The 57,671-nt window shown below is 54.1% G+C and carries 45 protein-coding genes and 1 pseudogene (2 of these 46 running past the window's edge); 27 read left to right on the forward strand and 19 right to left on the reverse strand.

The genetic code is table 11. The features are described from left to right. Positions 1–217 carry the beginning of an Lrp/AsnC family transcriptional regulator gene (locus JEM67_RS13935; protein WP_199635850.1) on the reverse strand. It extends 239 nt beyond the left edge of the window, so the window shows 217 of its 456 coding nt (coding positions 1–217); it begins with the start codon at positions 215–217; its stop codon lies off the left edge, out of view. A gap of 14 nt (positions 218–231) precedes the next feature. Between JEM67_RS13935 and JEM67_RS13940 the strand changes: the two genes are divergently transcribed. The 4 genes from JEM67_RS13940 to JEM67_RS13955 all read left to right on the forward strand — a co-directional run bounded on the left by JEM67_RS13940 (position 232) and on the right by JEM67_RS13955 (position 3,083). After that, positions 232–1,335 carry a succinylglutamate desuccinylase/aspartoacylase family protein gene (locus tag JEM67_RS13940; RefSeq protein WP_199635851.1) on the forward strand — a complete coding sequence of 368 codons (1,104 nt, stop codon included), beginning with the start codon at positions 232–234 and terminating at the stop codon, positions 1,333–1,335. Positions 1,336–1,613: 278 nt separating this feature from the next. Next, positions 1,614–1,712 (forward strand): YoaK family small membrane protein, encoded by a 99-nt coding sequence (locus tag JEM67_RS13945; protein ID WP_013812895.1) that lies wholly within the window; start codon positions 1,614–1,616, stop codon positions 1,710–1,712. Positions 1,713–1,753: 41 nt separating this feature from the next. Next, the gene (locus JEM67_RS13950) at positions 1,754–1,960 is read left to right on the forward strand and encodes a hypothetical protein (protein ID WP_013812896.1); all 207 of its coding nucleotides are present in this window, start codon (positions 1,754–1,756) and stop codon (positions 1,958–1,960) included. A gap of 94 nt (positions 1,961–2,054) precedes the next feature. After that, a complete protein-coding gene (locus JEM67_RS13955; RefSeq protein ID WP_199635852.1) occupies positions 2,055–3,083 on the forward strand; it encodes a zinc-binding metallopeptidase family protein in 1,029 nt (342 codons plus the stop codon). Between the two features lie 9 nt (positions 3,084–3,092). On the opposite strand, the gene adhP is transcribed toward JEM67_RS13955, so the two are convergent. Together adhP and exaC are read right to left on the reverse strand one after the other, a co-directional pair. Next, the gene (gene adhP / locus JEM67_RS13960) at positions 3,093–4,118 is read right to left on the reverse strand and encodes an alcohol dehydrogenase AdhP (RefSeq protein WP_199635853.1); all 1,026 of its coding nucleotides are present in this window, start codon (positions 4,116–4,118) and stop codon (positions 3,093–3,095) included. Positions 4,119–4,164: 46 nt separating this feature from the next. Next, positions 4,165–5,685: an acetaldehyde dehydrogenase ExaC gene (gene exaC, locus JEM67_RS13965; RefSeq protein ID WP_013812899.1), complete on the reverse strand. Its 1,521-nt coding sequence runs from the start codon at positions 5,683–5,685 to the stop codon at positions 4,165–4,167. A 276-nt stretch (positions 5,686–5,961) separates the two neighbouring features. Here exaC and JEM67_RS13970 point away from each other — a divergent pair, with 276 nt between their 5' ends. Further along, positions 5,962–7,767: a sigma-54-dependent Fis family transcriptional regulator gene (locus tag JEM67_RS13970; protein ID WP_199635854.1), complete on the forward strand. Its 1,806-nt coding sequence runs from the start codon at positions 5,962–5,964 to the stop codon at positions 7,765–7,767. Between the two features lie 30 nt (positions 7,768–7,797). On the opposite strand, the gene JEM67_RS13975 is transcribed toward JEM67_RS13970, so the two are convergent. After that, positions 7,798–8,406 (reverse strand): TetR/AcrR family transcriptional regulator, encoded by a 609-nt coding sequence (locus JEM67_RS13975; protein ID WP_370576147.1) that lies wholly within the window; start codon positions 8,404–8,406, stop codon positions 7,798–7,800. Positions 8,407–8,464: 58 nt separating this feature from the next. On the opposite strand from JEM67_RS13975, the gene JEM67_RS13980 reads away from it, so the two are divergent. Beyond that, complete coding sequence (locus JEM67_RS13980; RefSeq protein WP_199635855.1) at positions 8,465–9,493, forward strand: MDR family NADP-dependent oxidoreductase; 1,029 nt, start codon at positions 8,465–8,467, stop codon at positions 9,491–9,493. A gap of 52 nt (positions 9,494–9,545) precedes the next feature. Here the strand turns inward: JEM67_RS13980 and JEM67_RS13985 are convergent, their stop codons facing one another. From JEM67_RS13985 to JEM67_RS13995, 3 genes are all read right to left on the reverse strand, one after another. Further along, positions 9,546–10,469 (reverse strand): ABC transporter substrate-binding protein, encoded by a 924-nt coding sequence (locus tag JEM67_RS13985; protein ID WP_199635856.1) that lies wholly within the window; start codon positions 10,467–10,469, stop codon positions 9,546–9,548. Between the two features lie 129 nt (positions 10,470–10,598). Then, positions 10,599–12,698 (reverse strand): putative bifunctional diguanylate cyclase/phosphodiesterase, encoded by a 2,100-nt coding sequence (locus JEM67_RS13990; RefSeq protein ID WP_199635857.1) that lies wholly within the window; start codon positions 12,696–12,698, stop codon positions 10,599–10,601. Positions 12,699–12,962: 264 nt separating this feature from the next. Beyond that, positions 12,963–15,398 (reverse strand): glucose/quinate/shikimate family membrane-bound PQQ-dependent dehydrogenase, encoded by a 2,436-nt coding sequence (locus JEM67_RS13995; protein WP_199635858.1) that lies wholly within the window; start codon positions 15,396–15,398, stop codon positions 12,963–12,965. Between the two features lie 398 nt (positions 15,399–15,796). Between JEM67_RS13995 and JEM67_RS14000 the strand changes: the two are divergent. Next, positions 15,797–17,348: pseudogene (locus JEM67_RS14000) on the forward strand (alpha/beta hydrolase). 376 nt (positions 17,349–17,724) lie between these two features. On the opposite strand, the gene JEM67_RS14005 reads toward JEM67_RS14000, so the two are convergent. After that, positions 17,725–18,657 (reverse strand): LysR family transcriptional regulator, encoded by a 933-nt coding sequence (locus tag JEM67_RS14005; RefSeq protein ID WP_199635859.1) that lies wholly within the window; start codon positions 18,655–18,657, stop codon positions 17,725–17,727. A 142-nt stretch (positions 18,658–18,799) separates the two neighbouring features. Here JEM67_RS14005 and JEM67_RS14010 point away from each other — a divergent pair, with 142 nt between their 5' ends. Then, complete coding sequence (locus JEM67_RS14010; RefSeq protein WP_199635860.1) at positions 18,800–19,504, forward strand: SDR family NAD(P)-dependent oxidoreductase; 705 nt, start codon at positions 18,800–18,802, stop codon at positions 19,502–19,504. An 87-nt stretch (positions 19,505–19,591) separates the two neighbouring features. On the opposite strand, the gene JEM67_RS14015 is transcribed toward JEM67_RS14010, so the two are convergent. After that, positions 19,592–21,064, reverse strand: coding sequence for a pyridoxal phosphate-dependent decarboxylase family protein (locus JEM67_RS14015; protein ID WP_004944506.1), 1,473 nt, complete (start codon positions 21,062–21,064; stop codon positions 19,592–19,594). Between the two features lie 18 nt (positions 21,065–21,082). Next, positions 21,083–22,468: a diaminobutyrate--2-oxoglutarate transaminase gene (locus JEM67_RS14020; protein WP_174270191.1), complete on the reverse strand. Its 1,386-nt coding sequence runs from the start codon at positions 22,466–22,468 to the stop codon at positions 21,083–21,085. A gap of 640 nt (positions 22,469–23,108) precedes the next feature. Here JEM67_RS14020 and JEM67_RS14025 point away from each other — a divergent pair. The 6 genes from JEM67_RS14025 (at position 23,109) to JEM67_RS14050 (ending at position 31,811) form a co-directional block, all read left to right on the forward strand. Further along, positions 23,109–24,695, forward strand: coding sequence for a hypothetical protein (locus JEM67_RS14025; protein WP_426406358.1), 1,587 nt, complete (start codon positions 23,109–23,111; stop codon positions 24,693–24,695). After that, positions 24,692–25,093 (forward strand): hypothetical protein, encoded by a 402-nt coding sequence (locus JEM67_RS14030; protein ID WP_004944514.1) that lies wholly within the window; start codon positions 24,692–24,694, stop codon positions 25,091–25,093. The genes JEM67_RS14025 and JEM67_RS14030 overlap by 4 nt, the downstream gene beginning before the upstream one ends. Positions 25,094–25,104: 11 nt before the next feature. Continuing rightward, on the forward strand, positions 25,105–25,509 hold the full coding sequence (locus tag JEM67_RS14035; protein ID WP_199635862.1) for a fucose-binding lectin II: 405 nt from the start codon (positions 25,105–25,107) through the stop codon (positions 25,507–25,509). Between the two features lie 104 nt (positions 25,510–25,613). Next, the gene (locus tag JEM67_RS14040; RefSeq protein ID WP_199635863.1) at positions 25,614–26,006 is read left to right on the forward strand and encodes a hypothetical protein; all 393 of its coding nucleotides are present in this window, start codon (positions 25,614–25,616) and stop codon (positions 26,004–26,006) included. 279 nt (positions 26,007–26,285) lie between these two features. Next, positions 26,286–31,382 carry an RHS repeat domain-containing protein gene (locus JEM67_RS14045; RefSeq protein ID WP_199635864.1) on the forward strand — a complete coding sequence of 1,699 codons (5,097 nt, stop codon included), beginning with the start codon at positions 26,286–26,288 and terminating at the stop codon, positions 31,380–31,382. A 51-nt stretch (positions 31,383–31,433) separates the two neighbouring features. Next, positions 31,434–31,811 carry a DUF4440 domain-containing protein gene (locus JEM67_RS14050; RefSeq protein ID WP_199635865.1) on the forward strand — a complete coding sequence of 126 codons (378 nt, stop codon included), beginning with the start codon at positions 31,434–31,436 and terminating at the stop codon, positions 31,809–31,811. Positions 31,812–31,865: 54 nt separating this feature from the next. Here the strand turns inward: JEM67_RS14050 and JEM67_RS14055 are convergent, their stop codons facing one another. Further along, on the reverse strand, positions 31,866–32,618 hold the full coding sequence (locus tag JEM67_RS14055; RefSeq protein ID WP_199635866.1) for a MipA/OmpV family protein: 753 nt from the start codon (positions 32,616–32,618) through the stop codon (positions 31,866–31,868). A 396-nt stretch (positions 32,619–33,014) separates the two neighbouring features. On the opposite strand from JEM67_RS14055, the gene bamA reads away from it, so the two are divergent. Further along, entirely contained in the window at positions 33,015–35,432 is a 2,418-nt protein-coding gene (bamA, locus tag JEM67_RS14060; RefSeq protein WP_370576158.1) for an outer membrane protein assembly factor BamA, read from the forward strand. A gap of 323 nt (positions 35,433–35,755) precedes the next feature. Continuing rightward, a complete protein-coding gene (locus JEM67_RS14065) occupies positions 35,756–36,961 on the forward strand; it encodes an aldose 1-epimerase family protein (RefSeq protein WP_199635868.1) in 1,206 nt (401 codons plus the stop codon). Positions 36,962–37,036: 75 nt separating this feature from the next. Here the strand turns inward: JEM67_RS14065 and JEM67_RS14070 are convergent, their stop codons facing one another. Beyond that, the gene (locus JEM67_RS14070; protein WP_199635869.1) at positions 37,037–37,990 is read right to left on the reverse strand and encodes a LacI family DNA-binding transcriptional regulator; all 954 of its coding nucleotides are present in this window, start codon (positions 37,988–37,990) and stop codon (positions 37,037–37,039) included. Positions 37,991–38,286: 296 nt separating this feature from the next. Here JEM67_RS14070 and JEM67_RS14075 point away from each other — a divergent pair, with 296 nt between their 5' ends. The 5 genes from JEM67_RS14075 to JEM67_RS14095 all read left to right on the forward strand — a co-directional run bounded on the left by JEM67_RS14075 (position 38,287) and on the right by JEM67_RS14095 (position 43,268). Further along, positions 38,287–38,601 (forward strand): PTS sugar transporter subunit IIB, encoded by a 315-nt coding sequence (locus tag JEM67_RS14075; RefSeq protein WP_004944534.1) that lies wholly within the window; start codon positions 38,287–38,289, stop codon positions 38,599–38,601. Between the two features lie 12 nt (positions 38,602–38,613). After that, positions 38,614–39,942, forward strand: coding sequence for a PTS cellobiose transporter subunit IIC (locus JEM67_RS14080; protein ID WP_006325348.1), 1,329 nt, complete (start codon positions 38,614–38,616; stop codon positions 39,940–39,942). A 21-nt stretch (positions 39,943–39,963) separates the two neighbouring features. After that, complete coding sequence (locus JEM67_RS14085; RefSeq protein ID WP_199635870.1) at positions 39,964–41,367, forward strand: glycoside hydrolase family 1 protein; 1,404 nt, start codon at positions 39,964–39,966, stop codon at positions 41,365–41,367. Further along, entirely contained in the window at positions 41,360–41,662 is a 303-nt protein-coding gene (locus JEM67_RS14090) for a PTS lactose/cellobiose transporter subunit IIA (protein ID WP_013812924.1), read from the forward strand. Before JEM67_RS14085 ends, JEM67_RS14090 begins: the two co-directional genes overlap by 8 nt. 223 nt (positions 41,663–41,885) lie before the next feature. Next, positions 41,886–43,268, forward strand: a complete 1,383-nt coding sequence (locus tag JEM67_RS14095; RefSeq protein WP_199635871.1) for a carbohydrate porin — start codon at positions 41,886–41,888, stop codon at positions 43,266–43,268. Between the two features lie 49 nt (positions 43,269–43,317). Here JEM67_RS14095 and JEM67_RS14100 read toward each other — a convergent pair whose 3' ends face one another. Further along, positions 43,318–43,908: a TetR/AcrR family transcriptional regulator gene (locus tag JEM67_RS14100; RefSeq protein WP_199635872.1), complete on the reverse strand. Its 591-nt coding sequence runs from the start codon at positions 43,906–43,908 to the stop codon at positions 43,318–43,320. Between the two features lie 91 nt (positions 43,909–43,999). Here JEM67_RS14100 and JEM67_RS14105 point away from each other — a divergent pair, with 91 nt between their 5' ends. Together JEM67_RS14105 and JEM67_RS14110 are read left to right on the forward strand one after the other, a co-directional pair. Continuing rightward, entirely contained in the window at positions 44,000–44,899 is a 900-nt protein-coding gene (locus tag JEM67_RS14105; protein ID WP_199635873.1) for an ABC transporter six-transmembrane domain-containing protein, read from the forward strand. Positions 44,900–44,980: 81 nt separating this feature from the next. Further along, positions 44,981–48,067 carry a multidrug efflux RND transporter permease subunit gene (locus tag JEM67_RS14110; protein ID WP_199635874.1) on the forward strand — a complete coding sequence of 1,029 codons (3,087 nt, stop codon included), beginning with the start codon at positions 44,981–44,983 and terminating at the stop codon, positions 48,065–48,067. 45 nt (positions 48,068–48,112) lie between these two features. On the opposite strand, the gene JEM67_RS14115 is transcribed toward JEM67_RS14110, so the two are convergent. Both JEM67_RS14115 and aceE read right to left on the reverse strand, forming a co-directional pair. Further along, entirely contained in the window at positions 48,113–49,369 is a 1,257-nt protein-coding gene (locus tag JEM67_RS14115; protein WP_199635875.1) for a 2-oxo acid dehydrogenase subunit E2, read from the reverse strand. Between the two features lie 57 nt (positions 49,370–49,426). Then, positions 49,427–52,081 (reverse strand): pyruvate dehydrogenase (acetyl-transferring), homodimeric type, encoded by a 2,655-nt coding sequence (aceE, locus tag JEM67_RS14120; RefSeq protein WP_199635876.1) that lies wholly within the window; start codon positions 52,079–52,081, stop codon positions 49,427–49,429. A gap of 177 nt (positions 52,082–52,258) precedes the next feature. Here aceE and JEM67_RS14125 point away from each other — a divergent pair, with 177 nt between their 5' ends. After that, on the forward strand, positions 52,259–52,705 hold the full coding sequence (locus JEM67_RS14125; protein WP_006325379.1) for a MarR family winged helix-turn-helix transcriptional regulator: 447 nt from the start codon (positions 52,259–52,261) through the stop codon (positions 52,703–52,705). Positions 52,706–52,733: 28 nt separating this feature from the next. On the opposite strand, the gene JEM67_RS14130 is transcribed toward JEM67_RS14125, so the two are convergent. Next, positions 52,734–53,789 (reverse strand): NAD(P)/FAD-dependent oxidoreductase, encoded by a 1,056-nt coding sequence (locus JEM67_RS14130; protein WP_199635877.1) that lies wholly within the window; start codon positions 53,787–53,789, stop codon positions 52,734–52,736. Between the two features lie 60 nt (positions 53,790–53,849). Further along, positions 53,850–54,287 carry a winged helix-turn-helix transcriptional regulator gene (locus JEM67_RS14135; RefSeq protein WP_013812932.1) on the reverse strand — a complete coding sequence of 146 codons (438 nt, stop codon included), beginning with the start codon at positions 54,285–54,287 and terminating at the stop codon, positions 53,850–53,852. 147 nt (positions 54,288–54,434) lie between these two features. Between JEM67_RS14135 and JEM67_RS14140 the strand changes: the two genes are divergently transcribed. Both JEM67_RS14140 and JEM67_RS14145 read left to right on the forward strand, forming a co-directional pair. Next, positions 54,435–55,322, forward strand: a complete 888-nt coding sequence (locus JEM67_RS14140) for an SDR family NAD(P)-dependent oxidoreductase (protein WP_370576148.1) — start codon at positions 54,435–54,437, stop codon at positions 55,320–55,322. Positions 55,323–55,382: 60 nt separating this feature from the next. Continuing rightward, positions 55,383–55,679, forward strand: coding sequence for a YciI family protein (locus JEM67_RS14145; RefSeq protein ID WP_199635878.1), 297 nt, complete (start codon positions 55,383–55,385; stop codon positions 55,677–55,679). A 119-nt stretch (positions 55,680–55,798) separates the two neighbouring features. Here JEM67_RS14145 and JEM67_RS14150 read toward each other — a convergent pair whose 3' ends face one another. After that, positions 55,799–56,221 carry a winged helix-turn-helix transcriptional regulator gene (locus JEM67_RS14150; RefSeq protein WP_199635879.1) on the reverse strand — a complete coding sequence of 141 codons (423 nt, stop codon included), beginning with the start codon at positions 56,219–56,221 and terminating at the stop codon, positions 55,799–55,801. A gap of 98 nt (positions 56,222–56,319) precedes the next feature. On the opposite strand from JEM67_RS14150, the gene JEM67_RS14155 reads away from it, so the two are divergent. Beyond that, positions 56,320–57,171 (forward strand): SDR family oxidoreductase, encoded by an 852-nt coding sequence (locus JEM67_RS14155; protein ID WP_199635880.1) that lies wholly within the window; start codon positions 56,320–56,322, stop codon positions 57,169–57,171. A 143-nt stretch (positions 57,172–57,314) separates the two neighbouring features. On the opposite strand, the gene JEM67_RS14160 is transcribed toward JEM67_RS14155, so the two are convergent. Next, on the reverse strand, positions 57,315–57,671 hold the 3' portion of the coding sequence (locus tag JEM67_RS14160; protein WP_199635881.1) for a MarR family winged helix-turn-helix transcriptional regulator. Its footprint extends 168 nt past the window's final position; only the last 357 of its 525 coding nucleotides appear in the window; the start codon falls outside the window, past its right edge; it ends in the stop codon at positions 57,315–57,317.

Here is a 57,671-nt window from a genome sequence, read left to right on the forward strand (position 1 = left end):
CCTGTATCACAAAGGCATGCTCCGGTTCCGGCAGTTCGATAATGGCGCTGTAGCCACGGATAATACCGTCTCGCTCCAGCCCGCGTACCCGTTCCTGGCAGGGGCGAGCGGTCAGGTTGACCTGCTCGGAGAGCTTTTGATAGGAAATGCGGCCATCCCGGCACAGTATTTCAAGGATTTTTTTGTCGATTCGATCAAGCCGGGCTTTCTTTTCCACAGATAGGACGTCCAATGAAAAGTAAACATCATAAGTTACCTGAACATGCCCTGGGTGGGCAGCGCCAATTCACCAGTTTTCATTTCGGCCAGCCCGGCCAGGGCGAAAAGATTTACCTGCAGGCCGGTCTGCATGCCGACGAACTGCCGGGCATGCTGGTGCTGCATTATCTTAAAAGATTACTCAGCCAGGCGGAACGGCGCGGTGAACTGCAAAGTGAAATAATCATTGTCCCGGTCGCCAACCCGTTGGGGCTGGCGCAGGTGCTGCTCAACGGCGGCGTCGGGCGGTTTGATCTGGTCAGCGGCCGCAATTTCAACCGCGACTTTCCCGATCTGGCTCTGTTGCTGCACCATGAGGTCTTTGCCGAGTCGGAGCCTGCCGTGTCGCAGGTACGCGCTGCGATGCGCGAAGCCTTGCACGCTATGCCGGATCGCAGCGAGGTGGAAGCCCTGCGCCGGCAATTGCTGTTACTGGCCTGCGACGCCGATGTGGTGCTGGACCTGCATTGCGATGACCGCGCGATATTGCATATGTATGCCGACCCGGCCTGGCGCGAGCAGGCGGAAGACCTGGCGCGCTGTATGGGGATCGGCGCGGTGCTGCTTTCGCAAGACAGCGGGGGCGGTTCGTTTGACGAAGCCTGCGGGCTGCCGTGGCATCGGCTGGCGCAACAACATCCCGCGTTAAACCTGCAACCCGGCTGCATGGCGGTCACGCTGGAACTGCGCGGGCAACAGGATATCGGCCACGAACTGGCCGGCAACGATGCCGAACGTCTCTATCGTTATTTGCAGCACCGTGGCGCAATTGCGGGCGAGCCGCCGGCGATACCTCAGTTGGATGTCGCCATGTTGCCGTTTGCCGCCGGGGAGATTGTTACCGCGCCCGCCAGCGGCATTCTGCTGCCGTTGCGCCAGCCGGGTGAGTGGGTAGAGGTGGATGAGGCCGTGGCGGAAATCATTGACCCGATCACCGATACGGTAAAAGCGGTGCGTGCCCAGGCGAGCGGGCTAATCTATGCCAGCCGCCGCGCGCCCTTTGTCACCCTGGGGGCGGAAGTCATGAAGATCGCCGGTAAAACGCCCTATAAAGGCGGCGGTGGCCTGGCGTCGTGATAGGCATTAAAAGAGCGGCGATAACAACCTTCGCCGCCGCATCTGCCGAGTATCAGCCGGGTAATGGCGGGAGACGCGGCAATCAGTGCCCGGTACCCTTCGCCAATCCCGGAATCCAGTTCATGTCGCGCCAAAGCGTGGCAACGATCCTCGGGTGGATTGCATTCACCCGTGCCATGAATGAAATACATGAATAGCGGGAAAGATGGCTAGCCGACCACCGTCCATGTTAAATTCGCTTGTAGCCCCGTAGCGCCTGATGACAAAGAGAATTAAAAATGAAGATCGGTTATTTTTTCCCTATTGCGATTATTGTTGCGGCCTTGGTTCTGCTGACCCTGTTTATTGTCGGCGGCTACTCCACTCCGGGCGGTTGAGCGCCATCATGTAATCGATCGGGCCAGAGAAGTCAGTGTCTATGAGCACAGCAAAACCGCGCCGCCCGCATGGGCGATGGGTCTATTACATTTTGTATGAAGATATTCTGTGGCCTTGCCCCGTCAAGTGGGAGTGGGAAAGCAGTTACCATGCCTGGTTGCCTTTTTACTACTCGCCAACGCTGGAATTCGTTGCCGGCAATCCCGCCAAAGCGACAAAAATCACCAAAACCAAGACCAAGGTCTGAATCAGGTCGTTTGACTAATCCAAGCCCGTCTGGCTACCCTTAACCTGTCTCTGGCGCCTGCCCACACGTCCTCCGCCGCTAAGGAAGCCTGACCATGCGTAACTTTTCTTGCCCGAACTGCGGGCAGCAACTGTCGTTTGAAAATTCGCTGTGTTTGTCTTGCTCAAGCTCTTTGGGTTTCGATTTGCCTGGCCGGAGATTGGTGGCGATCGCGGCTCCCGAGCCTGCGGGCAGTGCTGACCCGGAACAAGGGCACCTGTGCGCCAATATGCATATTGCGCAGTGCAACTGGCTGGTGGCGCAAGAAGGGGATCTGTGTGCGTCGTGTCGCCTGACCCAAACCCGGCCGGCGGATGATGATGCGGAAGCGCTCCCGCTGTTTGCCGAAGCCGAAACGGCCAAGCGCCGCCTGATACTGGAGTTGACCGAACTGGGCCTGCCGATAGTCAGTAAAAATGACGATCCGAACAACGGGCTGATCTTCGAATTGCTTTCCAGCGAGCGGCGCCAGGTGCTCACCGGCCATGCGAACGGCGTAATTACGCTGGATCTGGAGGAGGGGGACGACGTTCACCGCGAGCAGCGTCGTATTTCTATGGGGGAATCTTACCGCACGTTACTGGGTCACTTCCGTCATGAGGTGGGGCATTACTATTACAGCCTATTGATCATTCAGCCCGAACGGCGGCAGGCGTTTGCCGATCTGTTTGGCGACCCGGATGCGGATTACCAGCAGGCACTCGATCGGCATTACCAGCAGGGCGCCCCGGAAGGTTGGCATGAATGTTACGTTTCCGCCTATGCCACCATGCACGCTGCGGAGGACTGGGCGGAAACCTTTGCTCATTATCTGCATATTCGCGACACCCTGGACACGGCAGCGGCTTACGGTTTTGCCGCGCCAGACGCCGCTTTCAATCATTCGGCTGAAACCCCGGATTTTGATTGCCTGATCGCGCAGTGGCTACCGGTCTCCTGGGCGCTGAATCAGCTCAATCGTTCGATGGGGCATGCCGATCTTTACCCCTTTGTGTTGCCGACACCGGTGCTGGAAAAAATGCGATTTATTCACCAGACCATTGCCGACGTGGATAAAAAGGGCACCGATCAACCAGTGCCCTGATGCGTTGACTTAAAGCGACATATCCACCACCACGCGGCCGGTGATTTTGCCCTCACGCATGCGGCTGAAGATGTCGTTGATTTGCTCCAGCGGCTCTACCGAGATGGTTGCCGCGACTTTCTTACGGCCGGCAAAGTCCAGTGCCTCTTGCAGATCCTTGCGCGTACCGACAATCGAACCGCGCACCGTCGTGCCTTCCAGCACCATATTGAAGATTGAAAGGTCAAAACTGCCTGGTGGCAGGCCGTTCAATACCATGGTGCCGCCGCGTCGCATCACGGTGGTCGCCTGTTCAAATGCCTTTGGCGATACCGCCGTCACCAGCACGCCGTGCGCGCCACCGAACTCCTGATGGAAAAAGCGGCCAGGATCGACGTTTCGCGCGTTAGCCACCACCGAAGCGCCCAGACTTTTGGCGAAGGCCAGTTTGTCATCGTCAATATCGACCGCCGCCACGTTCAACCCCATAGCGGTGGCGTATTGGATCGCCAGATGCCCAAGGCCGCCGATACCGGAAATGACCACCCAGTCACCGGCCTTGGCATTGGTCATTTTCAGCCCCTTATAGACGGTGACGCCGGCACAGAGGATCGGTGAGATAGACAGAAAATCGACGTTATCGGGCAGAATACCCACGTAGTTGGCATCGGCCAGACAGTATTCGGCAAAGCTGCCGTTAACCGAATAGCCCGAGTTTTGCTGGGAATGGCACAGCGTTTCCCAGCCGCCGAGACAGTGTTCACAGTGCCCGCAGGCAGAGTAAAGCCAGGGCACCCCTACGCGATCACCCTCTTTTACGTGGGTAACGCCGGCGCCCACCGCCACGACGTGACCGGAGCCCTCATGCCCAGGAATAAAAGGCGGGTTGGGTTTGATCGGCCAGTCACCGTCGGCTGCGTGCAGATCGGTATGGCACACCCCGGTGGCGGCAATCTTGACCAGGATTTTTCCGGGCGCGACCTCCGGGATCGGGACCTCTTTAATCACCAACGGTTGTCCAAACGCAGTCACCACAGCAGCTTTCATCGTTTTCATTTTCAGACCTCGAGAAGTTGTAGGGTTGGAACAGGGCAATCTTCAGTTAAAACAGGCCTTGCGGTTTGGCGTCATAGCTCACCAACAGGTTTTTCACCTGCTGGTAATGCGACAGCGCCACCTTGTGCGTTTCGCGACCGACGCCGGAGTTTTTATACCCCCCGAAGGCGGCATGCGCCGGGTAGAGGTGATAGCAGTTGGTCCAGACTCGCCCGGCCTTGAGCGCACGGCCCATGCGATAGGCGCGGTTGCTGTCACGGGTCCACAAGCCTGCGCCCAGCCCGAACTCGGTGTCGTTGGCCAGCGCCAGCGCTTCGGCTTCGTCTTTGAAGGTGGCGATGCCGATGACCGGCCCAAAGATCTCTTCACGGAAGAAGCGCATGCTGTTATTACCGGTGATGAGCGTTGGCTGGAGATAAAAACCTTGCTGCAACGTCTGTTCATGGTGGGTGCGCTCGCCGCCGGCGATGATTTTCCCGCCTTCGTTTTTGGCGATTTCGATGTAAGAGAGGATCTTGTCGAACTGCTGTTGGGACGCCTGCGCGCCGATCATGGTGTCGGTGTCAAACGGGTCGCCCTGACGAATGGCGGTGATGCGCGCCAGCACTTTCTCCATAAATTGCGGGTAGATAGACTCTTGGATCAACGCGCGTGAAGGGCAGGTACAGACTTCACCCTGATTGAAGAAGCCGAGGATCAGCCCCTCAACCGCCTTGTCGATAAATTCCGGTTCGGCCTGCATGATGTCTTCAAAGAAGATATTGGGTGATTTCCCGCCCAGCTCCACGGTGCTGGGAATGATATTCTCCGCCGCGCAGGCCAGGATATGCCTGCCCACCGGGGTTGAGCCGGTAAAGGCGATTTTATCGATGCGCTTGCTGGTCGCCAGCGCCTCACCGGCCTCTTTGCCAAAGCCGTGAACCACATTGAGCACGCCCGGCGGCAGCAGATCGCCAATCAGCTCCAGCAGCACGCAAATGCTGAGCGGCGTCTGTTCTGCCGGCTTGAGCACCACGCAGTTACCGGCGGTCAGCGCCGGGGCCAGTTTCCAGGCCGCCATCAGCAGCGGGAAGTTCCAGGGGATAATCTGCCCAACTACGCCCAGCGGCTCGTAAATATGGTAGGCCACGGTGTTTTGATCAATCTCTGCAGCAGTGCCTTCCTGCGCGCGCAGGCAACCGGCGAAGTAGCGGAAATGATCGATCGCCAGCGGGATGTCCGCATTCAGCGTTTCGCGGATCGGCTTGCCGTTGTCCCAGCTTTCGGTCAGCGCCAGCATTTCCAACTGCGACTCCATGCGATCCGCGATGGCCAGCATCACGTTGGCGCGGTTTTGTGCGCTGGTGTTCCCCCAGGCCTCTGCGGCGGCGTGCGCCGCATCCAGAGCCCGCTCAATGTCCTGGGCGTCGGAGCGGGGGAACTCGGCGACAGTTTTCCCGGTTACCGGGGAGGTGTCGGTAAAGTAGTTACCGGAAACGGGTTCGACAAATTTGCCGCCAATGTAATTGCCGTAGCGTTGTTTGAAAGAAACCAGCGAGCCAGGCAAACCGGGATGGACATATTTCATGTTAAACACCTCTCAAAGAAACACGGGCTGTAGGAGGGGTGCCAAACTGTGGCACCGTGCCTAAACATAAGCATTGCCTATGCCACATTGTTCCATTTTGTCGATGTTTGTTTTGAAAACTATTTAATATCATTAAGTTAATAGCTATAAATATCTGCTGCCGGCAATAAAAGCGGTGATTTATCATTCATTTCTATTATTTTTTGTGTCCCATGTCGCAACGCATGAGACACATTCATGATACAAAAATGCAACACTTTTGCGCGGGAGAAAGGCATGTTGCATAAAGACCGGACAGCCGTAACGGGGTTCGCCTCCGACCATGAAAGCAGGCCTCTCCCCAACCCACTGTCAGAGTCCTGGCAGCGCAGCCAGCACTATGGGCTGAGCCGGGCCGACGACCACGTTCCTTTTGTTCGGCCCGCCGTGCTGAATGAAGTGCGCGGGCAAAATGGCTGGGTAGCGCAACTGGCCCAGCCGCTGATCGCGCGTCTGGGGGGCGAAATCAACCGACAACCTTCCATCATTGTGGTGTCTGACGCCAGCGGGCTGGTGCTGGAGACCTGTGGCAATACCCATTTCTTGCGCAAGGCGTCGCGCATAGCGTTGGCACCGGGCAATCAGTGGGGGGAGCAAGAGCGCGGCACCAACGCGATCGGCACCGCGCTGGCGCTGGGAGAGTTGTGCGAGGTGAATGGCGACGAGCATTTTCTCAATCAGAACGCGGGGCTTTATTGCTCCGCCGCACCGATTTTTCGGCCCGACGGGCAAATTGGCGGGGTACTGGATATCTCAACGCCGGTGCAACGCCCGTACGGTGATGCCCGGTCACTGATTCTGCAGGCGGTTCGGCACATTGAACATCAATGGGTGAAGAGCACCGTCACCGCTCAACACTGGACGCTCAGCCTGCACAGCGATGCGCATACCCTCGGTACTGCGCACGAACTGATCCTGGTCTTCCGCGATGACGTTCTTACTGCCGCCAACCGGCTGGCGATACAAGAATTTAACCTTTCACCGGCGTCCTTTGGAGCGCTGGATTTCGCCACGCTGTTCCCGGAACTGTCGCGACAGACGCTGAACTCGCCCAGTCAGACACGGGCGGCCAACCGTCGCCGTTATTACTCGCTGCTGGAGATGCCAGAGCGGCATTCGCATGTCGTCAGGCCCTTTGTTCAGCCTTTTGATCGGGATGGTGCAGACAAACAGAAAGCGTTGCGTATCGTGAACGCCGGTCTTGCGCTGTGCATTACCGGGGAAACCGGCTGCGGCAAGGAGCACTTCAGCCGGCGGCTGTTCCAGGAAAGCAAATGGCGGGAGGGCAACTTCGTGGCGATCAACTGCGCGGCGCTGCCTGAAAACCTGATCGAATCCGAGCTGTTTGGTTACGCGCCCGGCGCCTTTACCGGCGCCAATCCCAAAGGCTACGCCGGCAAGATCAGGGAGGCCGACGGCGGGGTGCTATTCCTGGATGAGATTGGCGATATGCCGCTGAGCCTGCAAACGCGGTTGCTGCGCGTACTGCAGGAAAAAACCGTCACGCCATTGGGCAGCCGCCATGCCTGTTCGGTAGATTTTACGCTGATCTGCGCCACCAACCGCAATCTGAACACCCTGGTGGCGGCGGGGGAATTCCGCGAGGATCTGCTGTACCGCATTCAGGAGTTCAGCCTGTGCATTTCACCGCTGCGGCAGCGGGCGCATGTCGATCGCTTCATTCTCAGCCTTTGGCATGAGCTTGGCGCCGATAAGCGTGGCATCAGGCTGGCACCGGACACGCTGGCTGCGCTGGCCCGTTATTCGTGGCCCGGCAATGTACGGCAACTATTGAGTACGCTGAAGGTGCTGCTGGCGTTGGCGGATGACGACAACCTGATTGCGCTTGAGGATCTGCCGGAACAGTTCAACGCGTTGCCGCCGCTTTGCGCGGAGGCCAACGCCGTTTCGCAAACCGAGCCGGAGGTGTTCGCCGCCATCAGAAATGCCAACGGCAACATCAGCCAGGCGGCCAAGTCGCTGGGCGTATCGCGCAGCACGCTTTATCGCAAAATGGAGAAAAAGCGCCTCAATGCAGATTGAATGACCTTACACGAGAAAACCAAGGTGCAATTAGCCCTTCAAATAACAGGTCACCAACAAGATTAATTCACGTTTTAGATCTGATGACGTTAATTGCCCACGCCGCGATGCATCATGCACGACGCCTTCAATTGCAGAAGCCAGCACTTGGCTGGCGACTTGCGCTCGTTCTGAACCCAAATGATTGGCAGTAAAGGTAGCGTAATACTCAGCATAGCGACGTTCAAAGTCATGATGTGCGTCACGCCCGGAGAGCGGCACTTCATCAAGCAAAACGCGGTGCAAACGCGGATTAATTAAATGCGCGGCGATGATGCCATCAATCATTCGTTCAACCTCCGCCATCAATGAGTCTGCCTGCGTAGCCCCGTTAGCGGTTTCAAAAACCATCAATATCGACGCGAGGTGTTGTTTGCGTATCGCTTCCGCCAGAGCCAACTTATTGGGGAAATACTGATAAAGCGAACCAATACTGACCCCGGCAATGCGAGCCACTTCATTGGTATTAAATTTTGCCCATCCGTTTTCAGCCAATAAGCGAGTAGCAACATCCAGAATGATGCCGACCAAAAATCGTGAACGGCTTTGCTGCGGCATTTTACGCATGCTTCGTGCTGTATCTGGAACACGAGTATTCACGTGAGGGCTCTCCGATTGATAATGCGAGTATTAACTCACATATCAACAGGGAAATAAAATGGTCTTTGCAACGCAGCACAACAGGAAAATCAATCTGCTTAAACGCTCTTCTGGCATGCCAGGACCCGATAACTTTGAGATTATTGAGCATCCTGATATCGCCTGTGGCGAGAATGAGATATTGGTTCGCAATTGCTGGTTTCGAGTCTCAATATCTACCCGCCTGATGATGAGTGAAGAAGCCGAAAGTGTAAAAGGCATTCCGTTTCCACCCATCAACATTGGCGATACGCTGGCAGATGCGGCAATTGGCGAGATTGTGTCTGCGCCTGCTGCAAGCGGTTTGCAACCGGGCGAGTTTGTGCTTCATCCGTTTGGCTGGCGAGAATATGCCGCTGTCGACATAGATCTCTGTACTCGATTAGGCAACGAGCTGCTTAATCCTGCCGCCTATCTGGGGCATGGCTGGACGGCATATGCGGCTTTGACGCGTGCGACGCAGGTTAAACCTGACGATGTAGTTTTTGTTTCGAGCGGAGCGGGCGCGATTGGCTCCATGGCGGGACAAATTGCCCGTAAACTGGGTGCCAAACGAGTCATTGGCAGTACTGGAACGCCTGAAAAAGCTTCATGGATGAAGCGGGAATTGGGTTACGACGAGGTCATCATTCGCGGTGACGGCACTATCAGCGGCCAATTGCACCGCTATGCGCCCGACGGCATTGACATATTTATTGATATTGTAGGCGGTGAGCAATTGGAAGCCGCGGTTTCTCACGCTCGGGAAGGTGCGAGGATTGTCCTGCTTGGGGCGCTATCGGCCGAACTTGCAGGTGCAAAGTCGACCAAATATGCTCCTGTGGAAATAGACGCTTTCGCTATTATCGTCAAGGGCGTTAGGATACGCGGATACAGCGCTGACGAAAATCCGGAAGTATTTGCTGAATGGCTTTCCTGTCTATCACAACCTTCATGGGCGGACATCGAATTTCCTGTGACCCGGTTTAAAGGACTGGAATCGGCACCGTTGGCACTGAAAGAGACGTGTTCCGGCAAGGCACGCGGTCTGGTACTCGTTGCGCTTTAAACAACCTTTAAGGGCGCCGGCGGTAAGAGCCGGCGCCTTGAAAGCAGGAAGATCAGTCCCCCAACCCCAGCGGATTGATTTCAGAATGTTCGATTTTCTCGTCGCTTTCCGCCCAGCGATCCAACACTTTCAGGTAGCTGCCGTTGGCGATGGCGCTGTTGAGCGAAGCCTGCACGGCATCAACCAGGCCGTTCCCCTTTTTCAACGTCACGGCGATGTTGGCGCTGCGCGGCCAGCCGCCAGGCACTATGCCGACCAGCTTGGTTTTACCGTTTAATTTAGCCTGATAGGCGCCGGCAACGTTCGGCCCGAACGTTGCCTCGGCCCGGCCGGATTGGATCGCCAGCGTTGAGGCCGCTTTATCGGTGACGTAGATCGGCTGGAGAGCGGGCAGTCCTTTGGCCTGATTCTCTTTATCCCATGCCAGCAACACCGCCTCCTGATTGGTGCCGGAGTCGACGATGATCTTTTTGCCGGCGATATCCGGTGCGGATTTTATCGAGGTGATTTTACTGTCGGCCTTCACGTAGAAGCCCAGCGTGTCCTGGCGATAAGTGGCAAAGTCGAACTTGGTTTTACGCTCATGGGTGACGGTGATGTTATAAATTGCCGCGTCGTATTTCCCTGAGGTTACCCCCAACGGCCAGTCTTCCCAGGATGTCGGTACCAGTTTGAGTTTTAGCCCAAGCCCATCGGCGACCAGCCTGGCGATATCCGACTCACTGCCAATCACCGTTTTATTGTCGCGGGCGTACAGCCCGAACGGCGGGGCGCTACCCAATATCGATACGGCGACGGTTAGCGTACCCGGTTCCACGAATTTAAATCCAGCCGGGATCTTGGCAACGGCCTCTGGGTTTTTAACCGTGTTGATCGGGGTTTCATTGGCGATCAGATCAATTCCCGGTGCAGCATTGGCGATGAAGGACATGCTCAGGAGTGCCGCCGCTGCGGTTAATTTAGCGCTATACATCATGATTATTACCTGCATTATTATGTTGTTGAGGCGGTCTGCTCACTATCCTCGAAGCCGCTAACTCTGTGAACGAACAAAATTAACTAACTAATTTTAGAAAAATCAGGTTGCAGCGAAATGTTACCCGCCTCAGTCGTCGATCTCTTCGTTATCGCGAACATTGGCCCGCAGCAGGTTAAGCACGTTGGGCGCCTCAACGGCCTTGCTGAACAAAAAGCCCTGTCCAAAATAAAAACCGGCGTCGCACAGCGTCTGGCGTTGTTGCTCGGTTTCAATCCCTTCGGCGATGATATCGATGGACAGTTTCTGCCCCAAAATGCCCATGCTTTCGACGATGCCCAATATGGCCGGCTCGTCGTTCATCCGGTGGATAAAATCGCAATCCAGTTTAATGCAGTCCAGCGGGTAGTTCATGATATGCGTAAAGGCCGAATGCCCGGTGCCAAAGTCGTCGAGCGCAATCCTGATGCCCATTTCCTTGAGCATTTGCAAGGCACGTAAAACATACTTCGAACCGTGTTTGTTGAACGCATGTTCGGTGACTTCCAGCTCGATGAGGTGGTGCGGGATGCGGAACATCAGCAATCGTTGCAGGAAGGTTTCGGCATAGTTGTCGCGTAAAAACTCGATAGGGGACGCGTTCAACGACACCGGCAAGACGTCTACTCCGGCATCGATCCAGCGCGAGATGTCGGTAAAGACTTTCATCTGCATGGCTTCGCTGATTTTTGTCGCCAGCTCATAGTCACTGAAGGCTTCACTGACGGTATCCGGCAACTGCATGCCGTTTACCGGACAATACCAGCGCAATAGCGCCTCAAAACCCACGATAGCGCCGTTGGCCAAATTGACCTTCGGTTGATAGCTGGGGCGGATGCGGTTATCACGCACAATCTGCCGCGCGTGGTTAAGCTGTGAGGCGCGCGCCTTTGCCTTCTCCATCATTTGCTGATTGAACATATAAACGCCGCCGCGGCCGCCGTCCTTAAGTTCATACAGCGCGGTATCGGCGCACTTCATCAGTTCCGCCGGGTCGCGCGCATCCTGAGGATAAACGGCGCAACCGATGCTCATGCCGCAATGCAGCGCCTTACCGCCGTGGGTGATCGGCGATTCGAGCTGCAACAGAAAGTTATTGGCGATTTTGAAGATATCCTGCTCATCGTCCACGTCGCTGATGACCACCGCAAACTCATCGCCGCCTAGCCGGGAAACAAAAGAGTTAGGGTTCAGGTGCGCCGTGAGCCTTTTGGATAACACGCGCAACAGATGATCGCCTGCGGCATGCCCAAGGGTGTCGTTAACCAATTTAAAGTGGTCGAGATCCAACAGAATCAGCCCGAGCAATTTATTGTTGCTCAGGGCGCGTTTCATTTCCTGTTTTAACTTTTTCTTGAATAACCGTCGGTTAGGCAGGCCGGTCAGTTCGTCATATTCACTGGCGATCAGCAAACGCTTCTCGGCTATTCTTTGCGAGGTCACATCGCGGGAAACGCACAATATATTTTGTATCCGGCCATTTTTATCGGTGACCGGGCTGAGGATATTATCCCAGTGTTGCATCTTGCCATTCGGCGCGCTGCTAAGGCCGGCAAATCTGGCATTGCGGCCATTCAACACTGTGCGCAGCGCCTTTCTGCCGCGTTTGCGTATTTCTACCGGCAGCAGCCCCAGCCACGACATGCCAAACTGTTTTTGGTTTTCATCCAGGCCAAGGGCAATGCAGCCGGCTCTGTTCATGTGCAGCAACGAACCGTCATTATTGATGATCTTGATGCAGTCGACGCTGGCATCTAGCATGTTTTGCTGCGCAGCCAAGGTCGCGGTGATGATGTGCTTTTCCAGCACTTGTTCGTGGATATCCACGCAGGTTAGAGACCAGCGCGGCTCTCCAGGCTGGGGATCTTTGGCGGCGTTGAACGACAGCAAAAACCAGCGGAACTCACCGCTGCAATGGCGCAGGCGGCTTTCATTCACGAACGAGCTGGCGGTAGCCGTTGCCTGCTGCCAAAGGCTGTGCACCGGCGCATAGTCAGCCGGGTGCAGGGCTTTCAACCAGCCGTCATCCTCATTATCAAATGAGGCCCCACCGGTATATTCACGCCACCCTTTATTAAAAAGTCCGCCCAGGCTTTTACCCACGCCAATGAGATTCGGTAACCCGTCAAAAATTACATTAGCTATATCAACAGGATGAATGTCATCACTGTGATCAGGTAAAACGCTCATGTCTTGTTCCTTTATGAAAACCGCCTGAGATTCGCTCCAAAAGGAACTGTTTTAATAATATTCGTGCCTGCGGGAATATGCCAATGACCGGGCTTAGCGCGGTAAAAAGCCGATGAAAGAATGGGATATAATGCCGGGTAAAACAGTAGGATTATTCTTGTAAAAGGAAGGTTGTTTTCTATGGATTAACGCTAATTCGCGATAATTCATAAAAAACGCCCCTGTCATGTGAAAGGGGCGTTTTGTTATTGCTAACCTTGAGCGTTACTTATCAAGCGCGTAAGCGATCACGTAGTCGCCACGGTCCGGTGACTGGCGTGCGCCGCCGGCGGAGATAAGAATGTACTGCTTACCGGTGGTCGGTGAGACGTAGCTCATCGGGGTGCCGCCGCTGCCGACCGGCAGACGCGCTTTCCACACTTCTTTACCGGTGGATGAATCAAATGCCCGCAGGTAGTAATCCTGGGTGCCGGCGATAAACACCAGGCCGCCCTGGGTTGCCAGCGTACCGCCCAGCGTTGGCATGCCTACCGGCATTGGGGCGCGCATTTTAATGCCGAATGGCCCGGTATCCTGCACGGTACCGGCCGGGACTTGCCACACCACTTTCTGGGTTTTCAGATCGATAGCGGACAGGGTGCCAAACGGCGGTTTCTGGCACGGAATGCCCAGTGGCGACATAAAGCGGTTCTTGTTGACACCGTAAGGGGTACCTTTTAACGGCACTGCGCCCATACCGGCGTTAACCGATTCGCCGCCGTTGCTGGCCGGCGCATTGGCGTCGGTTTTTTGCGGGATCATCTGCACCCACAGGCCCAAACGCATATCGTTGGCGAAGATGTAGTGGTTGTTCGGATCGGTAGACAATCCACCCCAGTTCATGCCGCCCAACGAGCCAGGGAAACTGAGTGACAGATCGGTGTCCGGCGCGGTGAACAGGCCATCATAGCGCATCGATTTAAAGCTGATGCGGCACATCAACTGATCGAACGGTGTTGCGCCCCACATGTCGGATTCGGTTAACTTCGCTGCGCCAATCTGCGGCATGCCGACAGAGAAGGGTTGAGTCGCCGAATACTGCTCGCCTGGGATGTTGCGGGTTTTCACCGGCAGTTCTTTCACTTCGGTCAGTGGTTTGCCGGTATGGCGATCCAGCACGAAGATCTGCCCGGTTTTACCGCCGAAGACCAGTGCAGGGCGGGTGGTGCCGTCCTTCATCGGGAAATCGATCAGGCTTGGTTGCATAGGGATATCAAAATCCCACAGATCGTTATGTACGGTCTGATAAACCCACTTTTCTTTGCCGGTTGTCGCATCGAGCGCCAGAATGGACGCGCCGTATTTGTGGTCCAGAGCGTTGCGGTTAGCCCCCCAGAGGTCCACGGAAGAGCTGCCCATTGGCATGAACACGGTGTTCATCGCCGGATCGTAGGACATCGGTGCCCAGGAGTTCGGCGTACTGCGCACAAAGGTCTGGCCCGGCTTTAACGCCGCATTCGGGTCTGGGTTGCCCGGATCGAACGCCCAACGCATTTCACCGGTGATCACGTTAAAGCCACGCAACACGCCGCCAGGCATGTCGGTTTGCACGTTATCAGCCACGCGTCCACCCACGACGATGGTGGTGCCTGCCATCGTAGGGGCGGAGGTCAACTGGTATTTCGGATCCGAGGCATCGCCCAGGCCGGCTTTCAGATCGACGATGCCGTTGTTGCCAAAGTGCTGGCAGAACTCGCCGTTATCGGCGTTGATCGCCACCAGGCGCGCATCGATGGTGTTCATCAGAATACGGCGTTGACAGCTGTCACCGGCCGCAAGCTGGACCGGCGCCGCAGGCGTTGAACCTGGGACTGTCGGCTGTGGCAGGGTTTTGGTGGCGTCGAAGTAAGCCAGGCCGCGGCAGCGATTCCATACCTGCGACTGTGCGTTGATTTCACGCTTCCAGATCGCTTTCCCGCTATCGGCTTCGACGGCGATGACGTTGTTGTGTGGCGTACACAGGAAGATGCGGTTGCCGATTTGCAACGGCGTTTGCTGGTCTTCTGCGCCGTTGCCGCCAGGGCTGATCGGCGTATCGCCGGTGTGGAAGGTCCAGGCGACTTTCAGATCTTTCACGTTGTCGCGGGTGATCTGATCAAGCGCCACGAACCGGCTACCGCCTGGGGTATTGCCGTAGTTGTCCCAGTCTTTTTGCTGTTTGGTTTTATCTACCGGGATCAACGGTAACTGCTGGCCGCTGAAAGCGACGGTGGGGTGCGGCTGGAACATCTGCACGAAGGCACCGACCATACCCACAGCCAGTACGGCGGAGAGCAGATAAGAGAGTTTCGCCAGCGGCGATTTCCCTTCCGGTTTACGCAGCGCAGGCCAGCTAAGGAAGGCCAGAATCATCAGGCCGGTTGGTACCATCAGCCGTGAAATCAAGGGCCAGAAATCAAAACCGGCGTCGGCCACTGACCAAATCAGCGTACCGATGAAAACCAGCAGGAACAGCATGACTGCCGAGGATTTGCGACGGAAGAATTGGATGGCGGAAAGCAGGGTGACGATACCGGCAATCAGGAAGTAGGCGCTGCCGCCGAGCGAGACTAACTTTCCGCCTGCAATAGCAAAGAATAAGCCGGTAACCGTAAGAATTACCCCTAATAAACAACACCATAATTTAAGCTTTATACCCGGTCGGGTATTTGAATCAGACATGTTCATGCAGTCTCCGAAAATAATGTGTCTTACTACCTGGTTTACCAAAGTGTAATCGCTGTGCCGCGCCCTGCACTGAGGCGGGGAGCGTAACAAAAAATTAAACAGTGAATGTGATGGATTGTACCATTTGATTCGTTAGGCTGTTAAGGATATGTTGCTTTTAAGCTGGGTTATTAATAAAAATTCAGGGTTGGAACTCAACACGCCCCCCTCAGCATCCCTTTAATTACCTACCTAAACTACTTTACCGTCCTGTCGTGGGATACACCTTAAAAATAGCCAGTGTGTAAAAAGTAGATTTCTTTAGTTTCATTAATTTCTTGAGAGTATTTTCCGTATATAACTAAGGGCTGGACGATTTATAGCCTTAGTTTTTGTTTAATCGAGGGGGTAGTGTGAGGTTTCCGACAATAGTTTTTATTGCCGTCATTTTTTGCTCACCAGCGGCTTTTGCTCGTGGGCTGCCATCCCAGACTCAGCCGATATCCTGGGTTTCCTGCAAAAGCAGCCCGTTTAATCAATGGGTCGGCGGGGAAGCGATCCCAGCACGGCTGCAATGCGGCTATGTGGAAGCGCCTTTATCCTATGACAGTGACAATACCCATGAAAAAGTCAGGTTGGCGATAACGCGTTTACCTGCGACCGGAGAAAGGCTGGGCAGCGTGCTGTCGATTCCCGGCGGGCCAGGGCTGCCGGGGATACAAGTGCCTATCGAAACGGAAGAACTCAATGAAAATTTCGATATTGTCGGTTATGACCCACGAGGCGTCGGGCAATCCAGGCCAAAAATTTCATGTTCCACTCAGCCGGATAACGATACCGACGATGCAGGCAATGCGGCTACTACCGCCGAGGCTGAAAAAGTGAGTAAGGCTTGGCTGGAAGGCTGTATTAACCGCACGACGCTCAACGTCCTGAAACACCTGGGTACGGATGAGGCGGTCAATGATGTGGACGTTATCAGAGCCGCTTTGGGTGAGGATAAACTGAATGCTATTGCTTTCTCGTACGGCACCCAGGTAGCGGCACTCTACGCAGAGCGCTTTCCGAAGAATATAAGGGCTCTGGTATTTGATGGGGTGATGGACATTTCGGACGATGCATTCAGCAGTGATTACAAACAGGCATTGTCATTCCAGCGGTCATTCGAACGTTTTGCCGCTTATTGTGAGGAAGAGCAGCAGTGCCAATTAACGAAAACCGATGCCACGGCGATCTATCATTCATTGCTGGAAAAGGCAGATAATCGGGCGCTGACGGATGAAAACGGCGAGGAAATAGGCGCGAGCAATATCATAAGTGCGACCACAAAAACGCTTTATTCTTCAGAAGATTGGCCAAAGCTGGCTAAATTGCTGCGTTCAATCGATAGCGACAAGTTTGATTACCCGACGTTGGCCATTTTGGATAAAACAGCGGATCAGGTTACCGATGCAGAACATCCGACCCAGAGCGGTAAACACCCCCAAACCCCACTACCTGACAGACAGCAACGCTGACGTGAACGCCGTAAGCGCTGCTGACGAAGAGGCCGCTAATTTAACCTTGATCGGCTGCATCGATTCGGCCAATCCGGGGGGTGACCTTAAACAGAGCCGGCTCAAAGAACAGAAGTTAGTGGATGCATCCCCTTTCAGTAACTACCCGGTAAAAACGCAGTCTCCACGCAATGTCTGCGACCTCTGGCCCTTTAAAGGCACGATGCCGGCACATATCCCCGTAGTCTCTACCGAATTGCCGCCTTTGTTATTTGTTGCACAACGTTATGATCCCGCGACCCCTTATGAAGGGGCCAAACGAATGGCGACGTTTTTTAATGGCCCTTTGATTACGGTGAATGGCGACGGGCATACGATTGCGCTTTCTAATGTCAATCAATGCGTAGATGATGAAGTGATTGATTATTTTATTTCCCCTGAAAAAGTAAGGGCCAATAAAAAGTGTTAGTTCTAATGGATAATTAATAGACCGGTGAGCGCCAATATATTGTGTCTTCGATATTTATGGCGATTTTATCTTTGTATTTTCGGTTTCTTTAGTTACATAAGGTTAGAAAACCGAATTCATTACGTTAATATTCCCGCTCCACTATGCAGTGCTTCGATTGATTGGGCGTCATCGTTTTAATGCACTGCATAGTGGGCACTATTAAAGCCAAATGAATCAAACCAATAAATACCTTTCATGATAATGGTTGCGCTGCGTAATTATCCAGCCTAACGTTCCTTTGGGTTCTCTTTGCCCTAAACCGTTCAAACTTGTATTACTCTATCTGACGTTTTACTCCGGCATAAGAAACGCATCACGGCATCTGTTTGCTTTTTCATGACTCCGGTGCCTGCCGGCGGCAAACAGTCAATACCAATTGACGAAGCCAACGATGGGCGGGATCCACTTCTGAACGCGGATGCCACATTTGCGAGACGGTAATGCCCTGGGTTTTTACCGGCAGTTCAAAAGCGAAAAGTGCGGCGACAACCCCGTTCCCAGTAACGATGGGTTGATTGATAAGAAAAGAGGCGGGCACCAGCGCCACCAAGTCAGACGCCTGAGCTACCGCCAGCGCGGCGGGAAAGCTCGGCACCACGGCGGCGATGTTCCGCTCCAGCCCCAGCTCCGCCAGCGCCTGGTCCACCGGCCCGGCTATCCGCCCGCTACGCGAGGCGACAACGTGCCCGCAGGCAACATAGTGCTCAAGGGGCACGTCAGGCTGTAGCGCCAGCGGATGACCCTTTCTTGCCACCCCCACGAACCTGTCCCTGAATAGCGCCTGCAGGCGTATTTCCGGCCCCATGTCACCCAACACACCGATCTCGAGATCAACCAAACCTTCTCGCAAAGGCTTTGAACTTTTCTCGGGTTTTGGCGCAAAGCGCAGACGTACCAAAGGGGCCACCGCCGCTGCTGCCGCGATAAGCGCAGGGCCAAAAGCCTCCACAAAGCCGTCGTTGGTACGCAGGATAAAGGTGCGTTCCAGCGTGGCCGGATCCAGCTCCGCTGAAGAAGGGCGGAGCACGGAGCGTGCCTCAAAAACGGTATTTTGCGTACGCTCGCGTATCTCTTCGGCATAAGGTGTCAGCACCATGTTGCGCCCGGCGCGCACCAGTAACGGATCGCCGGTTGCCGTGCGCAAGCGGCTGAGCGTGCGGCTCATGGCCGAGGCGCTTAACCCAAGACGCCGCGCTGCGCTGGCCACGCTACCTTCGGCCAGTAACACGTCGAGGGCAATGAGTAGGTTGAGATCGGGTTCCGTCACGCTGTTTAGTCTCCTTGGCCAAAGAAAAAAGATAAGGCGTTGCATACAGGTTATAACTGCAAACGCTGCGTCTTCCGCCTTCTATTATGCTTGGTTATATTCACTGCATGACAAGATATCTCATGTTTGGAGGAAATAATTTATGCCAACCTGTTCTGCTCAAAAGACCGTTCTGCTGATTGGCGCATCCCGTGGGTTGGGACTCGCCATGACGGAGGAATATCTGGCGCGCGGTCATAAAGTGATCGCTACAGGGCGCGACGGATCCAAAGGTGCATTATACCAACTGGCGGAAAAATATCCTGGCTCGCTGGAGGTTGAGACCGTCGACATCTCGGTGCCTGCACAGCTTGAGGAATTGCATGAGCGGCTCGGTGAGCGGCAAATTGATATGCTTTTCGTCAACGCCGGCGTCAAAAACGACGACAGAGAAACGATCGCGGACGTATCGACCGAAGAGTTCATCCGGGTCATGGTGACGAATGCGCTGAGCCCGATGCGGGCCATAGAGAGACTTCAGCAGAGGGTTGCTCCAGACGGGACGATAGGCGTGATGTCTTCGGGGCAAGGCAGCCTGACCAATAACACTCATGGGCAGTATGAAGTATACCGGGGCAGCAAGGCGGCGCTGAATATGTTTATGCGCAGTTTTGCCGCGCGTCACAGTGACGATCCCAGGACGCTGATGCTGATGGCGCCGGGGTGGGTACAAACCGATCTGGGCGGGGCGCAAGCCCGCTTAACCATCGAAGAAAGCATCCCGAATGTGGTCAACGTGATCGAAGAGTATGCCGGGCGCTCAGGGCTGCATTACCTCGATTACCTGGGCCGGGTTGTGCCTTGGTAAATGGGGGAGACTACGCGTAAATCTGCAATAAAAAAGCCGATAGCAGAATGCTATCGGCTTTTAACTGCAATTAACGGCAAACCGGGTTTAAGCGGTCGGCAACTGCTGTGCAGTGGTTTCCACCAGCGCCAGCAACACTTTAATGTCTTCCAGGCTGACGGTCGGGTTCAATAACGTCATTTTCAGGCAGGTGACGCCATCAAACTCGGTAACGCCCACGTTGGCGCGGCCCGATTCCAGCAGAGCATCGCCAATCCGTTGGTTGAGCAAGGCAATCGCCGCATCGCCGCTCGCCGCCAACTGTGGCGGGAGGTAACGGAACAGGACGCTGGCCAACTGTGGCTGCATAACCAGTTCCAGCGACGGTTGATCGCCGATGTAGTGTGCAACCTGCTGCGCCAGCGTAACGCCGTGATCGATGATCTCCGCGTACTGCTTTTGCCCCAGCGCTTCCAGACCCATCCACAGTTTCAACGCATCGAAACGGCGGGTGGTTTGCAGCGATTTGGACACCAGGTTCGGCACGCCTTGCGCTTCGTCGAACTCGGAGTTCAGGTAGGCTGCCTGATAGCGCATCAGCTCATAGTGACGGGCTTCTTTCAACAAGAAGGCGCCGCAACTGATGGTCTGGAAGAATTGCTTATGGAAGTCCAACGTAATGGAATCCACCAATTCAATGCCATCCAGATAATCGCGGTATTTCTCCGACAGCAACAATGCACCGCCCCAGGCTGCATCGACATGCACCCAGATCTGGTGTTTCGCAGCCAACTGCGCGATAGCGCGCAGGGGATCAATAGCGCCGGCATCCGTGGTGCCTGCGGTCGCTACAATCGCCAGGATCTGCTCGCCATTGGCTTCGGCCTGCGCCACTTTTTCGGCTAAATCGTTCAGGTCCATACGCGCGAACCGATCGGTTTTCACCAGCGTGACGGATTGATAACCCAGACCCAGCAACGCCATGTTCTTTTGCACCGAGAAGTGGGCGTTTTCAGAACATAAGACTTTAATCTTTTTCAGGTTGCCGACCAGGCCATCCTGCTGGATAGAGTGCCCCTGGCGCGCAAAGAAGGCGTCGCGCGCCAACATCAGGCCCATCAGGTTGCTCTGGGTACCACCGCTGGTGAACACCCCGGCATCGCCAGGCTGGTAACCCACCTGGGTGCGCAACCATTCGATCAACTTCATCTCGATAATGGTGGCGGAGGGGCTTTGATCCCAGGAGTCCATGCTTTGGTTGGTGGCGTTAATCAAGACCTCAGCGGCCTGGCTGACCACCAGGCTTGGGCAATGCAAATGCGCCACGCACTGCGGGTGGTGAACCGACAGGCTGTCTTTTAAAAAGTACTCAATCGCGCGTTCAATCGCGGCCTGGTTGCCCAGGCCCTGTGGATTGAAATCGAGCGTAATGCGTTCACGCAGTTCGGCAACGGTTTTCCCCTGATACATCTCAGGTTGTTGCAGCCACTGCACAACGGCCTGGCTACTTTGTGCAATCGCTTGCTGATATGCCTCGGTGCTTTGCGCCGAGGCCGCCAGAATCGGGTTTAACTTGGACATCGCGGTCATTCACTCCACTCAGACGGGTTTGACGCCGGCCGCTAACAGGGCTTGTTCAAATTTATCCAGGAAAATACCCAACTCATCGTTGGTGATCAGCAGGGAAGGCAGCAGACGCAGTACGCAACCATTGCGGCCACCGCGTTCCAGAATCAGCCCGGCTTCAAAGCATTTTTTCTGCAGCAATGCGGATAATTGGCCATCAGCAGGGTAGCAACCCATATGATCTTGCGCTTCGCCTGGTTTAACGATCTCAATACCAATCATCAAGCCCAGACCACGCACGTGACCTATCACCGGATAACGCTTTTGCAGCTCGGCCAGTTTGGCTTTCAGCCATTCGCCCTGGGCGGCCACTTTTTCGGCAATTTGGTTGTCTTTAAGGTGTTGCAGGGTGGTCAGGCCAGTAGCCATCGCCAATTGGTTACCGCGGAAGGTACCGGTATGGTGGCCAGGCTCCCAGGCGTCAAACTGCTTCTTGATGGCCAATACGGCCAATGGCAAGCCGCCGCCTACCGCTTTAGACATTACGATGATGTCCGGCTCAATGCCCGCGTGCTCAAAGGCGAAGAATTTGCCCGTACGTGCAAAGCCGGCCTGAACTTCATCGATGATCAGCAAAATGCCGTGTTCCTGAGTGACTTTGCGAATGCGCTGCAACCACTCGGCCGGGGCCGGGTTAACGCCGCCTTCACCCTGAACGGCTTCCAGAATGACGGCCGCAGGTTTACGTACGCCGCTTTCGACGTCATTGATCAGGTTTTCGAAATAGTAGGTCAATGCCTTGACGCCAGCCTCGCCGCCAATGCCCAGCGGGCAGCGGTACAGGTGCGGGTAAGGCATAAACTGGACTTCCGGCATCATGCCGTTGATGGCTTCTTTCGGTGACAGGTTACCCGTTACCGCCAGCGCGCCATGGGTCATGCCATGATAGCCACCGGAGAAGCTGATCACGCTGGAGCGGCCAGTGTGTTTTTTTGCCAGTTTCAGTGCGGCTTCAACGGCGTCTGCGCCGGAGGGACCGGTGAACTGCAGGCAATACTCCTTACCCTGGCCGGGTAACAAGGAGAGCAGGTATTCGGAGAAACGATCTTTCAACGGCGTTGTCAGATCGAGGGTATGTAACGGCAAGCCGCTGGTAATGACATCTTGGATGCTTTTCAGCATGTCAGGGTGGTTATGCCCAAGCGCCAAGGTTCCGGCGCCAGCCAGGCAGTCAAGATACTGATTATTCTCAACGTCTGTGATCCACACGCCTTCCGCCTTGGCAATGGCCAGTGGCAATTTGCGTGGATAACTCCTGACATTCGATTCAAATTCGGCCTGTCTCGCCAAATAGGTTTCATTGTTTCCGTTTAATGAATTCGCAACTAAAGTGTCAATACGGACTTTATCCGTCATCATATCTCTCCTACAACCGGGGGTATCAAAACGCCCTGGTTGAATTGATTGAATTTAAAAGTAAACCCGGTAAAAAATCGCGTACAATATATGGCTTTTTAGCCTGGGACTCAATAGCTTATTTCCCCTTGATTCTATTGCGTTTTTTCTGCCTTAATCAATATGTTGCTGTTTTTGTGACCGTTCATGGCTCCCCCGAGGTCGCACCGGCCGGCTAAAATGTTTGCTGACAACATTTAGACACGTTTTTTGTGTGGCGATAGACTGGCCGTCGGGGGCTACCTCGTCCGCCAGGCCGCGCCAGTCGCGGCCTTAAGCGGAGGCGGAACTTAAATCAATAAACATCGAATAATTTCAGATGTATTTTATTATCATGGTGAGTATGTATTCGGATGAATACATGATTTTTATTTGAGGATCTTTGCAGGGAATTAACCCTGCTGCTATATTAAAAAGATTCGTAACCCCAATATTTCATCGACCATTCACATTTAAATTCATATTAATAAATATAAAGATCACGCTAATAGAGTTAAACGTAAAAAGATTGGCTTTCAGAGTGACTTTTATTTTTCTGCCGCATGCCGCCACGGAATAATTACGCCTTTTATTTTCCTCGAAAAACAGGAGGCACCGTTGTTTATTGTTTTTATGTGAGGCTTCTATGAACTTAATTTATCGGGCGTTATTCTACGCCTTTGCCTTGATGCTGTCCTTTTTTAGCAGCACTGCGGTTATTGCCGGCCAGCTAATATTGAAAAACACCTCTTTATCGCCCATTACCTGCACGGTTGACGGCTGGACGGTCTCTTCAGGCAGCAGTTTCGATTGGTTCATTAAGGTGCAGCCGGGGCAGTCATTCTTTGTTGGACAGAACACCAGCAGGCCGAAAGACCCTGTTATTAATTGGGCAAAATGCAATAACCTGCAAACCCGCGCGATGACCATAACGCCCAGCGGCCCCAATCAAACACTGGTGTTGAATGGGCAACAAACGCAAGTATTGAACGTCTCGCTTTACCCTTTTCTACCTACGCTGCCCACGGATAACTTCGAAAATTTGGTCGCCTATGTAGTGCAGACTTATCAGTCGCAGCACCCGCAGGTGTTACTCAATGCAGTGCTGAATCCGCAGGTGAATATTTACAGTTTTACCGAGTTGCCGGTCCTGTTGGGTAATGATGGGTTTGACGTGATGGAACTTGATGTCCTTTATCTGGGGTTTCTGGCGGATAATCATCTGATCAATCCCGCCCAGATTACCGGTGAAGCGCCATGGGCCGTGGCGCTGGCGGGGGCGACTTACCAAGGCCAGTTATGGGCGATCCCCAGTTGGCTCTGCATGGACTTTTTCTACGCGTTCGATCAGGCGATTCAGCAGCAGAAAACCTTGTCGAAAATGCTGAGTTATTTGAATACCCGAACGTCGACAGTCGCCAAAATGGCAGGCAGCTTTAATGGCAGTTGGGCTATTCCTTCCGACTATATCAACGCTTATGTGCAGACCTATGGTTACGGTGCCTTGCAACAGGCGATGCAAATGCCGCCTGATAACGGCGTTGTCCATCAATTGGTTTCACTGTCTGATACCTGCAGCTTTAACGGGGTCAACAAGTGCACCAATAACACCTATCATAACGCCCCGAATGGCGGTCCCGAGCAGGTGTTCGCCTCCGGGCAGGCCAGCACCGACATGGGATTTTCCGAACAGTCTTTCTACGTGAATCTCTATTCGTCAGCGCAAAAACCGCTGTATGTCGTGCCTACCCCTTGGGGAGAGCACCCCCAACCGCTGTTATTTGAAGATGCTTTCGTTACCAGCGCCGCGACCTGCAAGCCGGGTAGCCAATGTGCGGCCAATGCGCAAGCGTTCACCACGCTAATGACCGGCACTGCGATGAAAAATTATATCGTGCAGTCCAAAGATCTGCCCGCCGGTACGCCTTGGCGGACGTTGTTGGTGGCCACTCAGCAATTCTGGCAACAGTCGATCATTACCAATAACGGTTATTACCAACAGTTATCGCCGATATTTATGACGGCAAAGGCGTTTCCTAATAACTTTACCCCGCAAAGCCAGGTTGCTATGGCCAATGGCATTTGCAATGCCCTAAAACAGCAGCAGCCTAATTTTGTTTGTAAAAGCAATAATAACACCAGCTTGTTAGCCCCATCTCACGGCAGTTCCATCATCAACCCAGGCAGCACTGATAGCAGGAGAGGTTTATGAGTATTGGACCCGTTTCCGGTAATGGCATCACCATCACCTTACCCGTAGGCAAAACGCTATTTTGGACCGCCAATGTCCAGGCATCGTACTCACAATATGTTCTGGTTCGCGACTCGACGAATCAGGTGGTTATTGAGAGCAAAGGTGCATCGACAGGCGGGCATTCGCCGACCCAAATTGGCCAGGGCTCGTTTGTTACCGCAGGCAGCGGGGTTTATACCGTTTTCATTGGCTATAACAATGGCCAGTCCTGGTCCCAGGTTATGTGGGATGAAATCGCGTTAAATATCGGCAGCCAGATTTACTCCAGTTGTTTCAATTTCATTAGTGAAGACGGCGCGGATCAGGATTTCAATGATACCTGCCTGACACTGACCTGGTTTAACAGCATCGGTTGAGGAGCAAAGACATGGCAATTGGACCCGTAAATGGCAATGGTATTGCCATCAATATTCCCTCCGGAAAAATAGTTTTTTGGTCTGCTCTGGTTCAAAGCTCGGCAAACCAGTTTATTCAGCTGAAAGACAGCAGTTCAAACGTGGTCTTCACTACGCAGGGGGCCAGCTCCAGCGGTGGCACACCCACGCAGATAGGCGAGGGGGTCTTCCAGGCTGCGGATGCCTCCGGGAATTACACCATCTGGATCGGCACCAATGGCGGACAACGTTATTCCCAGGTGATCTGGTCGCAGGATGTGATTACCAGCGGCGCAACGGTCTATTTTGGCAAATACATTTTTGCCAGCGAAGACTACACCGACAATGATTACAACGATTCATTGCTACAGCTGCAGTGGTTCCAGTTCGTGGGTTAACCCCCTGACCAAAAGGCCGATCGAGCCGAGCGGGACAAAGCCGCTTGGCTCGAAAAGATCCTCGCACCAATAACAAATCTGACGACACATTGATGGAGGTAGTTATGAAGGCACTAGCAGGTAAAAATCAAATGTCTTATGGCGGTAATGGTGGGTCTTTCAACTCCGTCCAGGATACCGGCGGCCAACAGGTGGTGATCAAGAGCGGCAGCAAAATCGATTCCATACAAATTGGTAATAACAAATATGGCGGTGGCGGCGGTGGCACGTCGGCCAGTTTCAAGCTTCCGCAAGATGGGAAATTTACTATTTTGCGCTTGTGCACCAATGATGATGTCGTCGGTTATATCAAACTGGTCTGCGATGGCGTGACCTATGAGGCGGGGCGCGTGACCGGGGATGGCGATTTGTCTTTCGGCACCGGATTGACCGTATCCTTCGCGGGCTTTTCGTCCGGCTCCATGATCGACATGATCCTGTTCAACACTTATTACTGACCTGCCTGTTGAAGGCTGCAGCGGATACCCATTGGCGTGAACGAGTGCACGATGGGCACCCGACGCACAGTGTTTTTCGTGGTATGAACTTGCGTTGTCGGCGCGACGGCACCTGAGTCAGTCGTGGGCGCAAGCCGACATTTTTACAACGGCGGTCGCCTATGCTGGAACGCCGTCGTTAACCATATCCGTGCGATGCATTGCAGGCTGAATTTATCTACCGGCATGTCGGGAGGAAGAGCGGCCGTGCGCACAAAATACCGATAGATAGGGCGTGCCATGGGAAACAAAAATAATCTTGATGTCAAGGTGCTCGAGAATCAGGCGGCCAACCTGAAAGTGAAAGCGAACTTGCTCGCTGCGTCGTCAACCGAACCGGGGTATTCCAACGCCCCGACTTATAGTGCCCTTGGCTATGAGGTCGATCCGCGCACAGGCACGCTGCAGGTTACTCTTTCGCCGCCGACTTTCTTTGGTGCCTTGGGCAGCGACATCACGCCTTCCATCGTTTACAGCCCGCAATCTGTCGCCTCGGGGATCACGCTTCTTGGGCTTCCTTTGGGCTGGAGCTATTCATTCAGTTATATCGCAGCGAGCCAGGTATTCATTAATGGTTCGTCCGCTTACTACATCGACGATATGTATGACTCGGGTTTGCGCTACTACAACCTGAAGGATCTTGTCTTTACCAACGATTCGGGGACGTTCCCTTACGATAATCAGCTAAAGTACAGCAATACATTGCAATTTATCAGCGGCGAAACGCAGTATTTCGACGCTCACGGCAGATTGATTGGCATGGTGGACCGCTGGGGCAACCCTGCCATTTTTTATTACACGAAAGAGGGCGATGTCTATAGCAGCAAGTTGTCCAGCATCGTCGGGTTTGCCGGGCAGGCGATCACCTTCGCATATAGCGGCGAGGGCATCGAGATCGCTTATCCCCAGGGAGGGAAAAACGATATATCCTTTGCCTATCTGGTGGATAGCCAGAGCTATCTGGTGGGTTACGTCAATCCGCTTGGGCAAAAGTTCACCATCGCCAATCGGGGCGGGCTGGTCAGGAACGATTTGATTTCTCAGATCACTTATCCGAACAACGTCTCGGTCGTCTATGAATACTCCACGCTGCGTTATTATGTCGATGCGAACCGGTCGCAGTTTTATCGTATCGATTGCATCGCCGCGACAAGGCAGAGTTATGTCGATACCGCCGGACAAATCCAGACAAGGTCGGTTTCCTATTCCTATGACCCCAACGGCGATGCCCACGATTACACGGGTTATCCGACGTACATCATGGGGAAATATCAAGATACCCTGCTGCAAAGCAATGACGACGATTACCGCTATGTAAGCCAGGTCGACGATGGCGTGCTCGTTGTGGAGCATCAATACAATCGGCTCCATCTCGAGCTCGTGACGAAGACCTTCACCAAGGATGCACCGCGCCGGCTTATCCGGCAGGTCACCAATACGTTCATCAGCGAAACCGACGGGAAATACTTTCCACCGTACTACGAATTAAAACTGATACCGAATTATCAGACCCCCATCAAGGTCGTGACCGAGATCTACAACGACGCGGGGGAAACGCTAATCAGCGAGATAGAATCGGATTTCGACGACTACGGCGCGCCGACGGAAGTCCGCTCCTATAGCAGCAGGGTGGCGGGCGAGGCGTCCAAACTGCTCAATAAGGTGCAAACCCTTTACGATTATGCCGGCTATGGGCAGCTTGTCCGGCAGGATACTTACGACTGTACGGATGGGACCATCCTCAGAAGAATCGCCAATGACCTGACCGACGACAAGAAGAATATCGCAACGAGCACAGACGGCTTTGTCGTCTCCACCGATGGAAAAGATATATTTAGCCCGAACAAGAAGATCACTTATCGCTACAACGCCTCGGGCAAGGTTGTTTACGAGAAGTTGGAATGGGCCGATGGAGAAAGCCATGCGCTGGAGAGCACGGAGACTTCGACCCGTTACGCCCTGGCCGTTCCCGTATTGACGGTCACCACCACCAATGCACAAGGCATACCGAATACGACTGAAATCGATACGGTGACGGGGTGGATGATCAGCCAGGCTAATACCCTGAATTATGGTTCCAGCTATACCTATGACAATATCGGCCGCCAACTGACCTCGACCGATCCCATGGGCGTGGTGACGGCGTGTATTTTCGACGACCCCGTCAACAAGGCCACGACCCGATATGCCAACGGATATGAAACCTACGCCTATAACAATGGGTTCACGGATTTGGTCAAAACCGCCGACAACGGCGGTAATGACAAGGCGGAGCGTACGCTCACCGCCAATGGGTACAACGACAAGGGCCAATTGATCTGGACCGAAGGCATCCTGGGCGCCGACTCCCGGATCCTGTATACCTATGACAGCAGAAACCAACTGGCCACGGCGACGGATGCGCTCGGCAATGTCAATCGCTACGAATATGACACCGTGGCTCAAACCAAGACGGAGTTCTTTAACGGCGTCAAGGTGAGCACGTTGAGCAAGCATGACAATGCGCTCAACCAAGTTACTTACTCCAGCCAGCTTTCTTCCGAGAGCCTGTCGGCGTCGAGCCTCTCCAACAGCTATTCGAACATCATCAAGTCACTGACGGGGGATCCATCGGCAGGGAAGGAATGGCTGGCGGCATCCTTCCAATACGATGTCAATAATCAGGTCAGTTTCTACAGCACGACAGGCAGTGACGACATCGTGCAACGCCAGGATATTTCAAGGGATTTATTTACCAATGCGGTATTCACCGGCGTTGATGTCAGCGCACCGGAGACGAAAGCGTCCACCGCAGGCGGCGATACCTATTTTTACGATAACTTGAATCAGTTGCTCACCGACACCAATGCGCTCGGCCAGCAGTACACGTATGTCTATAACGAGATCGGCCTGGTATCCCGTTACACGGATTATGCGGGAACGGTATTCGCATGCGGCTACAACGCCAATAACCAGTTGGTATCGGTTGCATGGACTGACCAGGGAGCGCAGTGCAAGAAGCAATATACCTATGATCCCTTGACGTATAAGGTGCGGAGCATAGAAGAGTTCCGTCAGGGGGTGAGCAACGGGAGTATTGCGTATGGCTACAGTTTGGGCGGTGCGATTGAGTCGGTGACCTATCCCGACGGGAAAAAGATCCTTTATGAATATGACCTCGGCACGGGGCTGCTCAGCACATTCACCGATGCCATAGGGAAGGTCACGCAATATACGTACGACAATTATGGCCGGGTAACTCGGCAACAGATCGTCGGAGAGGAGTACAGCGTCCAGACCGACTATTACAGCAAAGAGGAGAGCGCCGCCAACAGCGGCAAGCTCAAATCGATCCGGGTCAGCAACGGCATCTCGAGCAGTTTCTCCTATGATGGTTTCGGTTCCCTTGCGCAGGCGGGCATCACCGATACGTCCGAGGGGGCGACCCATCCTGTTTTGCTGGAGACGCAATATTCCTACGATCCGATCACCCGTAATCTGGTCAAGCTGCAATCCAGCTCGGGCGCGTTTGCGCAAGATGCCAATTTGAATTATCTGGCGAACTACAGTTTCAACAGCCTCAACCAGCTCACGGAAGAGCGGAAACAAATCTTGGGCGGCGAGGTTGCCGTCACGGCGTACCGGTATGACGCGGCCTGCAACGTCATCCGGGAAGAGCGCAGGGTCGGCGCGACAAGCCAGTCGACGACCTATACCTACGATCAGGACAACAAGTTATTGCGCATCGACGCCTCGTCCGGCGCAAGAAACTTCGCCTACGACGCCAATGGCAATTTGACCGGCGATGGGACGGGCGGCACATATCGCTACAATGCGCAAAACAGGTTGATTGGGTATAGCGATGTCGGCGGCAATCTGGTCGCCGAATACGATTACTACCCCGATGGGCTGCGGGCCAGTAAAAAGGTCAATGATGGCGCGGCGATACGGTTTTATTACGATTATTCCTCATCCCCCAATATCGTCAATGAGATACAGGGAGATAAAACCAGCCACTACCTGGCGCACGGAAGCAAGAGATACGTTCGCCTGGTCGACAGCGCAGGGATCACCGTCCCCGAATATTTCATCGCCTCCTTCAGGGACATCGTCGGCGTCCTCGATGCTTCCTGCGAGAGGGATGCCAGCTACGCTTACGAACCCTATGGGCAAGAAGAAGGTGCCAGTCAACGGCTTGCCGATATCAGCGTAAACCCATTCAGATATACCGCCGAATATACCGATCTCGAGTCTTCCCTGATCTATCTGAGGGCGCGTTACTACCATCCCGGCATCAAGCGCTTCATGAGCCGGGATACCACCGACCTTATCAACCGCTACAACTATGCGAATGGCAATCCCATCATGGGCAGCGATCCCAGCGGGGATTTGAGCATAGGATGGATGATCGGTGCGGCTATCGCGGGCATCGCCGTAGGGCTTATCACGGGCGGCGCAGGCGCATTGGTCCTGGGTACGGGCATGGGCGCCTCGATCGCAGTCGGCACGGTGGCGGGCGTGGCCGGTACGGCGGCCAGTAATGGCATCACGGAATGGGGGCTCCATGCGAGCGGCGAACCTGGATTGAGCGCCAAGGATTGGGGCGTCAGCCTGCTGGCGGGGGCAGTCTCCGGCGCAGTCGGAGCCGGCGTCGGCGGCGCGGTCGGTCGTGGAGCGATGAGCACCGCAATGAATGCGGGCTGGTCGGCCGGGAGAGTCACGGCCGTCGGTGTCCTGTCGGCTTCAGTGTCCGGCGGTTTCTCCGGCTCGGTGGCATCCGCCGGCGTCACTGCCGGCTTCGAACATCAGGCATTCTTCAGCGCCGACGTGTGGGAAAACATCGGCATCAGCGCCGCGGTCGGCATGGGAGCCGGCGTGATGGCTTCGGGCGCGCATTTCGGTTTCGGAAAAGTCGGCGGCATCCGTACCACGCCTGTGGAGATGAGTGCCACGGAGTTCAGCGTCATTACGGACACGACCACGCCCAATACCATTCTTGAGTTCAATCCCCGAGAAGCCAATCAATGGCAAGGTGGTAATCTGGGGGCGATGACCGCAGGGCAGGATACGGTGATCGTGCATGGGCACCCGCGATTCTCGTTCCCTGAGGATGTGCATGGCCGGTATCGGTATGCTTCCGCCAAGACCACGGCCCAGGCGATACAGAAGAATATCGGGGGCGGCGGGGGTACCATCAGGCTGATTTCTTGTTCCGCCGGGAAATGGATAGGCGTGGAAAACATGGCGCAAACCATAGCCAATACGCTCAATCGGCCGGTGGAGGCCTATACCGTTGCCATTAGCATTGCTGAGGTGGTCAATGGCACAGTGACGCCTGTCACTTATCAGCCTGTCTAGAAGCAGCGTTGAAATGGCCGTTTTTTAACTGAAAGCAAAAAGGAGCGTGTTTTGACTGTGTTAGCCATGATCTCATCGCTGGAGAGGCAACTGCATCAGCCGGCGACGCGTAACAACAGCAAGATGGTCAGTGAATTGCTGCATGACGACTTTGAAGAGATAGGCCGCTCGGGGCGGCATTATGATAAGCGGCAAACCGTTGCGGCGCTGGAGCAAGAAACCGGTCGGGCGGTGATCCATGCCGAAGATTTCAAGTTGGCCATGATGACGGAGGGCGTGGCGTTGCTGACGTACAAAAGCTTTCAGCGTGATGCCGCAGGAAATATCACGAGGCGTACGTTGCGGTCATCTGTCTGGGTGTTATCAGAACATCAGACCGGCGAGCGTTGGCAGTTGCGGTTTCATCAGGGCACGCCGGCAACGGAATAATGGTTTATTAAACCCTCGCACACCCCAATAAAAAGAAATCAGGCACTATCCGCGTCAGAATGAGTAATTAACGCCAAACGAGAGCGAACCGATACTTGATTTATCCACCATTGGGCTGTTTTTAACGGTGTTTGGCAGCGATTCGTAGCGCGCAGAGACAAAAGTATCCCAGCTTTTATTAATGCGGTAGCGCACGGCCAATTCCAGGTAAGGGGTAAAACTGTCGTCCGGGGTATAACTGGCCAGTCCGCTTCGGCGCGATTCGCCGATGTTGATGCCATAGTAATATTTATTTTGGTTTTTGCTGTCCCACCTAACGCCGGCTGACGGGGTGATTTCCCAGTCATTCAAGTGGATGGGGTACAGATAAGCCAGATCGCCCACCAGGCCGTTGCTATTGTTCAACACGTCTGCGGAAAGTGCCGTGCGAATGGCCCCCCAGGCGGCGCGATGGGTGTACTCAACGCCGGCCATGGCGGTCGAACGGCGCTTGTTCAGCCGCTTCATTTGCTCATCGTCACTGTCGCCGGGTTTGAAATGCAACGGCGAATAATAACCCATCACATCCAGTTGATTCTGTTCGTCTTTCCACAGGTGATAGCCTCCTTTTAACCCATGCAGATAAAAATCTTCACCCTCATACCCAATGAGCGGCAGAGCGGTCAGGGTGTTGTCCGTATCACGATAGGGGCTGATGCCGCTCCCTGCGGCTGCGCCAAGCGACCATTCACCGGCGAACGCGCCTGAGGCATAGAAAAGAGAAAGAATCAAAAGCACGCGGCATTTCATTACGGGATAAAGGCGCATAAGGTCTACCTGAAAGTAAATAGGCACAGGGTGTGGTACGTAGAGAATCTATAGCAACAACGGCACAAAAAACTCACATTTCCATTTTTTTACGCGAGCTTGATTATTTTCTTACAAAGGTTCATCCCTTACCGCCGCGGCCATTTTTCGGTTTTCATTCCCCAAGCGATTGGCGAAAGAGTTTAAGAGTGTCAGGTTTGTGAAAATAATGCGAAAGGCCGGGAGCTTGCTTTGAATTATTTATAAGGCGAGCGGTCAGTGGGATATCTCTTTAAATGACAGCGCCGAGAATAATATGCCGATAGAAACGGATGTTCCGCATGGCCCCGGTAAAGGCTTTCCCACATTTATAAAGTTGACGCAGTATTTATGAACACTCGAGACACGCCAATCAAGATGAAGAAATCAATTGTTGCGATGCTATTCCTTAACAGCCTGTCGGCCTATGCCGCAGACGGGTTCCTGGTGAAAGATATCCACTTTGAAGGGCTCCAGCGCGTTGCGCCAGGCGCCGCTTTGCTGAGTATGCCGGTACGCGTTGGCGATACGCTGTCTGACGAAGATATCAGCAATACTATCCGCGCGTTGTTCACCACCGGGAACTTCGACGATGTGCAGGTTCTGCGTGACGATCATGTCCTGATTATTAAAGTCAAAGAGCGGCCGACGATTGCCGGTATCTCTTTCTCCGGCAACAAAACGGTGAAAGACGACATGCTAAAGCAAAACCTTGAGTCTTCTGGGGTGCGCGTGGGCGAGGCGCTGGATCGCACCACGCTGTCTTCTATCGAACAAGGCATGGAGGATTTTTACTACAGCGTGGGCAAATACAGCGCCCGCGTAAAAGCGGTGATCACGCCATTGCCGCGTAACCGCATCGATCTGAAGCTGGTGTTCACCGAAGGGGGGTCGGCCAAAATCCAGCAGATCAATGTGATCGGCAATCAGGCTTTTCGCACGGACGAACTGCTCGCCAATTTGCAACTGCGTGATGACGTGCCCTGGTGGAATCTGGCGAGCGATCGCAAGTACCAGAAACAGAAATTGGCCGGCGATCTTGAAACCTTGCGCAGTTTTTACCTCGATCGGGGTTATGCAAACGTCAAAATCGACTCAACCCAGGTGAGCCTGACCCCGGACAAAAAAGGGATTTACATCACCATCAACCTCGTCGAAGGCAGCCAGTACCTGCTGTCTGGCGTGGTATTGAATGGCAATATGGCGGGGCACTTGCCGCAGATTGCGGCCTTGACGAATATCCAGCCGGGCGAATTGTACAACGGCGCAAAAATCACGCGCATGGAAAATGACATCAAACAGCTGCTGGGGCGTTACGGCTACGCTTTCCCGCTGGTAGGGATAGAGCCTGAAATCAATCAGAAAGCCAAGACGGTAAAACTGCACGTCAATGTCGATGCCGGCAATCGTTACTCGGTGCGCAGGATCCGTTTTGAAGGCAACGGCACGTCGAAAGATTCCGTTTTGCGGCGCGAGATGCGGCAAATGGAGGGGGCGTGGTTAGGTAACGATCGGGTAGAACAGGGCAAGCAACGCCTGAATCGCACCGGCTTCTTCGAAACGGTGGAGGCGGAGAGCCTGCGAGTGCCGGGATCGCCGGATCAGGTTGATGTTGTCTATAAGGTTAAAGAGCGCAATACGGGGACCTTTAACTTTGGGCTCGGTTACGGCACGGATAGCGGGGCCAGTTTTCAAGTGGGCGTCAGCCAGGACAACTGGCTGGGCAGCGGGAATACCGTCGGTTTTAATGGCACCAAAAGCGACTCTCAGACCTATATCGAACTGTCGATGACTGACCCTTATTTTACGGTGGACGGCGTAAGTTTAGGCGGGAAGATCTCTTATAACGACTACGACGCGGAAGATGACGATCTCTCCGAATACACCATGAAAAGCCTGGGCATCGGCGGCAATCTTGGCTTCCCGATCGGCGAAAACAGTTCGCTTGGCCTTGGCCTCGACTATGCCAATACCCGCCTGAGCGGGATGGCGCCGCAGGTGGCCATGTGGCGCTACCTTAAGTCGGTCAATGTAAACCCCGGCATCACCACGCAAGACAACGATAACGATGCCCGTTTCACGGCCAATGATTTCTTTACGAGCGTGGGGTGGAATTACAATACCCTTGACCGCGGTTTCTTCCCGACAGACGGGACCAGCGCCAGCCTGAACGCCAAGATTACCGTGCCGGGGTCGACCAACAGTTACTACAAGGTGACGTTCAGCGCCAATCAGTATCTGCCGTTGAGCAGCGATAATAAATGGATAGTGATGGGGCGCACCAAAGCCGGCTATGCCGATGGTTTCGGCGGTCATGAAGTGCCGTTCTACGATAATTTTAATGCCGGTGGTTCCAGTAGCGTACGGGGTTTTTCTTCCAACAGTATTGGTCCTAAAGCGGCTTACTATCATTGCAGCGGCTCGGAGAGTGCCTACAGCGATTGTCCGGTCGACAAATCCGATGATGCCGTGGGCGGTAACGCCATGGCCATTGCCAGTACCGAGTTGATATTCCCGACGCCGTTCATTAATGACCGCTATGTCAATTCGTTGCGCACCTCAGTGTTTGTCGATGCAGGTACGGTCTGGGATACCCATTGGCAGAATACCTCGCAAACGCTCGCGGCAGGGATCCCGGACTACGGTGACCCGAGCAACGTCCGCGTTTCGGCCGGTATTGCATTGCAATGGCAATCGCCGTTGGGGCCGTTGTCCTTCTCCTATGCGTTCCCGATCAAAAAGTACGAAGGGGACAAGGCAGAGCAATTCCAGTTCAACATCGGTAAAACCTGGTAATCCCAAGGTAAAGCCTGCAAATTTTCTGTGGGCTTTATTTCCTGGTAATGGATTGATAATGAATAATAAAAACCAACCAATGGACGCAAGATTTTTTTGCTGACACCTTACAGCAAACTTGTGTCTTTACCGTGCTCAACATCAATTAATTTCGTGATTGAACATCATTCATTGCAGCATAAAGGTGATTTTGTCCGCATTATTTTTCATTGTTATCCCGTTGTTATCGGAAAAGTGACTTGTCTCTCTTTTTAATTGGCCGCCGAGCTCTATTTTTTCATTGTTTTAGCTAAAACCTTTCAGCTAACGTTAAGGACAGCACCATGAAAAAGTTAATTACACTTTCGGCGGTTATCTCTTTGATTTCATGCGCAGTAAACGCGCAGACCATTGTATTGACCGACACGGAAAAAGGCATTGAACAAGGCAATTGGCAAACCGACAGCCAAAAGCTGAACATCACAGGGGCAGGCTTCAGCTTACAGCAACAGGTGCTGCACGGCGGAAAACAGGAAGGATCCAAGGTGATCACCTTAAGCAGCGCGGGCCTGACGATTGCTCTGAGCCCGACACGCGGCATGAATATTCTGAATGTGAAGGGGTCCGACGTCCGGCTGGGCTGGGACTCACCGGTAACCGAGGTGGTCAACCCGGCTTATATCAATCTGGACAGCCGCAATGGGTTAGGGTGGTTGGACGGGTTTAATGAAATGATGGTGCGCTGCGGCTTTGAATGGACCGGGCACCCCGGCGTCGACAACGGCACGCTTTACACGCTGCATGGCCGCGCCGGCAACACGCCGGCCTCCAAAGTGGTGATCGAGATCGCCGAAAAAGCCCCGTACGAAGTCCGCATTCGCGGGTTGCTGAAAGAAAATACCTTCAAGAAAAGCAACCTGGAAACCTGGACCGAACTGCGCTATATCCCCGGTACACAATCGTTTTCAATCCACGATCGCGTGACTAATCGCGCCGATTACCCCCGGGATTACGAAATTATTTACCACAGCAACTTTGGCAAACCGTTATTGGAAGACGGTGCGGTATTCAGCGCCCCAATCAAGCAAATTTCACCCTTTAACGACTACGCCAAAGCAGGCCTGAAAGACTGGGCAACGTACCAGGGCCCGACCAAAGGCTTTGATGAAATGGTGTTCAACATCCTGCCTTATGCGGATGCGCAAGGCAAAACGCTCGCCATGCTGCATAACCGGCGCGGGGATCGCGGCGTGGCGATAGGTTTTGATACCCACCAGCTGCCGCTGCTGACATTGTGGAAGAATACGGATACCGAACGCCAGGGGTATGTCACCGGTATCGAACCGGGGACCAACTATGCCTATCCGGTGAAAATCGAACGGGAACAAGGGCGAATCAAACAGCTGCAGCCTGGCCAAAGTACCGACTTCGAGCTGACCTATACTTTGCTGAAAGATGCTGAACAGGTGAAAGTGTTCCAGGACAAGATCAAGACGCTGCAGGGGAGCAATCAGCCCAAACTGGTTGAGACGCCTATCGCAGTAGAGTAGTCGTCAGTAGGAACTGTACCGATCGCGGGCCAACCTTGTTGGCCCGTTTTGTTTTCTGGCGGCGCCGGTAATCGCTTAACGCTTGTGTCTGTCCGGGATAATCAAATCCCCGCGCAGCACGCAGGCACCGAGCATATCCCGGGTTTTTTCCGTCAACCAACTGACGATACGCGTCGCCATGGCGTCCATGGAATATTCGATGGAGGGGATCGCCGGAATGCCCGGCAAATGTAGCGAACCGGCCAGGCTAAAGACCATGATGTCGTCCGGTACTGATTTATTGAACGCCTGTAGCTGGGTAATCACCCGCTGCGCCTCCTGCTCGTCCGCCACCAGCAGTGCGTTGAAATTGAGCGTGGTGGCGTTATTGAGCAGCACCTGTACCGCAACGGAAGAGGTGGTCGAATCCATAAACACCAGGTTGCGATTGAACGGCAAAAAGTTATTTTCCAGCGCAAGCTTATAACCCAGCAATACCTGGTCGGCAGAGCCGCCGGCATCCGGCTGGATCAAGGCTATTTGGCGTCTGCCCTGGCTAATCAGATAATTGCAGGCGCTTTCGGCGGCGAAAGCGTGGTCGAACTGAATGCTGTTGGGCGTGTCGGCCTCAACGCAATCGACCAGGATCACGTTGTCATGCGGGATGTTGAGCGGGAAACGGGCGCCGATAATCAGCACGTCGTCACACAACCCGCAGGTGAGTTCGTCCAGCGCGTTCATCACGCCCGCTTTGGTATTGGCGAAACGCAGCAGCAGATGCTTTTGATGCTGGCTGAGCTGTTTTTCCAGCGCATAAAGATAACCTGTGGTCTGGTTAATGTTCTCCTGCGCGCAGATAACCCCGATGCAGCCCGTCGATTGGCTAAGCAATGATTGCGCGATGACGTTGGGCCGGTAATTGAGCTCTTCCGCCGCCTGCAATACCGCGAGACGGCTGGCTTCCTTAACGCCGCGCGATCCACTCAACACCCGCGAGACTGTGGCTTTTGACACCCCAGCTAAACGTGATACATCGTTGATTGTTGACATCTTTATCTCCTGACAGACCAAGCAGCAGCCTGTAAAAACCGATCCGGTAATGGCTCACATTATCGCCGCCAGCAGTATAACCGTTTTCCTTTTTTCATGGAAACCGATTTTCCACACCATGTCAAAACACCTCAAAACAAGACAAAAATATGTGATGCCAATCCAATAAAAATCCCTTGCGGTGGCTAGATTATGATGAGTATCACACTTCCACTCTCACCCGATGGAAAACGGTTTCCGTATGATATCCAATCACTCCCGCATTCAGGTTATTTACCCGTTGAGGAAGGTTGTCGATGTACAAAATCATGCTGTGTTGTTCCGCTGGGATGTCTACCAGCCTGCTGGTCAGGAAAATGGTGGAGGCGGCGAATGAAAGGGGGTTGCCGGTCGAGATCGACGCCTATGGGGTAGCCGAGTTCGATACGCAGTTTCCACGCTACCAGGTGGTGCTGCTGGGGCCGCAGGTAAAATATATGCTTAAAACACTGTCAGAAAAGGCTGCCGTCCAAGGCATACCCGTTCAGCCCATTGATCCGATGGACTACGGCATGCAGCGCGGTGAGAAGGTACTGGACTATGCTCTGTCGCTGATCGCAGCGGCGCACTAAAAAGGTGTTCCTATGAGTTCGTTATATCAGTCAATGATTGCCGTCATCGAGCAATCCATCACCCCGTTGGCCGGCCGCCTGGGGCAGCAGAAATATGTCATCGCCATCCGCGATGGTTTTACCGCCGCGTTGCCGTTTATGATTATTGGCTCGTTCATGTTGGTCTTCATCTTTCCGCCGTTCTCCGCCGACACCACGAACAGCTTTGCGCGTGGCTGGCTGGATTTTTCGCAGACTTACCGTGCGCAGCTGATGTTGCCGTTCAACCTGAGCATGGGGGTGATGACTTTCTTCATCTCCGTGGGAATTGGCGCCAGCCTCGGGCGGCAGTTTAATCTCGACCCTGTAATGTCCGGCCTGCTGGCATTTATGGCCTTTTTGCTGGTGGCGGCCCCTTATGCCGACGGCAAAATATCTACCCAGTATCTCTCTGGACAAGGGATTTTCACCGCCCTGATCACCGCCATTTACTCAACCCGTGTTTACGCCTGGCTCAAACAGAACAACGTCACTATTCGATTGCCGAAAGAGGTGCCTACCGGGGTGGCGCGTTCGTTTGAGATCCTGATCCCTGTGCTGGTGGTGATTGGTACGTTGCATCCGCTGAATCTGTTTATCGAAGCGCAAACCGGCATGATCCTGCCGCAGGCGATTATGCATCTGCTGGAACCGCTGGTGTCCGCCTCGGATTCGCTGCCTGCCATTTTGCTGTCGGTATTGCTGTGCCAGATTTTCTGGTTCGCCGGTATTCACGGTGCGCTGATCGTCACCGGCATCATGAACCCGTTCTGGATGGCGAACTTGTCGGTAAATCAGGCGGCGCTGGCGGCGGGGACGGCATTGCCACACGTTTATTTGCAAGGTTTCTGGGATCACTATCTGCTGATTGGCGGTGTCGGCTCGACCTTACCGCTGGCTTTCCTGCTGTTGCGCAGCCGCGTTGCGCACCTGCGCACTATCGGCAAAATGGGCGTGGTGCCGAGCTTCTTTAACATCAATGAACCGATCCTGTTTGGTGCGCCGATCATCATGAACCCGATGTTGTTCATTCCGTTCGTCTGCGTTCCCATGGTCAACGCCGTACTGGCCTATACCGCGACGCGTTTGGGATGGCTGGCGCAGGTGGTCTCGCTCACGCCGTGGACCACGCCGGCGCCCATCGGCGCCTCCTGGGCGGCGAACTGGGCGTTCAGCCCGGTAGTGATGTGCGTTATCTGTATGGTGATGTCCGCCCTGATGTACTTGCCGTTCCTGCGTGCCTACGAGCGCTCTTTAATGAAAACCGAAGAGCAAAAAGCGCAGAGCGGTGCACCGCTGGCCGGAACTGTCAGCAGCAACTGATATTTAATGGAGAACCGAACCATGAAATACGCATTTCCCGAGCACTTTTGGTGGGGCAGCGCCAGCTCCGCGCTGCAAACCGAAGGGGACAGCCTGTATGGCGGCAAAAGCCCGACAATCTGGGACACCTGGTACGCCAATCAACCCTGGCGCTTTCATCAGCAGGTTGGCCCGCAGGAGACGTCGACCTTTTACCGGAACTGGCGCCAGGATATCGCGCTGCTGAAACAGCTCAACCATAACAGTTTTCGTACCTCCCTCAGTTGGTCGCGGCTGATCCCGGACGGAACGGGAGAGGTGAATCCGCAAGCGGTAGCGTTTTATAACAACGTGATTGATGAGCTGCTGGCGCAGGGCATCAAGCCGTTTATTACGCTGTTCCATTTTGACATGCCGATGGCGATGCAGGAGAAGGGCGGCTGGGAAAACCGTGACGTGGTCGCGGCCTTTAGCCGCTATGCGCAGGTTTGTTTTGAGCTGTTTGGCGACCGGGTAATGCATTGGTTCACCTTCAATGAGCCGATTGTGCCGGTCGAAGGCGGCTACCTGTATGATTTCCACTACCCCAACGTGGTCGACTTTAAGCGGGCGGCGACGGTGGCATACCACACGGTGCTGGCGCATGCGTCGGCGGTACGGGCGTTTCGGGCCGGGCTTTACGCCGGGGAGATCGGTATCGTGCTGAACCTGACGCCGTCTTACCCGCGTTCGCAGAATCCGGCGGATCTGAGTGCCGCGCACCACGCCGACCTGCTGTTTAACCGCAGTTTCCTCGATCCGGTGTTGCGTGGCGAATATCCGGCCGATCTGGTGGCATTGCTGAAAACCTGGGATCAGCTTCCGGCCTGCCAGCCCGGCGATCGGGCGCTGATTGCCGAAGGAAAGATTGACCTGCTCGGTGTTAATTATTATCAGCCACGCCGCGTGAAATGCCGTGACAGCGCCGTAAACCCACTGGCGCCCTTTATGCCTGAATGGTTATTCGAAAACTATGAAATGCCCGGCAGAAAAATGAACCCTTATCGCGGCTGGGAAATTTACGAACCGGGTATTTATGACATTCTGACCAATTTGCGCGTTAACTATGACAATCCGCGCTGTTTTATTTCCGAAAACGGCATGGGTGTGGAAAACGAACAGCGCTTTATTGAAAACGGCCAAATCAACGATCGCTATCGTATTGAATTTGTCTCCGAACACCTTAAATGGCTGCATAAAGGCATTAGCGAAGGCAGCAATTGCCTCGGCTATCACATGTGGACGTTTATTGATAACTGGTCATGGTGCAACGGATATAAAAATCGCTACGGCCTGGTGCAATTGGATTTAGCCAGCCAGCAACGCACCGTCAAGAAAAGCGGGGAGTGGTTTGCCGCTACCGCCGCAGATAATGGGTTTAACGGACAGGAGACAAATGATGATTGAATTGGAAGAAGCGGTCATGGAGATTATCGTCAATGCCGGCCAGTCGCGCAGCCTGTGCTTTGAGGCACTGCGCGCCGCACGAGAAGGCAACATCGGCGAAGCCAAAGCGCTGTTGCAGCAGGCCGATGGTTTCTCGCGGCAGGCGCATCAGATGCAAACCAAGCTGATCGAGCAGGATGCCGGTGAAGCCCGGCAGCCAATGACTTTAATTATGGTACACGCACAGGATCATTTAATGACATCTTTACTGGCGCGTGAATTATCGGAAGAGATCATTCATCTTTACCAACGCTAACAGCACATTGTTCATTCCAACAAGGGGAAATAATTACGAAGATTATTTAACTGTTCTGTACCCATACAAATAATAAAGAATCAGCTTGTTTTGGTGATAGCACGGTTGTTTTTTTAAAACCAGAACAGGATGGCTGTTATCTAAAAATAAACCAGCCCACACAATATCATTAACGCTGCCCTCAGGCGGCGGAGAGGATCACGTGTGTACAATTGAGATAACCATGAAAATATATAATAAATTGCCAATAGCGCTGGCGGTAATGGCCGCGCTTTGCTCTGGATCCGTACTCGCTCAAGAATTTACGCAAGAACAAATCGATGCCATCGTGGCCAAAGCGGTAGATAAAGCCCTGGCGCAACGGCAGGCGAAAATAGATGCCGCCGTAAACAAAAAGGCCGATGTGATTACCGAGCCGCAAAGCACCGCCCAGTCGCCGGATATGGCGATCCCGTTTGGCGTCAAATTTTCCGGTTACGCCCGCTATGGCGCGCAGTTCCAGGGCGGCGATCAGAAATTCGTCGGCGTTGACGGTTCCTACAACGGCGCGTCCGCGCTGGGCCGTTTGGGCAACGAAGGCAATGGCGGCGAATTCCAGCTCTCTAAAGCATTCAAAGGCGATAACGGCGCAATTTGGGACATCAATGTGATGTTCGACCATTGGGGCGATGAGGTGAACCTCAAAAAAGCCTACGCCGGCGTCACCAATATTCTGGCCTCCAATCCGAATGCCTATCTGTGGGCCGGCCGCGATTTTCATCAGCGTCCGCAACAGGGTATTAACGACTATTTCTGGATGAATCACGACGGTCAGGGCGCCGGGGTGAAGAACTTTGATATCGGCGGCGTGCAGTTTGACGTCGCCGCCGTCGCTGCCGTGGAATCCTGTAATCCGAGAGTGGCGGAGGACGAAGCCAACCCGTCGCGTATCACGTGTACCGGTGGCTCAGGCACCGGTGATAAAGGCAACTACGCGCTGACCTCAAAAATTCACGGTATGAAGGTTGGCCCGCTGGATTTGGAGCTTTACGCCAACTACGGCTTTGACTCGAAAGCGGTGGAAAGCGATGACCGCCTGAAGGCCTGGCAGGGTGGCGTGGTGCTGAGCCATACCGGCGACAAAGGCGTGAACAAGGTCATCGCCCGTTACTCCAACAATGCGGATAACAGCGTCTACAACAAAACGGACGAGTTGACGGCGGTCTACGCCAGCTTCGAAGGGAACTACAAGTTTACCCAACAGGCGCAGGTGGAATACCTGCTCGCTTTCCATGATTATTCCAACGACGCCGACGGCGCTGATAATCGCCGCAACTACGGCGCGATTGTGCGGCCAATGTATTGGTGGAACGACGTGCATTCAACCTGGCTGGAGGCCGGTTACCAACGGGTAGACTACGATCAGGGCGGCGATAACCACGGCTGGAAACTCACGCTGTCGCAGAATATTTCGATTGCGATGGGGCCGGAGTTCCGCCCTATGTTGCGCTTCTACGTCACCGGCGGCGAGGTGGATAACAAACATACCGCACGCGTGAATGGCACCGACGACGATACCCAACTGGATTCGTTCAACGTCGGCGCAATGTGGGAAGCCTGGTTCTGATAACAAACTCACGGGGTGGCTGCAGAGGTAGCCACCCCCGTTGCCCTTTCTATTTGTTGTCGGTGAGCAGCAAGTTTCGTTGAATGAAATCGTCAATGTCTTCTTCCGCCTGTTTCAACGCTTGCGCAGAAGGCAGGGTAAAAAGATGTTCACCGTAACCAAACAGCATGGCGTCCAGTTGCCGCGCTACGCGCTGTGCGTCCACGTGGCGAAACGTTTTTTCCTCTATGCCTGACTCGATGATATGCGTCAGCACCTGATGCCACTCGTCTAAAAAAGACTGCATCAGACCCGAGTAGGCTTCGTTATGCGTGGAGAGCAGCCATAAGGAACCATACAGCTTCCTGGTGGGGGCCGGCGTTTCGGAGATCATGCCATCAATAAATTCTTGCAGTTTCTGAGCGGCGGGTAAGGGTGCAATGAGAGTGCGGAATTCTTCCAGTTCGCGGTGCATGAAGTTTGTTAAGGCTTCGAGGCACAGGGATTGCCAGTCTTTAAAATAGTGATAAATATGACTGCGAGAGATGCCTACGTACTCGGTAAGCTCGCGCGTGGTGACTTTCTCAATGCCTTTTTCTATAAACAGTTCTACAACGCCATGCAGAATTTTGTCTCTCATCAGCTCAGACTTGCCTTTCATCTCTTTCCTCCCATTGACTTTGAGCAGCCGCTCAAATAGCATGAATTCATTGTTTTGAGCAATCGCTCTAATTTTAACAGAAACAACCACAATGAACAGTCAAAACATTACGGCACCGCCCGTGGCGGGCAGCGCGTCCAACACGTTGAAATCACTGGCAAGGCGCCACCGCAAAAAGTTGTTTTTTACCTTCCTGCTGGTTGTTGCAGAGAACGTCATGTATCTGCTGTATCCGATGCTGGCCGGCATTTCCATTAATGCCATTTTGTCGGGGCAGATGTTAAACGCGATGCTGTATGGCGTGATGATCTTATTCATGTGGTGCCTTGGCGCTGCACGCCGAAGCGTGGATACACGCACCTTTGCCAGAATTTATGCCGCTTTGGCGGTATCGGTGGTCATGACGCAACGCAAAAACAGGCTCAACCCTTCAACCGTGGCCGCGCGCGTAGCCTTATCGAGAGAGTTCGTCGATTTCTTCGAGTTGCATTTGCCTACGCTCATCACGTCGCTGGCCGCCATGCTAGGGGCCGCCGTGATGTTGCTGGTCATTGAATTCTGGGCGGGTGTCGCTTGTCTGGTCATACTGACCTTTCTGGCCTGTTTCCTTTCCCGTTATGCCCGTAAAAACGAAGCGCTGTACAACAAGCTTAATAATCGCCTTGAAAAAGAAGTGGATTTCGTTAATAAGGCCACCGTGCTTTCCCTCGAGAGGCATTATTTGACATTGGCCAAATTGCGCATACGGCTCTCCGATCGCGAAGCGTTGGGGTATTTGTCGATTGGTGCGCTGGTTGCCTTGTTGTTTAGCCTGACCATTGCATGGATGACTCAGTCGGCGGGCATCACTGCCGGCCATATTTACTCGGTAATGACGTATATGTGGATGTTTGCCACAAGCCTTGATGACGGCCCGCAGCTATTGGAAAAATACTCAGAGCTTAAAGACATTGGTAAGCGGGTGAACACCGAGACCGGGGAGGGAGGTTAGCGCTTTTCGGTTTTTTAACTGTGCATGAAGGATGTATACCGGGCCTCTAAATCGCTTTTAAATCAATACGGGTATCATTAAATGTCCCAGTTCTTTATTGAACGGCCAGTTTTTGCCTGGGTGATAGCGCTATTCATTATTCTTGGCGGTATTTTGGCCATTCCCCAATTACCGGTGGCCCAATATCCGGCCGTTGCACCGCCCAGCGTGTCGATAACCGCTACCTATCCCGGTGCTACGCCGGAGACAATGAACACCTCAGTGATCTCCCTTCTCGAGCGTGAAATATCGGGGGTCGATAACCTGCTTTATTTTGAGTCGTCCAGCGACACGTCGGGGATCGCGTCCATTACGGTGACGTTTAAACCCGGCACAGACATCAAACTCGCCCAGGTGGATATTCAGAACCAAATAAACGTGGTTGAACCTCGCCTCCCGCAAGTGGTGCGCCAAAATGGCGTGAACGTTGAGGCCGCGAACTCGGGCTTTCTGATGATGGTGGGGTTGAAGTCACCTTCCAGACAATATCAGGAAGCCGATCTGAGCGACTATTTTGCCCGTAATGTCACCGATGAGCTGCGACGGGTACCTGGGGTCGGTAAAGTCCAGTTATTTGGGGCAGAGAAGGCCATGCGCATCTGGCTGGACCCCGTCAAAATGTTCACTTATAAGCTGTCGGTTAATGATGTGATCACCGCGCTTAGCCAACAAAACCTTTTTGTTTCGCCGGGCAGCATTGGCGATGAGCCGGCGGCAACCGGGCAGCGGGTGACTTATCCGCTTACGGTGAAAGGACAGCTCTCTTCTCTGGCGGAATTTCGGAATATTACGATTAAAGCGAACGGCAATGGCTCGCGCTTAACGCTGGCGGATGTCGCTCGAGTGGAATCAGGTCTGCAAAGCTATGCATTTGCGATCCGTGAGAATGGCTTGCCCGCGACGGCGGCTGCGATCCAGCTTGCCCCTGGCGCGAACGCCATCAGTACGGCTGAAGGGATCCATGCGCGTCTTGCTGAACTCTCGGTAAACCTGCCGCAGGGGATGACGTTTTCTGTTCCTTTCGATACGGCGCCGTTTGTCAAACTGTCGATCGAGAAAGTCGTCCAGACCTTCATTGAAGCGATGGTGCTGGTCTTCCTGGTGATGCTGCTTTTTCTGCACAAAATACGTTGCACTCTTATTCCCGCCATTGTGGCGCCGGTGGCGCTGTTGGGCACATTCACCATCATGCTGTTCAGCGGTTTTTCCATTAATGTCCTGACAATGTTCGGCATGGTACTGGCTATCGGCATTATTGTGGATGATGCGATCGTGGTTGTGGAGAATGTGGAACGCCTGATGGAAGAAAAGGCGCTGTCGCCGAAACAGGCTACACGCGAGGCAATGAAAGAAATTACCCCCGCAATTATCGGCATTACCCTGGTGTTGACTGCCGTGTTTATCCCGATGGGTTTTGCCAGTGGCTCGGTCGGCGTCATTTACCGACAGTTTACGCTCTCGATGGCCGTGTCCATTTTGTTTTCAGCCTTTTTGGCCCTGACGCTGACGCCGGCCCTCTGCGCGTCCTTATTGAAACCGCACACCCAAAAAGAAGGCCCTGGTGGCAAATTTTCACGCGGGTTCAATCGCTATTTTAACGCCTTATCCGTTCGTTATCAGTCAGGACTGAGATATGTGTTGAAGCGTACCGGGAGAACGATACTGCTTTATGTCGCGATTTGCGGCGCACTGCTGGTGGCCTTGCAAAACCTGCCTTCATCATTTTTGCCGGAAGAGGATCAGGGCTACTTCATGTCATCGATTCAACTGCCTTCAGATGCCACTATGGCGCGGACGCGCGACGTGGTGGAGCGCTTCGAAGCGACCATAGCGACGCGTCCGGTTATCGCGAACAATATCTCGATCCTCGGTTTTGGTTTTTCGGGGTCGGGCCCCAATACGGCGCTGGCGTTTACCACGTTAAAAGACTGGCAATATCGGAACGGCGAGACCGCTCAGGACGAAGCCGATTTTGTTCAGACAGCATTAAGCAGCGTACCTGACGCCAACACCCTAAGCCTGTTGCCACCGGCTATTTCTGATATGGGGACCTCATCGGGGTTCACGCTGTATATTGAAGACCGTGCCGGAAAAGGTTATTCCGCGTTGAGGCAGGCGACGGAAAAACTTGTCGATCTTGCCAATCAAAGTTGGGTATTAATGGATGTTTACATTGATGGCTTAGCGGAGGGCATCAGTGTTTCACTGAATGTCGACAGGGAAAAAGCGGAAGCTTTCGGCATTTCTTTTGACGATATTAGCCAGGCGATATCTGCCGCTTCGGGTTCTTATTATGTGAATGACTATACGGACAACGGCCGTGTTCAGCAGGTTATCGTCCAGGCCGACACTGCTTACAGAATGCAGTTAACGGATTTACTGAAGGTTTCAGTCAAAAACAAAACGGGCGAAATGGTGCCGCTTTCCGCTTTCGTTACTGCTGCCTGGGCTCAGACACCACGCCAATTAAACCGATATCAGGGGTATCCGGCGTTAAAGGTGACGGGCAGCGCTGCGCCTGGTGAGTCCAGCGGTGCCGCCATGGCGGAAATGGAGCGGTTGGCGAGCGAATTGCCCCAGGGGTTTAAAGCCGAATGGGCCGGCAGTGCATTACAGGAAAAAGAATCCACCGCTCAGCTCCCCATGCTTATTTTGCTCTCTATCCTGGTCGTATTTATGGTGCTGGCCGCGCTCTATGAAAGCTGGTCAACGCCTTTGGCGGTGATGTTGGTCGTGCCATTGGGCCTGGCAGGGGCGGTATGTGCGGTCATCGTGGCAGACATGTCGAATGATGTCTTTTTTAGAGTGGGGATGATCACCATCATCGGACTTTCTACCAAAAATGCCATTTTGATCGTCGAGTTCGCCCGGCAGTTGCGTGCTCAGGGGATGGATATCATTGCCGCGACATTGCTGGCGGCCAAACAACGGCTGCGGCCAATTATGATGACTTCACTGGCCTTTACGCTGGGCGTCGTGCCGTTGATGCTCGCTACCGGCGCCAGTGACAAAACCCAGCACGCCATTGGTACAGGCGTCTTTGGCGGCATGATCAGCGGGACGTTGCTGGCGATATTTTTTGTGCCGGTGTTTTATATTTCCGTCATGCGTCTGTTTGAAAAAAAGTAAATGCGTGTACCCTGCACCGGAAATGGCCCGGTGCAGGGTAATGGCTCAGAGTAACAGACGGCGGATATCGGCCAACAGACCGGTCAGATAAACGCTAAAACGAGCGGCGAGGGCACCGTCAATCACCCGGTGGTCGTAGCTCAGCGACAACGGCAACAGCAGGCGGGGAATAAACTCCCTATCGTCCCACACCGGTTGCCAACACGCGGTCGAGATCCCCAGTATCGCGACCTCCGGCGCATTGATGATCGGGGTAAACGCCAGCCCGCCAATGCCCCCCAGCGAGGACAACGTGAAGCAGCCGCCGCTCATCTCTGAGGCTGTCAATACGCCTTCACGCGCCTTTTTGCTCAATGCGGCGATCTCCTGCGCCAACTGCGTCACGCTTTTTTCATCGACGTTGCGCACTACCGGCACCACCAATCCCTGTGGCGTTTCCACGGCAAAACCAATGTGCAGGTACTTCTTCATAATCAGCTGTTTGCCGTCGATATCCAGCGAAGCATTGAACTGAGGAAACGCCCTTAACGCGACGGAGCTGGCTTTGAGCAGAAATGCCAGCAGAGTAATTTTCACGCCTTCCGGGCCGTTTTCACGGTTCAACGTTACCCGCAGCGCTTCCAACTCGGTAATATCGGCGTGATCATGGTGCGTTACATGCGGGATCAACGCCCAGTTTCGGCTCAGGTTAGCGGCCGACATCGTTTGGATCCTCGTTAGCGGCCGGCGTTCGGTTTCGCCGAACCGGCTGAAATCGACCTCAGGCCACGGCAGCAACGCCGCTGCGCGTGTTGACGTCGCCTGAGGTTGAGCGCTCAGAGCGGATCTGACATGTTGCATAACGTCATTGCGGGTAATGCGCCCCTGTCGGGCGCTGCCGGTTAACCGCTGCAGGTCCACCCCAAGCTCGCGAGCTAAACGGTACACCAGCGGACTGGCATAAGCTGCAGTACCCGGGCGGGCCGGCGCTGTCGGCTCGCTGACGGCAACGGGCATGGTCGGCACGGGTGAGGGCGCTGGTACGGCAACGTTCACCGGCAGCGGTTCGCTTGGCGTCTCTTCTTCGACCTCAATGGCGGCGATCGGGCTACCGGCCGACAGCCTGTCATTCGGCTTGACCAGCAGCTCGGTGACGCGGCCACTGAAGGTGGCGGGGATCTCCAGCGTCGCCTTGTCGGATTCCAGGGTAATCAACCCCTGGTTCAGCGCAATGTAATCCCCCACGGCAACCAGTATCTCGACCAGCGGGATTGGCTGGTCGTCGCCGATGTCCGGCACCACGGCATGTCTTATTTCTGGCATCTTGATTCCCTGTGTTCCTAAGGTGGCAAATCTGTCACTCATCGTTATGAATAGGGATCAGACATTGGCCGGATCCGGCTTATCGCTGTCGATGCCATAGCGTTGCAGGGCCTGGCTGACCAGCGTCGGCGCGATTATGCCTTCATCGGCCAAGGCTTTAAGCGCTGCCACTGCGATGAAATAGCGATCCACCTCGAAGCAGCGCCGCAGCGATTCACGGGTGTCCGAGCGGCCAAAGCCGTCAGTGCCCAGTGCCACGAAACGGCGATCCTGAACGTAGGGGCGGATTTGGTCGGCGACGATTTTCATGTAATCCGTCGCGACCACCAATGGACCCACGTGGCCTTTCAGGCATTGAGCGACATAGCTGGTGCGACCCGGTTGTTCAGGATGCAGCAGGTTCCAACGCTCGGTTTTCATTCCCTCGCGGCGCAGTTCGGTCAGGCTGGTGGCGCTCCATATCTCGCTGGCGATGGAGAAGTCATCGACCAGTAACCGGGCGGCGGCGATCACCTCACGCAAAATGGCGCCGCTGCCCATTAATTGCACCTGTGGCTGGTGGTCTGCCGGTGCGGATTGGAACAGATACATGCCTTGCAGTATCCCGGCTTCGGCGCCTGCCGGCATCTCAGGTTGCGGGTAATTTTCATTGAGCAAAGTGATGTAGTAATAAATATCCTGCTGTTCTGCATACATGCGTTGGAGGCCATTTTGCACAATGGTCGCCAGTTCATAGGGGAAGGTGGGATCGTAAGATATACAAGAGGGGATCACGGAGGAGAGGACGTGACTGTGGCCGTCATCGTGCTGCAGACCTTCGCCCATCAGTGTAGTGCGGCCCGATGTGGCACCCAGCAGGAAACCGCGCGTGCGAGCATCGGCGGCGGCCCAGGCCAGATCGCCGACGCGCTGTAGCCCGAACATGGAGTAAAAGATATAAAACGGAATGGTGGTCAAGCCATGGTTGCTGTACGCGGTGCCGGCGGCGATCCAAGAGGCGATGGCTCCGGATTCATTAATACCTTCCTGCAGGATTTGCCCCTCTTTCGCTTCTTTGTAGTAGCTGAGCTGGCCCGCATCCTGCGGAGTATAGAGTTGGCCAAGGTAAGAGTGGATGCCAATCTGGCGGAACAAGCCTTCCATGCCAAAGGTGCGTGATTCATCCGGGACGATCGGTACTACTCGCTCACTCAACTGCGGATCTTTCAGCAGAGTGCTGAGGATGCGAACAAAGGCCATGGTAGTCGAAGCGCCGCGTTCGCCACTGTCTTTCAACAGGGCCGAAAATGCGCTCAACGGCGGGATCGGCAGCGTTTCTGCCGTGGCAATGCGCGCAGGCACATATCCGCCCATTTGGCTGCGACGGGCAGCGAAATAGCGCGCTTCCTCACTGTCTGGCGCGGGTTTCAGATAAGGCATTTCCTCCAGTTGAGCGTCGCTGACCGGCAGCGCGAAGCGATCGCGGAAGGCACGTACTGCGTCGGCGCTCATTTTTTTCAACTGGTGGTTAATGTTTTGGCCTTCTCCCGCTTCACCCATGCCAAATCCCTTAACGGTTTTAGCCAGGATCACCGTCGGTTGCCCACTGTGGCTGCTGGCTTGCGCATAAGCCGCGTACACTTTTTCCGGATCGTGGCCACCGCGGGTCAGTGCCCAGATCTCTTCGTCCGTCATGTCTGCCACCAGTTGCAGCAATTGCGGGTATTTACCGAAGAAGTGTTCACGCACGTAAGCACCGCTTTGCGATTTAAAGGTCTGATAATCGCCGTCGACGCATTCCATCATGCGCTGGCGCAGCAGGCCGCTTTGGTCGCGTTCCAGCAACGCATCCCAGCCACCGCCCCACATCACTTTGATTACCTGCCAGCCGGCCGCGCGGAAGGTGGCTTCCAGCTCCTGGACAATCTTGCTGTTGCCGCGCACCGGGCCATCCAGCCGCTGGAGGTTGCAGTTGACGACAAAGATCAGATTATCCAGTTTCTCTCGCCCGCCAAGTGCGATCGCGGCCAGAGATTCCGGTTGATCCATCTCGCCATCGCCCAGGAAGGCCCAGACTTTGCGACCCTGAGGTTTTTTTAACCCGCGATATTCCAGATAACGCATAAAGCGGGCCTGATAGGCGGCAGTGAGCGGCCCTAGGCCCATGGAAACCGTTGGAAATTGCCAGAAGTCGGGCATCAAACGGGGATGCGGGTAGGAGGACAGACCATCGCGATCGGCTTCCCGGCGGAAATTGTCCAACTGCGCTTCGCTGACGCGGCCTTCCAGATAGGCGCGGCCGTAAATGCCCGGCGCCGAATGGCCCTGAATGTAGATCATATCGCCATCGAAGCTGTCGGTGCGGCCGCGGAAGAAGTGATTAAACCCAACTTCATACAGCACGGCGGCGGAGGCATAAGTGGCAATGTGTCCTCCGACATTGGAGTGTTTCCCGGCGCGCAATACCATGACCATCGCGTTCCAGCGCACATAGGCGCTCAATCGCTGTTCCAACTCAAGGTTGCCAGGGTAGACCGGCTGCCGTTCTCTTGAAATGCTGTTGAGGTAAGGAGTGGTGACCCGACCATGCAAGTCGCCGTGCCGGATGACATCCTGATCGAGCAATTGATCGATCAGATAGTGAGTGCGCGTGCGGCCTTCGGCCGTATGAACGGCATCCATTGCTGCCAGCCACTCGTGGGTTTCCTGCGAGTCGACATCAGGTGAGTTCATGACAATTCTCCAAGTGCGATTAACCGGCTCGGCGAGCCGGGTTTGGGTTACCTGCGTCAATCCATCCCATGACTGAGCAAGACTTATTATCAATTGCAATTGCAACAATGGCGACGAGCATACTATCAGTGTAAAATGCAATTGCAAATGCAATCGTATCTGGAAGGAAAATGCATCATGTCTTCAGGTGAACCCGATCTGTGGTTTTCTTATGTGCGATCTCATCGGCTGATGATCCGCGAAATTGAGCAGCGTTTGTCGCAGGCGGGGCTACCGCCGTACGCCTGGTATGACACGCTGTGGGGACTGGAGAGCCACCCGCAAGGTTCACGCAGAATGCATGAGCTGGCGGATGTACTGGTGATCGAACGCTATAACCTGACCCGGCTGGTCGACCGGCTGGAAAAAGAGGGATTGGTGAGCCGCATTCGTTCGGCCGAGGACGGCCGGGCGGCGTTTGTGAGCATCACAGCGAAGGGGAAAGAGTTGCGCAAACGGATGTGGGCCATTTATCAGGCCACGGTGGCCGAGCTGTTCCTCAGGCAGTTTACTCCGGATCAGCAGGCGGTATTTGCCACCGCGCTGGATAACGCTTCAGCGGCGGCGCGCCGCCTGCACGAATAGGGCTGTGCTTGGCTACCTTGTGAACCGCTTAAGTGCAGCCTTGGCCAGAGAAGAAACGCGCCGGCCGATAACTTTCAAGCATTTCCAGCGGCTTACCGCTGACCAACTCTTCACTTATCATCCTCCCCAGGGTGGCTGCGCAGGTCACTGCCGGATGCATCACCGCCACGTAAACGCCTGTTGCATCACCCATGAATCCGATGACCGGGCATCCATCTTCCGGCACAGGCCGCAGCCCCACCGATTGGCTAAGCAACTGCGCCGACTCTGTGCCTTTTAAGGCGACTTTCATCGCCGCGAGCGTGTCAGAGGCGACGCCATCAATTCCGCCCGTTGCCGGATAATCTTCCACGGCTAAAAGATCCCCGTTGCGGGTATGGCGAACCTCTATGTCATGGCCTGAAATCAGGGTGTTAACTACGTGGCCTGTCACGCCGTACCGCAATAAAATGGCCGGCGAAGCCATGATCGGAAGCGGGGTACCAATGGAATCGAGCAGGGGCGAGATGCCCGTTCCGCACGCCAGGATGAGGCAATCCGCCTGCAATACGCCCTCCGGAGTCTCGATACCGGTAATTTGGTTTCCTTCTCGGGTCAAGCCAATTACCGCAGTCTGGCTTTTCAGCGTGGCCCCGAGACTACAGGCTTTATCCAGCAGGACGCGGGTGGCGTCTATGGGATCAACGGCCCCATCTTGCTGTGCATAATAAGCCCGTTGCGGCGGGTTATTCAGCGCAGGTTCAAGCTGGGATATGCCAGGTTGCCGAAGCAAGTGATCGTCGGCCTGGCTCTCCAGTGAAGAATCGTCGTAACTGAGCGCTCCCGTCCAGTTCACCCAGAGTTCCGGTATCTCTTTTTCCAGCCGGCGCCAATCCGCCACCGAGGCGCGACGAAGAAGGGCATCTGGCGCATCATCACTCACCGTAGTGTGTATCCAGCCAAAAGAGCTGCCGGTAGCCCCAGACGCTGGTTGGCTTTTATCGATAACGGTCACTTTTATCCCGCGGCTGGCCAGGTGATAGGCTATCGATGCACCCATAATTCCCGCGCCCACAACAATCATGTGTTTTTCTGTGGCATACATGCCGAATCCCTCGTGTCACTGTCCGTTCAATAAAGAATTTTGCCGGCCTCGCAGGCTATATCATTCCGGCAGCACCATCTGGATTGCGCGGGTGCCAATCTCGGCCCCGGTGACGGTATCAATGGCTATAGCGTTGATGTCAGTTCCCGCCTCGGCATCCAGCAGACGGAGCAACTTGCCTTCGCCACGGTGCTTTCTCCCCCAGGCGCCAATCATGATAAGCACCGGCAAAAAGTCGCGGCCGGCCTCTGTCAAAATATACTCTTCACGTAATGGGCGCTCCGAATACTGCCGCTTCTCAAGCAGATTCTCCTCGGTCAACATCGCCAGCCGTTTGGTCAGCATGGTGGGGGCAATCCCCAGGCTTTTGCGGAACTGATCAAAGCGCGTCATCCCGGAATTGGCATCACGCAGGATCAGCATAGTCCAGGCATCGCCGAGAAAAGCGACGCTGCGGGCGATAGGGCAGATGTTTTCAGAATAGGAATTTGTGCTCATAGCTTTTACCTCACTAACTACTGAAACGATACTATCATGCAGGATCGCCTGCGCCGACTTTTTGTTACTATCATTTCTGTATTGACTAACTACTAAAACGATACTAACTTAAGCCGGGTCATCACTGCAACCTGACGGTGCCGGTACGTGCCAGCGGCACATTTATCCATCACTGATATCTCTATTGCACTGCGGAATGTGAAACCACACAGCCTTTTGGAAAAGATCACTATGAAAAAGACCGTTTTAATTACAGGTGCATCATCGGGTTTTGGACTGATGCTCGCCAACAGCCTTCACCAGCAGGGGTTTACCGTTATCGGCACCAGCCGTGAACCTGAGAAATACGCGGCTAACGTCCCGTTCAAGCTGTTGAAGTTGAATATTGACGACGACAGCTCAATGACCTCGTTTGTTTACGAATTATTCCAGTTCACCAAACAGCTGGATGTGCTCGTCAATAATGCCGGTTTTATGGTGACCGGCCTTGCCGAAGAAACGCCGATTGAACTTGGCAGACAACAATTTGAAACCAACTTCTGGGGCACGGTTAAGCTGACGAATGCCTTGCTGCCTTATTTCAGGGCGCAAAAACAGGGGCAAATTATTACGGTCAGTTCTATTGTTGGCCTGATCGGCCCACCAAACCTGTCTTATTACACGGCTTCCAAACACGCCGTTCAGGGTTATTTCAAATCTCTGCGCTTCGAGCTGGATCAATTCAATATCAAAGTCAGCATGGTCGAGCCGATGTGGTTTAAAACCAACCTGGCTCACAATGCCATTTCCGCAGAAGGCCGTGACATTGCCGACTACAACAGCTATCGCAAACAAGCCATGGCCGCAACGCAGAAGGGTATTGATGAAGCCGAAGCGCCTGATGCGGTGATCAAAACCATTTCCGGCCTGATAACGGCGAAGAAACCGAAATTCAGCAATCCTGTGGGGAAAATGAGCAGAATAATCCTGTTCCTTCAGCACCACATGCCAAAAATCTTTGAAGGTGAAATTCTGAAAAGCGTGAAGTCTGCATAAGCAGAAATAATGTCTGCGACGTTTAAATGAAATTTAAATGACTTCAATGAAGGACTGACCATGAAATATTATCTGTGCAAATTTATACCGCCGCGAGCGAATTTCCTGACCACGATGTCTGCTGACGAACAAAAATGGATGCAGCAGCACGGTGACTTTTTGAACGGGCTACTTGCCCAGGGGGTGATCGTGGCTCATGGCCCGGTGATTGATGAAAAGGGCGGCTATGGCGTCTCGCTCTACCAAATTCCCGATGAGCAGGATATCGCGGCCATCACAGCGGAAGATCCCATTGTGAAGAATGGCGTTGGCCACTATGAGCATTACTCCATGCTGCATTTGAAAGCCCGCGGCTAACCTCAGGCGACGAAAGGTTATCGCCCGTGAGAGGGAGTTATCCCGTTACCACACCTCGAAGGGTAAAGAGTGCTCTTCGAGGTCTGGGGCCGTCTGCTGAAAATGACCGGTACACCCTATCAGGCAACTGCATCGGGGCTATTGTGCGACAGTGTTAGTGCCGCCAAATTGTTCTCGATCCAGTCTGCTAAATCCCGAACTTTGACCGCAGCTTCTTTTCCAAGTGGCGTGAGCGTGTATTCTACGCGTAGCGGGACGATGTTGTAGTCATAGCGGTTTATCATGCCGTCTTTCTCTAATAACTGCAGAGTTTGAGCCAGCATTCGCTCGCTTACTCCCCCGATCCTGCGGCGAATTTCACTGAACCTCAGTGTTCCGGGCAGCAACGCGATCAGAATAAGAACTCCCCAGCGGCTGGTAAGATGGCTCAAGATTTCGCGTGAAGGACAGGCCGCGATCATTACGTCGCCGCGCAACATTTTTTCGGATAAAGGTTCAACTAAGGAGTTTGTCATAGAGCCTCTTTGGACAGGTGAAATCATGCCTCACTTACCTTTTTGTACGTACTTACTATAAGTTAGTATCTGGTCTATAGTCGAGTCGTGATTAACCGCAAAATCAAATTTCAAGGAGTTATGCCATGACTATTGCCATCACCGGTGCTACAGGTCAGTTAGGTCGTATCGTTATTGATAAGCTTAAACAGAAAGTGGCGGCCAGCGACATCGTTGCTTTGGTACGAAACCCGGAAAAAGCGCAATCGTTAGGGGTTAGCGTACGTGCCGCCGACTATGCGCACCCTGACTCGCTCGACGCTGCACTGGCCGGTATCGATAGCCTTTTGCTGATCTCTTCGAGTGAAGTCGGCCAACGCATCGCCCAGCACGCCAATGTGATCGCCGCCGCGAAGAAGGCGGGCGTGAAGCACATTGTCTACACAAGCCTGCTCCATGCAGACGTATCGCCTCTGAACCTGGCCGGCGAACATATTGCAACAGAGACCGCGATTAAGGCCTCTGGCCTTTCCTACACGATCATGCGCAACGGTTGGTACACCGAAAACTACACCGGTTCCGTTGGCGCAGCACTGGCCAATGGCGCTTTTATAGGAAGCGCCGGTGAAGGCCGGATTTCATCGGCCAGCCGTGAGGATTTTGCAGAAGCGGCAGTGGCGATTTTGAGCGGTTCCGGCCACGCGAATGTGATCTATGAATTGGCCGGCGACACTGCATGGACACTGAAAGATCTGGCAGATGAGCTATCCCGTCAGACGGGTAAGGACATCGCCTACCATAACCTTCCTGAAGCCGATTATGCGGCGGCACTGCATAGTTTTGGCCTGCCGGCAGATCTCGCCGATGCGATCGCCTCTTGGGATGTGGGCGCTTCGCAGGGCGCGTTATTCGATGCAGGTGGTGCGTTATCCAGGCTTATCGGCCGCCCGACGACCCCGCTGGCAACCAGCGTTGAACAGGCTCTGAAGACGAGCTGACCCTCTATGATTTTTCGGAACTAGCCTGGAATGGCGAGCTGTTGCCTCTTGAACAAGAGCCCGCGCATGCCAGGCTTGTAACCTGGATCAGCCTCCGGCGCCAGGAGCCGGGGTATTGAGCAGCGGTTGCTCCCACAGCACTGCTACCTACACTTATTAAAACCATCCAGTGATCTCAGTAAGTCCGCCAAGCGGCGATCTAATTCGCCCAGAGTTTCGGCAGAGATCCCCGACAATATGTGTTTTTCGTTCTCAACATGCTTTTCTACGGCACGATCGATCAGCAACATTCCATCATGCGTTAATTGCACCAGCATACTTCGCGCATCATTCGCATTCACCTGCCGGCTGATCAAACCTCGGGATTCCAGGCGTTTGAGCCGATGTGTCATGGTACCAGAGGTCACCATTAACGTTGAAAACAGCTCTGTTGGACTGAGACTATAGGGCGTACCCGAGCGGCGCAGCGTTGCCAGCATATCGAACTCCCACGTACTCAG

It is taken from the genome of Serratia sp. PAMC26656 (assembly GCF_016469055.2).
GTDB classification, from domain to species: domain Bacteria; phylum Pseudomonadota; class Gammaproteobacteria; order Enterobacterales; family Enterobacteriaceae; genus Serratia; species Serratia plymuthica.

Coding starts and splice junctions, on each gene's coding strand:
- JEM67_RS13940 (WP_199635851.1), top strand. CDS start 232: ATGAAAAGTAAACATCATAAGTTACCTGAACATGCCCTGGGTGGGCAG.
- JEM67_RS14065 (WP_199635868.1), top strand. CDS start 35,756: ATGAAAAAGTTAATTACACTTTCGGCGGTTATCTCTTTGATTTCATGC.
- JEM67_RS14045 (WP_199635864.1), top strand. CDS start 26,286: ATGGGAAACAAAAATAATCTTGATGTCAAGGTGCTCGAGAATCAGGCG.
- JEM67_RS14020 (WP_174270191.1), bottom strand. CDS start 22,468: ATGATGACGGATAAAGTCCGTATTGACACTTTAGTTGCGAATTCATTA.
- JEM67_RS14135 (WP_013812932.1), bottom strand. CDS start 54,287: ATGAGCACAAATTCCTATTCTGAAAACATCTGCCCTATCGCCCGCAGC.
- JEM67_RS14105 (WP_199635873.1), top strand. CDS start 44,000: ATGAACAGTCAAAACATTACGGCACCGCCCGTGGCGGGCAGCGCGTCC.
- JEM67_RS14070 (WP_199635869.1), bottom strand. CDS start 37,990: ATGTCAACAATCAACGATGTATCACGTTTAGCTGGGGTGTCAAAAGCC.
- JEM67_RS14090 (WP_013812924.1), top strand. CDS start 41,360: ATGATTGAATTGGAAGAAGCGGTCATGGAGATTATCGTCAATGCCGGC.
- bamA (WP_370576158.1), top strand. CDS start 33,015: ATGAAGAAATCAATTGTTGCGATGCTATTCCTTAACAGCCTGTCGGCC.
- adhP (WP_199635853.1), bottom strand. CDS start 4,118: ATGAAAACGATGAAAGCTGCTGTGGTGACTGCGTTTGGACAACCGTTG.
- JEM67_RS14095 (WP_199635871.1), top strand. CDS start 41,886: ATGAAAATATATAATAAATTGCCAATAGCGCTGGCGGTAATGGCCGCG.
- JEM67_RS14115 (WP_199635875.1), bottom strand. CDS start 49,369: ATGCCAGAAATAAGACATGCCGTGGTGCCGGACATCGGCGACGACCAG.
- JEM67_RS14125 (WP_006325379.1), top strand. CDS start 52,259: ATGTCTTCAGGTGAACCCGATCTGTGGTTTTCTTATGTGCGATCTCAT.
- JEM67_RS14030 (WP_004944514.1), top strand. CDS start 24,692: ATGAGTATTGGACCCGTTTCCGGTAATGGCATCACCATCACCTTACCC.
- JEM67_RS14040 (WP_199635863.1), top strand. CDS start 25,614: ATGAAGGCACTAGCAGGTAAAAATCAAATGTCTTATGGCGGTAATGGT.
- JEM67_RS14015 (WP_004944506.1), bottom strand. CDS start 21,064: ATGTCCAAGTTAAACCCGATTCTGGCGGCCTCGGCGCAAAGCACCGAG.
- JEM67_RS14155 (WP_199635880.1), top strand. CDS start 56,320: ATGACTATTGCCATCACCGGTGCTACAGGTCAGTTAGGTCGTATCGTT.
- JEM67_RS14110 (WP_199635874.1), top strand. CDS start 44,981: ATGTCCCAGTTCTTTATTGAACGGCCAGTTTTTGCCTGGGTGATAGCG.
- JEM67_RS13945 (WP_013812895.1), top strand. CDS start 1,614: ATGAAGATCGGTTATTTTTTCCCTATTGCGATTATTGTTGCGGCCTTG.
- JEM67_RS14035 (WP_199635862.1), top strand. CDS start 25,105: ATGGCAATTGGACCCGTAAATGGCAATGGTATTGCCATCAATATTCCC.
- JEM67_RS13995 (WP_199635858.1), bottom strand. CDS start 15,398: ATGTCTGATTCAAATACCCGACCGGGTATAAAGCTTAAATTATGGTGT.
- JEM67_RS13970 (WP_199635854.1), top strand. CDS start 5,962: ATGTTGCATAAAGACCGGACAGCCGTAACGGGGTTCGCCTCCGACCAT.
- JEM67_RS14055 (WP_199635866.1), bottom strand. CDS start 32,618: ATGCGCCTTTATCCCGTAATGAAATGCCGCGTGCTTTTGATTCTTTCT.
- JEM67_RS13990 (WP_199635857.1), bottom strand. CDS start 12,698: ATGAGCGTTTTACCTGATCACAGTGATGACATTCATCCTGTTGATATA.
- JEM67_RS14145 (WP_199635878.1), top strand. CDS start 55,383: ATGAAATATTATCTGTGCAAATTTATACCGCCGCGAGCGAATTTCCTG.
- aceE (WP_199635876.1), bottom strand. CDS start 52,081: ATGAACTCACCTGATGTCGACTCGCAGGAAACCCACGAGTGGCTGGCA.
- JEM67_RS13950 (WP_013812896.1), top strand. CDS start 1,754: ATGAGCACAGCAAAACCGCGCCGCCCGCATGGGCGATGGGTCTATTAC.
- JEM67_RS13955 (WP_199635852.1), top strand. CDS start 2,055: ATGCGTAACTTTTCTTGCCCGAACTGCGGGCAGCAACTGTCGTTTGAA.
- JEM67_RS14130 (WP_199635877.1), bottom strand. CDS start 53,789: ATGTATGCCACAGAAAAACACATGATTGTTGTGGGCGCGGGAATTATG.
- JEM67_RS13980 (WP_199635855.1), top strand. CDS start 8,465: ATGGTCTTTGCAACGCAGCACAACAGGAAAATCAATCTGCTTAAACGC.
- JEM67_RS14075 (WP_004944534.1), top strand. CDS start 38,287: ATGTACAAAATCATGCTGTGTTGTTCCGCTGGGATGTCTACCAGCCTG.
- JEM67_RS14085 (WP_199635870.1), top strand. CDS start 39,964: ATGAAATACGCATTTCCCGAGCACTTTTGGTGGGGCAGCGCCAGCTCC.
- JEM67_RS14150 (WP_199635879.1), bottom strand. CDS start 56,221: ATGATTTCACCTGTCCAAAGAGGCTCTATGACAAACTCCTTAGTTGAA.
- JEM67_RS13985 (WP_199635856.1), bottom strand. CDS start 10,469: ATGATGTATAGCGCTAAATTAACCGCAGCGGCGGCACTCCTGAGCATG.
- JEM67_RS14080 (WP_006325348.1), top strand. CDS start 38,614: ATGAGTTCGTTATATCAGTCAATGATTGCCGTCATCGAGCAATCCATC.
- exaC (WP_013812899.1), bottom strand. CDS start 5,685: ATGAAATATGTCCATCCCGGTTTGCCTGGCTCGCTGGTTTCTTTCAAA.
- JEM67_RS14100 (WP_199635872.1), bottom strand. CDS start 43,908: ATGAAAGGCAAGTCTGAGCTGATGAGAGACAAAATTCTGCATGGCGTT.
- JEM67_RS14010 (WP_199635860.1), top strand. CDS start 18,800: ATGCCAACCTGTTCTGCTCAAAAGACCGTTCTGCTGATTGGCGCATCC.